Genomic DNA, 48696 nt, shown 5'->3' with positions numbered 1-48696 from the left:
TCGAATTCGAAGGTAAGACATACGAATTGGTACCAGCAGGTAACTACAAAGTAGGTCAAGTCGACGAACAAGGTCACTGGACAGGTGATGACGCTACAACAGGTAAAGTTATCGAAGGCGATAAGAACGTAACTTACGTCTACAAACTTAAAGAAGATCCAACGAAACCTAAAGAAGGTGACGTAATCATCACTTACGTAGACGAAAAAGGTAAAGAAATCAAGAAACCTCGTCAAGACACACCAAACTCACCATATGATACTCCATATAACACAACTGAGGAAGGTGAAAAACCTAAGACAATCAAGACTCCAGACGGTAAGACATACAAGATCGTACCGAAAGGTGACTATCCAGTAGGTAAAGTTGATGGCGATGGACACCTTGAATCATCTGACCCAACTAAAGGTAAAGTTGAAAAACCACGTTCAATCATCACTTACGTTTACAAAGAAGTGAAAGGTGACGTTCACGTTCACTATAAAGATACTGAAGGTAAGACAATCAAGACTTCAGTTGTTGATGAAAAAGATCAGCCAGTCGATAAAGACTACGATACAGTAGTAGACAATCGTCCTAAGACTATCACAACAACTGATGGTAAAGTTTACGAATTGGTACCAGCAGGTAACTACACTGTAGGTAAAGTTGATGGACAAGGTCACCTTGAGTCATCAGACGCTACAACAGGTAAAGTTATCGAAGGACGTAAAGATGTTACTTACATCTACAAACTTAAAGAACAACCAGCACAACCTAAGGGTAATGTTTACGTTCACTATGTGGATGAAAATGGTAACACTATCAAACAATCTGTAACAGATGAATTTGGTCAACCAGTAGGTAAAGATTACGATACAGTAATTGATAACCGTCCTAAGACAATTGTTACTGCTGATGGTAAAGTTTACGAATTGGTACCACAAGGTAACTACCCAGTAGGTTCTGTAGATGGTGATGGTCACTTGACTACAACTGACCCAGTAACTGGTAAAGTTATCGAAGGCGATAAGAACGTAACTTACGTTTACAAACTTGTCGATACAACTCCAGAAAAACCAGTAACGCCAACTCCAGGTAAACCTGAACAACCAACTCCAGGTAAACCAGTTGATCCAGCTCCTAAAGCTCCAGCTAAGGCTACTCCAGTTAAACCTGCACAAGAAATGGCACAATTGCCAAATACTGGTGAAGAGTCTAACGTAGCAGCTACAGCAGCTCTTGGATTGCTTGCAACTGCATCTGGATTGGCACTTGCGGCAAAACGCAAAAAAACTGAGGAATAATATTCCTTCGACTTACCCCTAAAACTTATGAGTGACTAGTCCTAATAAAAACTAACTACTCTTAAGTAAGAATAAGCCGATTAGCTTCGTTCTAAAAAAGACACATTCCGATATGGGATGTGTCTTTTTGTCGTGTTTGAAAATGAGAGAGGGTGTCTTAAACGTTAGTCTAAGTCTCATTTAGGCTTAGTATTAGAGAGTGAAGGCTTAGTTTAGTAAGCTAAAATCTTAGATGTGGAAGAAGTATACTTTGAATTTTAAGACAACTTTAAGTTTTATTTTACAAAATGTAAGGTGGGTGAAAATTCTATGAAAAAAGTATTTTCAGTATTTATACAGCATAAAGCGTTTGCAATTTTTTTGAGGGAAATAAGAGTTTGTATTAGAGCTTACAAGAATTTTATGATAAAATTTATCGGTAAGTTTTAATTCATAAAACAAGAATGGAGTAGATATGTTTTTTAGAAGGAACGAAGGGGAATATCGCGAAACTGATCGCGTGACTCGTTTTAAATTGATTAAATCAGGTAAGCAATGGCTTCGTGCTGCGACATCCAACTTTGGACTTTTCAAGGTTGTTAAAGGTGGGGCAGACGCACCATCAGTTTCAGCACAGAGTGTCGAGGAGAAAACACCGCTTCTCTCAGGGCAATCTCTCCTTAAAGGAATTGCAACAGCGGGTGCAGTGGCTGGAGGAGCAGTAGCTACTTACACTGCTCAAGCGGAAGAAACGACAACACCAGCTTTGGAAAGCCAAGTAACTGCTAATCAAGATGTGGCGGTCAACTCTGAGTCAGTGGTATTGAGTGCAGCACCAGCTTCTGAAACTTCAGCAGTAGCATCAACAAGCCAAGAGTCTACAAGCTCTTCAGTTGATGCTCAAGCAAGCACAGAAGCATCAGTTTCAGTATCACAATCTGTGTCTCAATCAATTTCTGCTGAATTGTCACAAGCTATCTCTGAATCTGCATCACTCAGCAAGGAGTACTCAACTTCTGATAGCCAATCACAAACTGAAAGTACAAGTGGTTCAAACTCAGAATCAGCTTCTGATTCAGCAACTTCAACAAGCTCAGTTGCTTCAGAAACTGCAAGTCAAGATGATGAAAAATCTGTTTTGGACCAAAACGTTTCAGAAGCAGAATTGCTTGTTAATATTGCTAAAAACTACCAAGCAAAATTGACAGACACAGCTGCTAAGGCTGAAATTCAAACGGCTATTACAACCGTTCAAGAAGAAGTTACTAAGTCAACGACATTGATCGCAGCATCAGCAACAAACGCAGCTTACGCGGAACAGCGTGAGCGTCTTGGTAATGCCGTCGATAACATGATGACCAAGCTGACAAATGCTGGTTTCAATGGAAACTCTACAGTGAATGGCACACCAGCTATCACTTCAAACCTTAACCTAGCGACTGGTGAAACTAAGGTTTATACAGGAACTGGAACAGACTCAAACTATAATGTTCCAATTTACTATACATTGAAAGTGACAAATGACGGCTCAAACCTTACTTTTGTCTACACTACCTCATATGATAATCCAGCAACGTCAACTGTTGAGAAACCATCAGCCTTGTCTTCTGGGTATGCTATCTATAATACTGGAACAACATTCCAAAAGATGTTTACTCTAGGTACAGGACTTACTCCTCCGACAAGTGTAACAACTTATATTACTAATTCAGACGGTACTCAAAGAACTACACCTTCACCTTATACAACACCAGTAACAACGGATAATGGCGGTTACAGTTGGGGACAAAATTTCCAAATGAATGGTTTTCAGGCCAAGAATGGTTATGGCTTAACATCGACTTGGACTGCTAAAATCACTGGTGATGACACATCCTTCACATTCTCACCTTTTGCAGCTAAGACTGATAAGACTAGCGTTAATTTCTTTAATGGTAGTCAGGTTATCGAGTCAGAGTCTGAAGCAGATACAACGAGTGCATCTTTAAGTACATCTCAAAGCATCGTAGAAAGTACTTCAACAGTAGAGTCTCAATCTGTATCAACAAGTAAGGTAGAATCTGCATCAGTTTCAGCATCTGAGTCAGAGGTTGTCTCATCTTCTCTTTCTCAATCAGAGGAAGCATCAGCATCCCTTTCAGAGAGTGTTTCAGAAAGTCTTTTTGAAAGTGCCTCAACAAGTGCATCAGTGAGCGCATCACAGTTAGAGTCAAATTCAGTCTCAGCTTCAGAAAGTGCGTCGACATCAGCTTCACAATCAGAATCAAACTCAGTTTCAACTTCAGAAAGTGAATCGACATCAGCGTCACAATCCGAATCAAACTCAGTTTCAACTTCAGAAAGTGAATCGACATCAGCTTCACAATCTGAGTCAAACTCAGAGTCAGCCTCAGAGAGTGCCTCAATTTCAGCATCACAATCTGAGTCAAACTCAGTTTCAACTTCAGAAAGTGAATCAACATCATCATCACAATCCGAGTCAAACTCAGTTTCGACTTCAGAGAGTGAGTCAACATCAGCTTCACAATCTGAGTCAAACTCAGTTTCTACTTCAGAAAGTGAATCAACATCAGCATCACAATCCGAGTCAAACTCAGTTTCTACTTCAGAAAGTGAATCAACATCGACATCACAATCCGAGTCAAACTCAGTTTCTACTTCAGAAAGTGAATCAACGTCAGCGTCACAATCCGAATCGAATTCAGTTTCTACCTCAGAGAGTGAGTCGACATCAATGTCACAATCCGAGTCAAACTCAGTTTCAACTTCAGAAAGTGAATCAACGTCAGCGTCACAATCCGAGTCAAATTCAGTTTCAGCTTCAGAAAGTGCATCAACGTCAGCTTCACAATCCGAATCAAACTCAGTTTCTACTTCAGAAAGTGAATCAACATCGACATCACAATCCGAGTCAAATTCAGTTTCTACTTCAGAGAGTGAGTCAACGTCAGCTTCACAATCCGAGTCAAACTCAGTTTCAGCGTCAGAAAGTGCATCAGTAAGCACATCACAGCTGGAATCAAATTCAGTTTCAGCTTCAGAAAGTGAATCGACGTCGGCATCGCAATCCGAGTCAAACTCAGTTTCTACTTCAGAAAGTGAATCAACGTCAACATCACAATCCGAGTCGAACTCAGTTTCAACTTCAGAGAGTGAATCAACATCAGCTTCACAATCCGAGTCGAACTCAGTTTCAACTTCAGAGAGTGAATCGACATCAGCGTCACAATCCGAATCAAACTCAGTTTCAACCTCTGAGAGCGAATCAACGTCAGCGTCACAATCCGAGTCAAATTCAGTTTCAGCTTCAGAAAGTGAATCAGTAAGCGAATCACAATCAGTGTCTAATTCCGAGTCAGCATCAACAAGTGCGTCTGTCTCAGAATCACAGTCTGTATCAAACTCAGAATCAGCGTCAGAGAGTGCATCAGTTTCTGAATCACAGTCTGTATCAAACTCAGCATCAGCGTCAGTAAGTGAATCAATTTCTGAATCACAGTCTGTATCAAACTCAGCATCAGCGTCAGTAAGTGAATCAATTTCAGAATCACAATCAGTATCAAACTCAGAATCAGCCTCAGAAAGTACTTCTGTATCAGAATCACAATCCGCTTCAACTTTAGAATCAGCGTCAGTAAGTGAATCAATTTCTGAATCACAGTCTGTATCAAACTCAGAGTCAGCGTCAGAAAGTGCGTCAGTAAGTGAATCACAATCAGTGTCTAACTCAGAATCAGCATCAGAGAGTGCGTCAGTTTCTGAATCACAGTCTGTATCAAACTCAGAATCAGCGTCAGTAAGTGAATCAATTTCTGAATCACAGTCTGTATCAAACTCAGCATCAGCGTCAGCAAGCACATCAGTTTCAGAATCACAATCAGTGTCTAATTCAGAGTTAGCATCAGTAAGTGAATCAGTTTCAGAATCACAATCAGTGTCTAACTCAGAATCAGCTTTAGAAAGTGCTTCAGTTTCAGAATCACAGTCTGTCTCAAATTCAGAGTCAGCGTCAGTAAGTGCGTCAGTTTCAGAATCACAATCAGTGTCTAATTCCGAGTCAGCATCAGAGAGTGCATCAGTTTCAGAATCACAGTCTGTATCAAACTCAGAGTCAGCGTCAGTAAGTGCGTCAGTTTCAGAATCACAATCAGTGTCTAATTCAGAGTCAGCATCAGAGAGTGCATCAGTTTCAGAATCACAATCAGTGTCTAATTCAGAGTCAGCATCAGAGAGTGCATCAGTTTCAGAATCACAATCAGTGTCAAACTCAGAATCAGCGTCAGTAAGTGCTTCAATTTCAGCTAGTGAGTCAGCATCATTGAGTGAATCTCGAAGTACAAGTGCGTCAGTTTCGGCTTCTGAATCAGAATCATTAAGTACATCAAGCTCTTTGAGTGCTTCCGTATTTGAAAGTCAGTCTCAAGCCTTCAGTGCTTCAATTTCTGCAATCATTTCAACTGTTGAGTCTATTTCGAACTCTGCTTCAAGCTTCATTTCAACAAGTGAATCGATTTCAACATCTAACTCAGCATCATTGAGTGAGTCAGCGTCATTAAGTTCATCTGTTTCAGGCTCACAATCAGTATCTAGTTCTGAAAGTACATCTGTAAGTGCTTCAATCAGTGAATCACAATCAGTTTCAAATTCTGAGTCTGCATCAACAAGTACCTCTATCTCAGAATCACAGTCTGTTTCAAACTCAGTCTCTGCATCAGTCTCTGAGTCAGTCTCAGCAAGTACATCCGCTTCAGTCTCTGTCTCAGAATCAGTAAGCGCATCTGAATCTGCATCAGCATCAGCGTCAGCAAGCACATCAGTTTCTGTATCAGAGTCAGAATCATCAAGCGTCTCTGCATCAGTCTCTGCGTCAGCCTCAGCGAGTGTCTCTGCATCAGAATCAGCGAGCACATCAGTTTCTGTATCAGAGTCAGAATCATCAAGCGTCTCTGCATCAGTCTCTGCGTCAGCGTCAGCAAGCACATCTGCATCAGCATCTGCGTCAGCGTTAGCAAGCACATCCGCATCAGTCTCTGCGTCAGAATCAACAAGCACATCTGCATCAGCATCTGCGTCAGTCTCAGTAAGCACATCAGCATCTGCGTCAGCGTCAGCAAGCACATCCGCTTCAGTCTCTGTCTCAGAATCAGCAAGCGCATCTGAATCTGCATCAGCATCAGCGTCAGCAAGCACATCAGTTTCTGTATCAGAGTCAGAATCATCAAGCGTCTCTGCATCAGAGTCAGCGTCAGCGAGCGCATCCGCTTCAGTCTCTGCGTCAGCCTCAGTAAGCGTATCTGAATCTGAGTCAGCGTCAGCAAGCACATCCGCTTCAGTCTCTGCCTCAGCATCAGTAAGCACATCAGTTTCTGTATCAGAGTCAGCGTCAGCAAGTGCCTCCGCTTCACTCTCTGCGTCAGAATCAGCAAGTGCCTCCGCTTCACTCTCTGCGTCAGAATCAGCAAGTACATCCGCTTCAGTCTCAGTCTCAGAATCAGCAAGCGCATCTGAATCTGCATTAGCATCAGCGTCAGCGAGCGCATCCGCTTCAGTCTCTGCCTCAGCATCAGTAAGCACATCAGTTTCTGTATCAGAGTCAGCTTCTACATCAGCAAGTCTTTCAACCTCAGCAAGTGTATCTGAGTCATTGTCTGCATCAGCTTCAACTTCAGTAAGCGCATCTGTTTCAGTGTCAGCGTCAGCAAGAACATCAGTTTCTGTATCAGAGTCAGCATCATTGAGTGAATCACAATCAGCCTCAGTAAGTGCTTCGATTTCTGCAAGTGAGTCTGTATCGTTGAGTGAATCACAAAGTGCAAGTGTGTCTGCATCAGCCTCAGCAAGCACATCTGCATCAGAGTCAGCGTCAGCGAGCGCATCAGTTTCTGTATCAGAGTCAGCGTCAGCAAGCGCATCAGTTTCTGTATCAGAGTCAGCTTCTACATCAGCATTCTTGAGTGCCTCTGAAAGTACAAGTGCTTCAACCTCATTGAGTGCTTCAGCAAGTCTTTCAACCTCTGCCTCAACAAGTGCTTCAGTGTCTGCCTCATTGAGTGCCTCAGAATCAACTTCTGAAGTGAAAGATCCTAAGCACAAACGTGGTAGCCAAGCGCTTCCTAAGACTGGTGAGGAAGACTCATCATTAGGTATGGTCTTGGGTGCTTTAGCAACTGCAACAGGTCTCGCCTTTCTTGCTAAACGTAAGAAAGATGAAGAAGAAAGTGAAGACTTCTAAGTCTTAGTAAGTTTAATCATTATCTTCTAGCGAGATAAGCAAATATCCCCTATCGATTAGAGTGATTTCCTAATTGGTAGGGGATTTTTTTAGTCTGATATTCTAAAAATACAAATAGTTTTAATAAGTCTTAGGGTTACCATTATTATCGTATTTTTAGTGGGACGAAAGAAGTGATTAATCGCTAGAAAGCAATCTCGAAATGAGATTTTTTGCTTAATTTTATGATAAAATTTAAAGGAGTGTCTTAATTAAAAATAAATGGAGTATATATGTTTTTTAGAAGGAATGAAGGTCAATATCGTGAAACCGAACGTGTGACACGCTTTAAATTGGTTAAGTCAGGGAAGCACTGGCTTCGTGCGGCGACGTCGAATTTTGGTCTTTTCAGGGTGCTTAGAGGGGGTGTGGATACACCGTCTGTTGCTGGCCATCAGGTAGAGGTGGATGCACCTGCTTTTTCAGGTCAGACACTTCTTAAGGGAGTGCTTGCAACGGGGGCCTTGCTTGGTGGTTCTGTTGCGACTCAAGTGACTCATGCGGATGAAATGACTGATCAGCCGATCTTGGAAAGTGAAGCAGGAGCCAAGACTGATCTCTTAGCTGCATCTGATTCCGTTGTTCTTGGAAATACGGAGTCTGTGTCCAGTGTTCAAGATAGCCAAGTAAATAGTCAAGAGTCATCTGAAGCTGCGTTAAGTCAGACTTCGGAGGCTTCTTTGAGTGAGTCTTTATCACGCAGCCAATCGGTGTCTGCTTCTGAATTAGCTTCTAAATCGACATCCTTGTCATTGAGTACCTCGCTTTCTGCTTCCTTGTCCGCTTCATTAGCTTCTAAATCGGAATCAGTAAGTCAGACGGATTCTTCTGCTCACAGTCAGTCTGAGAGTGTGCTTGGAAAAACTTCAGAGCATAGCGCAAATGCCTCTGTTCAGTCAGTTAGCAAGAGTGATAGCAGTAGCAACTCTAAAGTGGGGATGACTCTTGTCAGCTCGGAGTCTGCTTTGTTAAACTCTTCTTTGACATCCGAAGTTCAAACTAATCGCCAATTGTCAGATACAGCGACGGGTCTGTTAGCTGCATCGGTTGTGGCTGATGCTGAGCGTTTAGAACAAGAAAAGCGTCTCAAAGATTTAGCCTTAGACATTTATACCTATAAAGCTCAAGCTGTCGATTTGCCAAATACGGATGCTGCTATTCTCAAGGGAGATAAAGCCCTGAATGCCATTCGTGTCAGTCTGGCTGAGCGTGACAGTGATGTGGCTTCTACGATTACTCAGGCTCGTCAGGCTAGAAATAGTCTTGCCAATGCAGTTCTTCGTGCGACATCTGGTCAGCGTGATCCTCGTAATGGTTCTCGCATTGATGCTAATAGCAATCTCCGCGCACCCCAGTATAATTTAGGGCTAGCTAACAATGCCTTGATTTCTGTTTATAACTCTGACTATATCAATCAGGCTTATAATGTTGTTGAAACCGTTCCTACACGAAATAGTATTAAAAGCATTGGCTACGCTTCTGGTAGTGATCGTGTGAATGGGATTAACGTGCCTCAGACCTCTGCATTGAAAAATAGTGCAGTGGCCTTTAATATTGTGGGGACTGTTGGGCAGACAGAGGTCGTAACGCCTGGGAAAATTTATAATGTTTCTTTTGTAGTGACTAATACGGCTAAGCAGTCAGTGACACGCACGCTTCGTATTCAGGTTTTGCCGCAAAATGATGGTATTCGTAATCCGATTACGGCGGTGACAACGAGTACTTTTGTTAATGACACAAGTAGTCTCGCTCAGGCTGAAAAAGATAAGGTTTGGGAGGCTTTTAAGACTGCTAACCCAAATATTGCCACTTCAAAGGACTTTAAATCTTATTCCGTTTCATCATCTGGTGTGGTAACCATTACTTATAAAGATAACACCACTAATGATGTCACTGCTCCAGTGAAGCGCCTACCAGCACCAACCGTTGAAACGAGATTATTGGATAAGGGTTATACACAGACGCCTGTAACGGTGACAGGGGCTGAGCCAGGATCAACGGTTGTTCTATACAATAATGACGACGAAGTTGGGACAGCAGTGGCAGATGCTTCGGGTCAAGCGATTGTGACGCCGACTGTTAAGTTACAAACAGGTGGTGTAACAGCCAAAGCTCGCATCATGTATGGTGATTATGCGGTGTATTCAGATGCTAGCAATTCCGTGGCTGTAACGGACGGAACGCGTCCTGAAGTGATGGCCAAGTTGACTGTTGATGGTGTGGAACCTAAGTCAACGCCTCTCGAAGGTGGTGGGAAAAACTATACCCTCTATGCTGGTGATGATGCTGTTTTGACTTTCACGGCTACAGATGACAGTGGCAAGCTTAAAGAAATGAAAGTCGTTGCAAGAGCCGATTTGAATGACAATGCCTTGAACGGCAATTTCTTTGGTAGTAGCCAGTACGGAACTGGTAATATTGCACCGATTACGGGAGATATCACAGCTACGACTGATAATCCTGCAACCATCACAACGACCATTCATTTGAAGGATGATCTTTATCATTCATACCGCAACACATGGCAACGTAATGTTGCTGCTATTGACAATGCATCAAATATGAACCGTCCAAATGGCTTGGGTGAAATTCGTATTACTCAGGGGCGCTTGGCAGATCGTACACCGGGTGTGGCGCCGACAAGCACTATTCAGGTGACCAGCCTGACTGCCCTAACAGACGCAGATAAGAGTAAGATTATTGCGGCCGTGTCTGCCTTGAATCCAGAGGTCGCCAACCGTATTAAGTCTTATACGGTTAATAGTGATGGTACGGTAACGATTACTTATAAAGACAGTACGACCAATGTTGTGACGGTGAAATTGTCGGATAGTGATTACAGCCAGTCAGTGTCGCAAAGTGCCAGTCAGTCTAAGCAGGAATCGATTTCTCAAAGTCGAAGTGAGTCTGCTAAGCAGTCTGCATCGACTAGCCTTTCATTGAGTACGGTAGCCTCAAAAAGTGTCTCAAGTTCTTTGAGTGAATCTTTGAAGACCAGCCAATCTCGAAGTCAATCCGCTTCAACGAGTGCATCTTTGAGTGCCGTGAAATCAGCGAGTGTCTCAAGTTCCTTGAGTGAGTCCTTGAAGACAAGCCTCTCACAAAGTCAATCCGCATCAACAAGTGCGTCTTTGAGTACCGTGAAATCTGAGAGCGTTTCAAGTTCCTTGAGTGAGTCCTTGAAGACAAGCCTCTCACAAAGTCAATCCGCATCAACAAGTGCATCTTTGAGTGCTGAGAAATCGGCGAGCGTTTCAAGTTCATTAAGTGAGTCCTTGAAGACCAGCGTATCACAAAGTGAATCCGCTTCAACAAGTGCGTCTTTGAGTACTGTGAAGTCAGCGAGTATCTCAAGTTCCTTGAGTGAGTCCTTGAAGACCAGCGTTTCACAAAGTGAATCCGCTTCAACAAGTGCGTCTTTGAGTACTGTGAAGTCAGCGAGTGTCTCAAGTTCCTTGAGTGAGTCTTTGAAGACTAGCGTTTCTCAAAGTCAGTCAGCCTCAACGAGTGCTTCTTTGAGTACCGAGAAATCAGCGAGTGTTTCAAGTTCCTTGAGTGAGTCCTTGAAGACAAGTGTCTCACAAAGTGAGTCCGCTTCAACGAGTGTGTCTTTGAGTACCGTTAAGTCAGCGAGTGTTTCAAGTTCCTTGAGTGAGTCCGCTTCAACAAGCTCGTCTGTGTCAGAATCACAATCTGTATCTAATTCAGAATCAGCGTCAGAGAGTGCATCAGTAAGCGAATCACAATCTGTATCAAATTTCGAGTCAGCGTCAGAAAGTGCGTCAGTTTCAGAATCACAGTCTGTTTCAAACTCAGAGTCAGCCTCAGAAAGTGCGTCAGTTTCAGAATCGCAATCAGTCTCAAACTCCGAATCAGCCTCAGAAAGTGCATCAGTAAGCGAATCACAATCAGTGTCTAATTCAGAGTCTGCATCAACAAGTGCGTCTGTCTCAGACTCACAGTCTGTTTCAAACTCAGAATCAGCGTCAGTAAGTGAGTCAACATCGGCATCGCAATCTGTCTCAAATTCCGAATCAGCGTCAGAAAGTGCGTCAGTTTCTGAATCACAGTCTGCTTCAACCTCAGAGTCAGCGTCAGTAAGTGAGTCAGTTTCAGAATCACAATCAGTCTCAAATTCCGAATCAGCTTCAGAAAGTGCATCAGTTTCAGAATCACAGTCAGTCTCAAACTCCGAGTCAGCATCAGTAAGTGCATCAGTAAGCGAATCACAATCAGTGTCTAATTCAGAATCAGCATCAGAGAGTGCATCAGTTTCTGAATCACAGTCTGCTTCAACCTCAGAATCAGCGTCAGAGAGTGCATCAGTAAGCGAATCACAATCTGCTTCAACGTCAGAGTCAGTGTCAGTAAGTGAATCAATCTCAGAATCACAGTCTGTATCTAATTCCAAATCCGCTTCAGAAAGTGCATTAGTGTCTGAGTCACAGTCAGTCTCAAACTCCGAGTCAGCGTCAGTAAGTGAGTCAATTTCAGCATCACAATCGGTTTCTAACTCTGAAAGTGCCTCAGTAAGTGCTTCAATCTCAGAGTCACAGTCTGTGTCTAATTCAGAATCAGCATCAGAAAGTGAATCAGTTTCTGAATCACAATCAGTATCCAATTCCGAGTCATCTTCCGAGAGTGCGTCAGTTTCTGAATCACAATCAGTATCCAATTCCGAATCAGCTTCATTAAGTGCGTCAATTTCTGAGTCACAATCAGTTTCTAACTCAGAATCAGCGTCAGTAAGTGCGTCAATTTCAGAATCACAATCAGTATCTAACTCCGAGTCAGCCTCAGAGAGCGAGTCGACATCAGCTTCACAATCCGAATCAAATTCAGTCTCTGCTTCAGAAAGTGCATCAGTTTCAGAATCGCAGTCTACTTCAACGTCAGAGTCAGCGTCAGTAAGTGAATCAATCTCAGAATCACAGTCTGTCTCAAACTCAGAATCAGCGTCAGAAAGTGCATCAGTTTCAGAATCACAATCAGTATCTAATTCAGAATCAGCGTCAGAAAGTGCGTCAGTTTCAGAATCACAATCAGTGTCTAACTCCGAATCAGCATCTTCAAGTGCGTCAGTGTCTGAGTCGCAGTCTGTATCTAATTCAGAATCAGCATCAGAGAGTGCGTCTGTGTCTGAATCACAATCAGTGTCTAATTCCGAGTCAGCGTCAGAAAGTGCGTCAGTTTCAGAATCACAGTCTGTTTCAACCTCAGAGTCAGCGTCAGTAAGTGCGTCAATTTCAGAATCACAATCAGTATCTAACTCCGAGTCAGCCTCAGAGAGCGAGTCGACATCAGCTTCACAATCCGAATCAAATTCAGTCTCTGCTTCAGTAAGTGCTTCCGTTTCAGAATCACAGTCAGTGTCTAATTCAGGGTCAGCTTCAGAGAGTGAATCAACGTCGACATCACAATCGGTTTCAAATTCCGAATCCGCTTCAGAGAGTGCATCAGTGTCTGAGTCACAGTCAGTGTCTAACTCAGAATCAGCGTCAGTAAGTGAATCAATTTCAGAATCACAATCCGCTTCAACGTCCGAGTCAGCGTCAGTAAGTGAATCAACATCGGTATCACAGTCTGAATCAAATTCCGAGTCAGTATCTGTAAGTGAATCAGTCTCAGAATCACAATCAGTCTCAAATTCCGAATCCGCTTCATTAAGTGCGTCAATTTCTGAGTCGCAGTCTGTATCAAATTCCGAATCCGCTTCAGAAAGTGCATCAGTTTCTGAGTCGCAGTCAGTGTCAAACTCCGAATCCGCTTCAGAAAGTGCATCAGTGTCTGAGTCGCAGTCAGTGTCAAACTCCGAGTCAGCATCAGTAAGTGAATCAGTCTCTGAATCACAGTCTGTATCAAATTCCGAATCCGCTTCAGAAAGTGCATCAGTGTCTGAGTCACAGTCTGTATCAAATTCCGAATCCGCTTCAGAAAGTGCATCAGTGTCTGAGTCACAGTCAGTGTCAAACTCCGAATCCGCTTCAGATAGTGCGTTAGTTTCAGAATCACAGTCTGCTTCAAACTCCGAATCAGCGTCAGTAAGTGAATCCATTTCAGTTAGTGAGTCTGCATCATTGAGTGAATCACAGAGCACAAGTTCCTCAATCTCGACTTCAGAGTCAGAATCATTGAGTACGTCAAGCTCATTGAGTGCTTCTGCATTTGAAAGCCAGTCTCAAGCCTTTAGTGCTTCAATTTCTGCGATTATTTCAACTGTTGAATCTATTTCGAACTCAGCTTCAAGCTTCATTTCAGCTAGTGAGTCGCTTTCGACATCTAACTCAGCATCATTGAGTGAGTCGGCGTCATTGAGTACATCTGTTTCAGGATCACAATCAGTTTCTAATTCCGAGTCAGCGTCAGAGATTGCATCGGTGTCTGAATCACAGTCTGTCTCAAACTCCGAGTCAGCGTCAGTAAGTGCTTCAATCTCAGAATCACAATCAGTCTCTAATTCCGAGTCAGCCTCAGAGAGTGCATCGGTGTCTGAATCACAGTCTGTCTCAAACTCCGAGAAAGCGTCAGTAAGTGCTTCAATCTCAGAATCACAATCAGTCTCTAATTCCGAGTCTGCATCAACAAGTGCGTCTGTATCAGAATCCGTTAGCACATCAGTTTCTGAATCTGTGTCGGAATCAGCAAGCACATCCGCATCAGTCTCTGCGTCAGCCTCAGTGTCAGAATCAGTCAGCGCATCAGAGTCGGTGTCATTGAGCGCTTCAGTTTCAGTGTCACAATCAGTTTCTAATTCTGAAAGTGCATCAGTAAGTGCTTCAATCAGTGAATCACAATTAGTCTCTAATTCCGAGTCAGCATCATCAAGTGCCTCAGTCTCAGAATCACAGTCTGGATCAAACTCAGTCTCTGCGTCAGCCTCAGCAAGTGCATCTGCCTCAGAAACTGCTTCATCAAGCGTTTCAGTATCCGAGTCAGCTTCTACATCAGCATCCTTGAGTGCCTCTGAAAGCACAAGTATTTCAACTTTGTTGAGTACCTCAGCAAGTCTTTCAGCATCAACAAGTGTGTCTGAGTCATTATCTGCGTCCGCTTCAGCATTAGCCTCAGAGTCAACTTCTGTAAGTACCTCAATTTCAGACTCTGCATCAACAAGTGCGTCTGTATTAGAATCACAGTCTGTTTCAACCTCAGTTTCTGCGTCAGTCTCATCCAGCGTCTCAGCCTCAGCGAGTGCATCCGCATCAGTCTCTGCCTCAGTATCGACTTCAGTAAGTGTCTCAATTTCCGAGTCGCAATCAGTATCGAACTCAGAATCAGTTTCAGCGAGTGCATCAGTGTCTGAATCAGAATCTGTTTCAAACTCAGTATCACTGAGTGAGTCACTTTCAGAAAGTTCTTCAATTTCTACAAGTGAGTCTGTATCGTTGAGCGAATCGCAGAGTGCAAGTGCATCTGCCTCAGAATCCGCTTCATCAAGCGTTTCAGTCTCAACAAGTGTATCTGAGTCACTGTCAGCGTTAGAGTCAGAATCAGTCAGCGTATCCGAGTCAGCCTCATTGAGCGCTTCAGTTTCAAATTCTGAAAGTGCATCAGTAAGTGCTTCAATCAGTGAGTCACAATCAGTATCGAACTCAGTGTCAGTTTCAGCGAGTGCGTCTATGTCTGAATCACAATCAGCCTCAGTAAGTTCTTTGATTTCTACAAGTGAGTCTGTATCGTTGAGCGAATCGCAAAGTGCAAGTGCATCATTGTCTGCCTCAGAAACTGCTTCATCAAGCGTTTCAGTATCAGAGTCAGTCTCTACATCGGCATTCTTGAGTGCCTCTGAAAGCACAAGTATTTCAACAAGTATTTCAACAAGTGTTTCAGAATCAACTTCTGAAGTGAAGGATCCTATGCACAAACATGGTAGCCAAGCGCTTCCTAAGACTGGTGAGGAAGACTCATCATTAGGTATGGCCTTGGGTGCCTTGGCAACTGCAACTGGTCTTGGATTTCTTGCCAAACGTAGGAAAAATGAAGAATAGGACGAAGACTATTCGTATTTCAGGATTGTAAAAGTCTTTACAATGCTCAGATAAGCACAATAAAAAACACCTTCATGTTAGATAACCATTCTAGCTAGGAGGTGTTTTTTGATTTGGAGATGTTGTCGTAGTTTCAAAATGGAACTGACCTTTTGAAATACTAATGACTACATAAAAATACGAGACCACTTGAACATGTTCCCTTATTTGTTGTCTTGCTCATTATCTTGTTTATACATGACTGTTCCCACTGTTACGAGAATAGTTAACAGAATCGGTACAACTCGAAAAACTCCCCAGTCAGGGTCATAGGCCAAAAAAATTGAAACTAGGTAAAAAATAATACTGGTGTATAGAAAGTTTTTATTCCCTTTTTTACGTCCTATTCCTGTTAAGATAGTTGCGATGATAAAACTAATCAAATTAGGTGCTAGGAAAATTATTATAAGCATTCCCCAAGGATTTGACAGGCCTAAGAGCAAAAATAAGGCAAGATAAACGATAGCTAAATAAAAGGCGACTGCAAGGAAAATAGAAGCAAGACTGTTGTCTGGAGACTTCTTCTTAATGAGCTCTTGATTATTGACCTCTTGACCAGTCTTACCCTTATCTTGGCTTGTGTTGAAGTTTGTATGTTGTACTGACATCTTTCTCACCGACCCCTCTATTTGTTGCTAAATAGTTTAACTCTTTTCACCTTTATTATACTCCGTTTTCCTTGTTTTCAGCAGGGTAGATAGGCATTTGAGGCATTTTTTTATGATGAATTATCTGGTTTTTGTTCCCTTTGTTTTTGATGGGAAAGAGTATTTTTAATTAGCACTAGAGTAACCAAACTTGACCCTCTGACACCTCAGTAAGTAATGAATAGCTTAGATAGTTAGAATTTAGTTTTTGTATGAGAAGATAGTCTAAAAAAAATACTATCCTAACAGACCTAATGGTTTGGTAAGGATAGTATTTTTGGTCGCTTTGAGAGAAGTGCTTTAAGGATTTTGTGAATTTTCATTAGATTTCCTTGTAATCCCATTAAAAGGAGGTCTTATCAATAATCATTCTAAATAGCCATAGAGTGTCAGTTATCTGTTTCTCAACGAACTAAAATGAGCATGTTTATAATTCTAAACACTCATTTAAAACTAATGTTATTAAAGCAATAAAAGGACTTTTCTAAAAATTATGAAAATTTATCGAATCTTATTGAAAAAAAGCTTTCAATGATTTAGAATGAAGCTATAAATGGGAAAAAGGAGTCTTTTTATTATGGACAAAAAAGTACATTATAAAATGCACAAAGTTAAGAAACAATGGGTAACCATCGCAGTTACAGGGATGTCACTCGGTGCAGTCTCAGCGGTTTCTTTAGGAACTAACGACGGTGTCGTTCAGGCCGACGAACACACGGATGCTACTGTAGCCATCCCCGATATTACTGTTGATACGGGTACTGTATCTAACGATACAACGGCTGCTCAGGATCCAACTACAGCAGTTGCAGCGACAAACGATGTCGCAACTGATCAAGCCGCTCCAACAGCAACTTTCGATTTGACAACTGATACAACAAATACAGTTGCAGCGAATGCTGTTGATACGGCAGCGACAGTCGGTACTGATCGTGCGGCAACTACAACAGATACAACAGCAACCAATGATACAGCTGTTGATACAACAAATAACAACACTACAACTGACACAACAACAGTTACTGATCGCGCAGCGACACGTGAACGTCGTGCGACTGGTGCTCGACGTGGTCCTACAGGAGGCCGTCGTGCTACCCCAGTTAACGGCAATACTAACAATGCCAACAATACTGTCACAGTAGTAAACAACGACCTTCCAGCAACTAACAATGTCGTAACTGATGGTCCAAGTCACATCAAAACAATTGATGGAAAACAATACTACGTTGAAGATGACGGCACTATTCGTAAGAACTATGTCCTTGAACGTAACGGCGGAAGCCAATACTTCAACGCTGAAACTGGTGAATTGTCTAATCAAAAAGAATACCGTTTCGACAAGAACGGTGGAACAGGTTCATCAGCTGATAGCACAAACACAAACGTTACTGTAAATGGTGACAAGAATGCCTTTTATGGTACAACTGATAAAGATATCGAACTTGTTGATGGTTACTTCACTGCCAACACATGGTACCGTCCAAAAGAAATCTTGAAAGATGGTAAAGAGTGGACTGCTTCAACTGAAAATGACAAACGTCCATTGCTTACAGTTTGGTGGCCAAGCAAGGCTATCCAAGCGAGCTACCTCAACTACATGAAGGAGCAAGGTCTCGGTACCAATCAGACCTATACGTCATTCAGCTCACAAACTCAGATGGACCAAGCAGCGCTTGAAGTTCAAAAGCGTATTGAAGAACGTATTGCGCGTGAAGGTAACACTGACTGGTTGCGTACAACTATCAAAAATTTCGTGAAGACCCAACCAGGTTGGAATTCAACTTCTGAAAATCTTGATAATAGTGACCACTTGCAAGGTGGTGCCCTTCTCTATAACAACGATAGTCGTACAAGCCATGCTAACTCTGACTATCGTCTCTTGAACCGCACACCAACTAGCCAAACAGGTAAACGCAATCCTAAGTATACTAAGGATACAAGTAACGGTGGTTTTGAATTCTTGTTGGCAAATGATATTGACAACTCAAATCCAGCGGTTCAGGCTGAGCAGTTGAACTGGCTCCACTACATCATGAACATCGGTACTATCACTGGTGGTTCTGAAGATGAAAACTTTGATGGTGTTCGTGTCGATGCCGTGGATAATGTCAATGCTGACCTTCTCCAAATTGCTTCAGATTACTTCAAAGCTAAGTATGGTTCTGATCAAAGCCAAGAACAAGCTATTAAGCACTTGTCTATCTTGGAAGCATGGTCTCACAACGATGCCTACTACAATGAAGACACCAAAGGTGCTCAATTGCCAATGGATGACCCTATGCACTTGGCATTGGTATATTCACTCTTGCGTCCAATTGGTAACCGTTCAGGAGTTGAACCACTCATTTCAAATAGTTTAAATGACCGTTCTGAAAGTGGTAAAAACTCTAAACGTATGGCTAACTACTCATTTGTTCGTGCCCACGATTCAGAGGTACAATCAATCATTGGTCAAATCATCAAAAATGAAATCAACCCTCAATCAACAGGGAATACCTTCACTCTTGATGAAATGAAGAAAGCCTTTGAAATCTACAACAGAGACATGCGTAGTGCTAACAAGCAATACACACAATATAATATCCCATCAGCATATGCCTTGATGCTTACGCATAAGGACACTGTGCCACGTGTTTACTATGGAGACATGTACACAGATGATGGTCAATATATGGCTCAAAAATCACCATATTACGATGCTATTGAAACCCTCTTGAAAGGCCGTATCCGCTATGCAGCTGGTGGTCAAGATATGAAGGTTAACTACATCGGTTATGGTAATACTAATGGTTGGGATGCTGCAGGTGTCTTGACTTCTGTACGTTATGGTACAGGGGCTAACAGTGCTTCTGATGCTGGTACAGCAGAAACACGTAACCAAGGTATGGCAGTTATCGTTTCAAACCAACCTGCCCTTCGTTTGACAAGTAACTTGACTATTAACATGGGTGCGGCTCACCGTAACCAAGCTTATCGCCCATTGCTTTTGACAACAAAGGATGGTGTGGCTACTTACTTGAATGACAGCGATGCTAACGGTATTGTCAAATACACTGATGGTAACGGTAATTTGACATTTAATGCAAGCGAAATCCGTGGTATTCGTAACCCTCAAGTTGATGGTTACCTTGCGGTTTGGGTACCAGTAGGTGCTTCTGAAACTCAAGACGTGCGTGTGGCACCAAGTAAAGAAAAGAACAGCAGTGGTTTGGTTTACGAATCAAATGCTGCCCTTGATTCACAAGTTATCTACGAAGGTTTCTCTAACTTCCAAGACTTCGTCCAAGATTCATCACAATACACTAATAAGAAGATTGCTGAAAATGCAAACCTCTTCAAATCATGGGGTATCACATCATTCGAATTTGCCCCACAATACGTTTCAAGTGATGACGGTAGCTTCCTTGACTCAGTCATCCAAAATGGTTATGCCTTTACAGACCGTTATGATATTGGTATGAGTAAGGACAACAAGTACGGTTCATTGGCTGACTTGAAAGCAGCTCTTAAATCGCTCCACGCTGTAGGTATCTCAGCGATTGCTGACTGGGTTCCAGACCAAATCTACAACCTTCCGGGTGATGAAGTAGTCACTGCAACTCGTGTTAATAACTATGGTGAAACTAAAGACGGCGCAATCATCAATCATAGCCTCTATGCTGCTAAGACACGTACTTTTGGTAACGACTATCAAGGTAAATATGGTGGTGCCTTCCTTGATGAATTGAAACGTCTTTATCCACAAATCTTTGACCGTGTTCAAATCTCTACTGGTAAACGTATGACTACTGACGAGAAAATTACACAGTGGTCTGCGAAGTACATGAATGGTACTAACATTCTTGACCGTGGTTCAGAGTACGTGCTTAAGAATGGTCTAAGTGGTTACTATGGTACAAATGGTGGTAAAGTTAGCCTTCCAAAAGTAGTCGGAAGCAACCAATCAACTAACAACAACCAAAACGGTGATGGTAGTGGTAAGTTCGAGAAGAGCTGGGGCAGTGTTTACTATCGTTATAACGATGGCAAACGTGCTAAGAATGCCTTCATCAAAGATAACGACGGAAATGTTTACTACTTTGATAACTCAGGTCGCATGGCAATCGGTGAAAAGACTATCGATGGTAAACAATACTTCTTCCTCGCTAATGGGGTGCAATTGCGTGATGGTTACCGTCAAAACCGTAGAGGTCAAGTCTTCTACTATGATGAAAACGGTGTCTTGAATGCTAACGGCAAACAAGATCCAAAACCAGATAACAACAATAACAACAATACATCAGGTCGCAATCAATTTGTTCAAATTGGTAACAATGTTTGGGCTTACTATGATGGTAATGGTAGACGTGTAACAGGCCACCAAAACATTAATGGTCAAGAGCTCTTCTTCGATAACAATGGTGTCCAAGTTAAAGGGCGTACTGTTAACGAGAATGGAACAATCCGTTACTATGATGCAAACTCAGGTGAAATGGCTCGCAACCGTTTTGCTGAAATTGAACCAGGTGTTTGGGCTTACTTCAATAATGATGGAGCAGCCGTAAAAGGTTCACAAAATATCAATGGTCAAAACCTCTACTTTGATCAAAATGGTCGTCAAGTGAAAGGTGCTTTGGCTAATGTTGATGGCAACCTTCGTTACTATGATGTAAACTCAGGTGAGCTTTACCGTAATCAATTCCATGAAATCGATGGTAGCTGGTATTACTTCGATGGTAATGGTAATGCTGTCAAAGGCATGGTTACTATCAATGGTCAAAACCTCCTCTTTGATAACAATGGTAAGCAAATCAAAGGTCATTTGGTTCGTGTGAACGGCGTTGTTCGTTACTATGATCCAAATTCAGGTGAGATGGCTGTTAACCGTTGGGTTGAAGTGAGTCCAGGATGGTGGGTTTACTTTGACGCTCAAGGCCGAGGACAAATCTAATCGTTTCCAAACTGTATGAACCGAGACAGTAGTCTCGGTTTTTATGGCATGTTCGGATTTCGTTAAGGATTTAATGATGGCTGAACAAGTGATTTTAAAACCATCTTGAGTTAGTCATGATAGTCTGATAGTAATCATTACATCTGTAGTTCCATGAAAAAGTAATCATGCTAAAAAAGCTATTAGTTATTTATAACTTAATACGAGAAACTTGAGAAACTGGGGAATTTCATTAAATGGTTCCAATCTATTGACGAAGCGTAAAAGTCAATCTATACTAAAAGTAATGCTAGTTATTCATTGGCATTCCATAGTCGAGGACTAGGCACAGACCTTCTCTGTGCCATTCTCTTAGGTTGTTCCCTTACAACTGAGGTAAGGTTCTAGTCTTTCAAAGATGAGAAGTAGTTGTGATAGTTTATAGTCTATTTCTTATGAGAGTGTCTTTAGGGAGAGAAAACTCCATTAAAGACTCATCATTTAAGTTGTCGGGCTAATCTCATTTTGATGTCACTTTCATAAACTACTTGATAGATATTGCACATTAAAGCGCTATTTTTTCACTTAGGGGTTAAAATGATTAAAGTTCTTACACCTTACTTGTAAAAATTCGATTCTCGTATTATAGTATATATAAGAGATATCAAAAATTTTAATCTTTGATAAGAACTTGTTATCTTCTCCGAGGGAAAATGAAATCTTAATAGAAAAGATTTCCATGAGAACTTAGCAAGTATAGGATTTTATTTCTCATAAAAAGAAGAAAGGGGGAGTATTTTTGAGAGCCTATAGGGAAGATGCGACTGAAGCAGCAGCAAGAACTGCCGAAGAGCATATTGCACATAAATCAGCGGACTCTGATTTAGTTGATACTATAGATCTTTCTAAATTATTGACTAACCCAAAAAGTCGCTCTGACCACAGTGCCCCCTCTCCATTAGATTTTGCTAGAGCTGACGAAGCCCTCTTTGATAATCATGCCCAATCGGAAACCGTGAGGATTCCATCTAAGCAAGAGATTATTTTTCAAGGAGCAGATTCTAAAACTCCAGACCCTGAAGTCATGGAAAACCATGTCTTTACAGGAACTAGAGATAGGAAGACTGGCTTAATCGAATGGGACAAGGACAGTTATACCTATCCTAAGATATCGGTACCAGTTGTCCAGGGCTATTTCGCTGACCAAAAGGAAGCGGGTTTTAACGTTGTCACACCCTATGTGCCAACGGTAACGGAACATGTGACCTATAGGAAATTGGGACGCATTATCCCTGTGACAGAAGATGGGGAATATATTCCAGGTGCTTTGACTAAGCAGTATAACAATAACAAAAAAGATCCACGAAAGGCGGGTGAGACAGCAACACCAGCTGTTCAAGATTATATGACAGATATTAAAAGTGTAGTACCGAACAAACCAGGAGGGGATACTCCGGTTGTGTATCGTAAAATTTTCAAGAAAGCCAGCATCACTTATATTGATGAAACTACCGGTGCTTACTTGGTTAGTGACCAGTTGACCGGTGAATTGGGTGAAGCGATTGAATACGGAACAGCAACACGTATCAAGACTTTCAAGGACATGGGATATGACTTGATTCAGGACGAATTCCCTAAAGATGCCATTTTTGATGACAAGGATATTGATGATCAAGAGTGGTTTGTCCTCTTGCAACACGATGTTGCCAAGGTAGGGCCTGACCATGAACAAGTCCCAGATACTCCAATCAATCCTAATAATCCAGATGGACCTAAGTGGCCATCTAAGTATGCTTACGAGAAAGAAGTAAGCTTCACAGTCTTTTACAAGAGTACAGACGGCAATGCGGATTTACCGGATGCCGATGTGCAAAAGGCTTATTGGGTCCGTACCCTTACCTTTGACAAGGTCACAGGTGAGCTTGTTGATGAGACAGAATGGTCACCAAACAAGACCAAGTATTATGACATCTATGCACCAGTTGTTTTAGGCTATTTTGCTGATAGAGTAGAAGTAAAAGGTAGAGAGGTTACTGAAGATAACATCGAAGAAACCATTACCTACGTTCCACTTGGTAAGATTATTCCTATTGATGCGAATGGACGCTTGATTCCAAACGTTCCAACGCCAACCTTCAACAACGATGTCAATAACCCAACTAAGGTTAGTGAGACACTTGTTCCTCACATTCCGGGTTATCGTCCAATGCAACAAAGTGTCATGCCTGAGAGCTTGACAGACGATATTCTTGTTGAGTACGCTCCAATCCTTGAAGATGTAACGCAACCAACCTTGCAAACGGTCTTCTTCAAAGGAGCTGGCGAAGCAACACCGTCTGTTAATATCCAGTCTGACTTTACTTTCACTGGTAAGTACAATCAAGCAGAAGACACTTACACTTGGGATCAAGACAGCTATACCTTTGCTAAGGTTAATGTCCCAGTTATCGAAGGTTACTATGCGGACAAGGCAGTGGCTGGTATGCAGGTTGTTACACCTGATAAACCAGAAGCTACAGACAGTGTTGTCTATAAAGAACTCGGTAAGATTATCCCTGTTGATACCTTTGGTAATCCAATCGCGGATGCAGAACCAGTTCATTATGCTAATGATCCTCAAGATGCTACGCAAGTTATTGAAACACCAGCACCACAAGTTGCTGGCTACCAAGCTGAAAGTGAATTGGTATTGCCAATTGACCTCAGCCTGGATCAAACCTTGGTTTACGAACCAATCTTGGATGATATCACACAAGATACGAAACAAACGGTTACCTTCCAAGGTGCAGGCTACAAAGATCCAGTTATCAACATTCAAGATAGCTTCAGCTTCCACGGTAAATTTAACCAAGTGGAACAAACAAGCACATGGGATCAAGAAAGCTTCACTTATGATGTCGTAGAAGTTCCAGTTGTAGATGGCTTCTATGCGGATAAACGTCAAGCTGGTGGACTTGAAGTTCGCCCAGACCTTCCAGAAGTGGAAGATACAGTTACTTACACAGAGCTTGGTAAGATTATTCCAGTAGATGAGTATGGTACACCTATTGAAAATGCACCTACTCCAAGCTACAACAACGATCCTGAAGATCCAACCATGGCTATGGAAACAGTCGTTCCAGATGTTCTTGGTTACATTTCTGAAAAGGCCTTTATTACTCCAGAACACTCAGGTCAAGATACCAACGTGGTTTATGCTAAGGATGAGCAAAAAGCTATTATCCTTTACATGAATGAGCTTGATAAGTCAGAATTGACTCGTGATGTTGTCGTTGGAAGCTCAGGTGAGAAGATTGACTACTCTACTGATGAACAAATCGCAAACTTGCTCAAACAAGGTTATGAACTTGTTAACGATGGTTATGCGGCAGCCTTTGACCACACTTACAATGGTGACTCTGACTTTGATCAAGTCTTCGAAGTTGTTCTTCGTGAACGTTTGGTTCTTATTGACCCAGATATGCCAGCACCAGTTGCAGGTGAAGTCGTAGATCCAAACGATGTTAATAGTCCAGTTTGGCCAAATAGCGTAGAGATGCTTGAAAACCGTGCCGATGTGACACGTACCATCCAGTATGTCTTCGAAGAAGGTGGATTGGCTAGCGACGACTACGTTGAAGTTCTTGATTTCAAACGTTTGACTAACGTTAACCTTGTGACAGGCGCTATCAATTATGAAGCATGGTCAAGTACTCAAGCTGGCTTCTCAGCTGTTCCTTCTCCAGAGGTTGTTGGATTTACACCAGACCGTATGGAAGTAGCTGAAATGACAGATGTTTCTGTAGAAACACCTGAAATCATGGAAGTAGTAACTTACCTTAAGGATGCTCAGAAAGCTACAGTTACTTATGTTGATGGCACAACTCGTAAGAAACTTGAAGTGGTTGACTTGCTTGGTAAATCAGGCGAGGTTATCGATTACTCAACAATCGAGCGCATCAAGTACTACAGTGATCGTGGTTATACCCTCCTTGCGGATGGTTTCACAAACGGTGTTATCTTTGATGGTGATTCACATGTTGACCAAAACTTCATGGTTACCCTTCGTCATGGTACCGTTCAAGTAGGTCCAGATAACATCCAAGAAGCTGGTACACCAATCAACCCAGCAAATCCTGATGGTGCTAAATGGCCAGAACGTGAAAGCTATATCAAAGATGTAACCTTCACAGTTCTCTACACATCTAGCGATGGACAAGCAGAACTTCCTGCCAATAACATCCAAACTGCTCAATGGACACGTAGCTTGACTATTGATAAGGTTACAGGTGAAGAGCTTGGTTCAAGCTACTGGACTTCAAATAAAGGTCAGTTTGAAACAGTCATCACACCAGAAGTAGAAGGCTACAGCGCTGATAAGGACAAGGTTGAAGGTAAGACAGTAGGTCAACGTAACCTTGAAGAAACCGTTGTTTATATCCCGCTTACAGGCGATATCAATGGTAAACCTAAAGAAAACAAGGTAGACGATATCGTTGTTGAAGAGGTTCAAGACCTAGAAGTTCTCGACCAAGTCGAAGAACAAGTGGAATCTCATGAGGGACCAGTCACTTATGGACCAGGCGACGACTTTGAAGCACCTGTTTCAGGTCAAGCTGAGGGTAAAGGCTCTAAACACAAGATGCCAATTAATCTCTCAAATGAGGAAGAAGCAAGCAAAGGTAAGATTGAAGAAACCATCAATATCGCAGGCTTCACCGTATCGGTAACAGGTCTAGGACTTGGCCGCAACGGACGTAAGAAGAAAAATAAAAAAGATCACAAAGATCAAAAAGACAAATAATATAAAGACCTGAATGACTCAGGCATGCCCAGACAGAAAGAAAATCTCAAGTTGCATAGAGCACTTGGGATTTTTTTGTGGATTGTTTCTTATCTAAAATAAGATGTTTAAAGACTATCTCAGAACATTTTTTTATTAAAAATATGTAAAACTATTAACTCTGATTTTTTTCCGAAAAGATATTGATAAACTACAATTATAGTGAAAGGTACCTTCACTATAACAAGATATTCTCCAGATTGGGTTTCAGATTTTAAAACTTCCCCTTTTAATGCATATGCATGGGTGGAGTTTGATAATAAGCCTATTGGTGAAAGCATTAATTTATGAAATTTCAAAAGGTTCTATTCGTCAAAGGAAAACAAAATGATTAATATTACTAATTTAAATAAAACATACGATGACAAAGTTGTATTATCAAATATAACTTTTCAAGCTAATAAAGGTGAAATTACTGGTTTGATCGGACCTAATGGTTCTGGGAAATCAACCCTAATAAAAATACTATTAGGGTTGGAGTCAGCTGATAGTGGAAAGGCAACTATTTTAGGAACAACATATAGTGAGTTAGGAGTTGAGCCAATCTCAATAGTAGGAACTTTTTTAGATAGTTATCAACCTTATCCAAGTAGAACTGGTTATGAGCAATTAAGATGGATTGCACTTTCTTGTGGACTAAGTAAGCAACGTTGTACTGAATGTTTAGAAATTGTTGGATTAAAAGATGTTGGTAAGAAGAAAATCAAAGATTATTCTTTAGGAATGAAGCAAAGATTAGGCTTGGCAACAGCAATACTTGCAGACCCAGATATTTTGATTTTAGACGAACCTATTAATGGGTTGGACCCAGAGGGAATCCGTTGGTTAAGAGAGTTTCTCAAAGACTTTGTGAAACAAGGAAAAACAGTACTATTAACTAGCCATTATATGAGCGAACTTGAATTAACCGTAGATAGAGTTGTAGGTATTTCAAATGGTCATGTTGTTTTAAATGACAAACGTGAGCAAGTATTGAATCAATATGATAGTTTTGAAAATGCCTATTTTAGCTCTGTATACGAAAGGAGTAGTGTAAAATGTTAAGTCAAGTTATAAAGGGGTATTTATATAAATATAGCCATCTAACTTTATTTAAAATGGGATTTTTTATCTTAGTTGTAGTTAGTTTGTTTTTTTCATATCAAAATATTCAAGTCATTAATGCACTACACACCGGTGCTGCCAACTCAGTAAATATTGATCCAAATATAATTGAAACTCCCTATAGAACGGTGAGAGATGCTATTTTATCATCTCCTTATCAGGCAACCGTGTTATTTTTGCCTATATTATCAGCATTAATTCTAGCAACTGATTATCAATTTGGTGAGGATGAGTTTTCATCACTAATTTGTGCTAACTGGAAAATAAGGTTGTTTTCACAGATATTTAGTATAATTGTTATTTCAATAATGACGACCTTTACGTTGTTTTTATTAAATGCATTACTTCTAAAATTCATGTTAGTTAGTAAGTTACAAAGTATTCTGTCTATGGGCTTAATGCTTGATGTTTTCACTAGAATAGGAGCTTTTACAATTACACTTAATTTACTCTCTCTATTACTTGTAAAAATAACAAAAAGATCAATTCCTTCTTTGATTGTGATAGTTTTATTGTTAGTTTTTTCTTTATCAGGCATACTTAAGGCAATTTCACCTATTTTAGACAATTTATTACCTTTAATTGGGGCTAAGTCTTTTGCTTTTGGTAGGATCGAAGCCGGTCAGACAACTCAATTATATGGAGCGATTCTTCTATTATTTGAAACTTTCCTTACTATGATTTGTTTATTTTATTTAGAAAAAATAAAATGGGGGAAGAAGAATGAAAAGCCAATTGCATAGCTTATTTTATAAAAAATATAGTTTATTACCTATACAGGTTTATTTATTATTTCAGTTAGTATTTGTTATTATAATAAGTTTATTAAGATATCTAAAATTCGAAGTTAATGGAGATTCTCTCACTTTTAACAGTTCTGTTTTATTAACTATAATATCGTTCTCTTTTTTAGGGAATGGAGTTTTAAATGCAAGTGTAGAATTGAGGACACAAAGTTATAAGCAAGTTTACCTGAACAACGGAAGTAGGGTGAAGGCAACATTATACATATTATTAATAGATCTACTAGAATGTTTAACACAGTCAGTATTAGCAGGTTTAATAGTAATGATGTTTAGTCAGGGTATTCATAGTGAAGTAAATTTTTATTATTACTTGTTTGGTTCAGTTGTATACTTTTTAGCGGGTTACTCTTTTTCCTTTTTATTCGGTAATTCAATGATTGCACTTGCAATTTTGCTATTATTTCCTATACTCGTGTTGCCTTTTATAGATAGGGTTTTACCAATAGCTTCAAGTATAATAATATATGATTTAGTTTTTCAGCTAATACATACAAACTATTCTATAATGCGTTTTATTGTATTTATAATTTGGCTTTTTGGATTATTCTTTACGAGTTATTGCCTTATTAGAAAGGAATTTTTAAAGTAAGCCAAATAAAGATTGTTTTTTAGATGAGACAACATCGAATTTAGATAGATTGACTGAAAAATAGATACAAGACTTTGGAGCACATATTCTGTTACTTAAAAATGAGCATTATTGAGATTTGGTAGAAACTCAATTTATTGAATTATCAATTATATGCTAATTTTGAAATGTATTTTCGATTTTTAATTATGTTACAATATATTCAAAACGTACGAGGGAAAAAATGGTAAAGTCAAAAATTCTAGTTATTGACGATGATTTAAAAATTTTAAGATTGATTAAGAATATTCTGGAGAAAAACTCCTATGTAGTTGAAACTAGAAATTCTGTTGAAGATATTAACCTATGTGACTTCATAGGATTTGATTTGATTTTACTGGATATAATGATGCCAGTGAGTGGTATTGATATTTGTAGTAGTATCAGAAGTCAGATTCAAACACCCATAATTTTTATAACTGCTAAAAACCTTGAAGAAGATATTGTTGAAGCTATTGGAATAGGTGCAGATGATTTTATTACCAAACCATTCGGTATGAAGGAGTTGGTTGCAAGAGTCAAAATGCATATTAGAAGAGATAAAAGGCTACTTTCTGTCGGAGATACTGAGACTAGTGGTTTACTTCAATTTGATAGGGTAGGAAAGGAATTAATAGTAGACGGTAATAGTATTTCTCTTTCGAGAAGGGAATTCGATTTATTATATTTATTGTTTACCTATCAAACTAAAATCTTTAGTGTAGAGGAGCTTTATGAATATTTGTACCCTCAAAGTTCAGAAGTTCAGTACCGAAGTATTACAGAGTATATCTATCAGATTCGACAAAAATTGAAACCTTATGGTATTGATCCAATCAAAACTCTTTGGGGTGGGGGATATAAATGGCAAAATCAATAACATTAAAGCAGTTGATAAGAGCAACTTATTTGAAAATTATTTTTCAATTTTTGTTATGCATTTGTTTTTTCTACATTATTCCTGCCCTATTTACAGCGGTTGAAGGAATTAATGCTAACAATGTGAATAGCTTTACTATGTTTTTTAGTGTTAGCTCGTGGATTTATCTTTGTGTCATTTTAGTTGTTATAATTGTAAGAAATGTACAAAAACTTCTATATGAAATTCAGAGAGAGATGAAGACAGTATATGAACAAAGCTTATATTCAGACAATAACAAATACTCTAAGCCACTAAGGTTATTTGAATTTATTGAGACAAAAGAACATATTATGAAGATGCAGGATAAAATTCAAAAGATGCTTGAAAAAGAGAAAAAACAAAAGCAAGAGCTAATGTTCAGAGTGTCTTCCGCAGCACATGATTTAAAGACACCTCTAACAATAATTTCAGGTAATGCTGAGTATCTTCAAACATTTGATGTGTCTCCTGAGTTAACTCAATGCTTGTTAGATATCGAATCTTCAAGTCAACAACTAGATAATTATTTTAATCAATTTATTCAATATTCAAAAACATTTTATAAAGATAATATCAATAAAGAGCATATTACTTCGGAGCAGCTTGCGTTATGTTTGATTAGAGAATTAACTCCTCTGACAACTGGGACTTGTGTTTTAAATGTATTGAATGAAACCCCATCTGATACTACTATTCATATTGACTTAGTATTATTCTTAAGAGCAATTACTAATCTAGTGAATAATGCAATGTCCTATAGTCAATCAATGATGCCAAAGATAGTTATAAAATTATCATCTGAGCAAAATAAGATTGTTTTATCGGTTTGGAATGATGGCTCAAGGTTCTCAGCTAATATGATTGATAATGTAGGATCGCTCTTTTACCAAGATAATCAGTCAGGAAACGACTCTCAAAATCACCATTTTGGAATAGGGTTATCTTTTGTAAAAAGAGTCGTAGAACTTCATGATTGGGAACTGAAACTTTCTAATGAAAATAATGGAGCTATGGTTACAATTTATATTTAGTAATATTTTTTAAGTTGAGATATTTAGCTAGTTTATATCTGTTCTCTTGTGGTAACATCACTTCTATACTACAATATAGGAAAACAACCACAAAAGGAGTATGCCATGCCGACAGAATATGAAAAAATGATTGCGGGTGAGTTTTATAAACCGAGTGATCTTGAGTTACGTGCTCTAGCAGCCAGCTCAAGAGAAAAACAATGGGCCTTCAATGCCGAAACTGACCGTCTCAAGAGAGCTGAAATTGTCAAATCTTGGTTTGGTTCGACTGGTGAAAATCTTGCCATGAATCCTCAGTTCGTTACGGATTACGGTGTTAATATCCATATCGGTGAAAATTTTTATTCTAACTGGAACTTGACTATGCTAGACGTCTGTCCTATCACGATTGGTGACAATGCTATGATTGGTCCGAATTGTCAGTTTCTAACACCTCTTCATCCGCTTGATCCAACCGAGCGTAATTCAGGCCTTGAATATGGGGCTCCAATTACTATCGGTGATAACTTCTGGGCTGGTGGAGGCGTGACCATCCTTCCAGGCGTTACTTTGGGGAATAATGTAGTGGCTGGGGCAGGCGCTGTTGTGACTAAGTCTTTCGGTGACAATGTGGTGCTAGGTGGAAACCCTGCGCGTGTTATTAAGGAAATTCCTGTAAAGAAAGACTAAATGAAGCAACTCAAGGATTTAAGTCCTTGAGTTTTTTTGAAATCTATTGAAAGTTGAGTGGAAATCTCTTGAAAAGTTATTGACATTACCTTCTAAAACTCTTATACTAAACAACGTTAGTTAGCTAACAATATAGTTAAGGAGTCATGTTTTGGACCATTTTGGACGCTTGTTGAAGCAAGCCAATAACAATATGATGCGCCACTTTGATCAGTTTGCTAGGCAATATGATTTGACTGGAAATCAGATGGCCATTATCGATTTTATAACCAATCATGCTAATCATGAGGTATTTCAACGTGACATTGAGCACGAATTTGAGATTCAGCGTTCGACAACGACAGTTCTCTTACAGCGGATGGAGAAAAAAGGCCTTATCGAACGACATATCTCAGCGAAAGACGCTAGGCAAAAAGCGGTTGTTTTAACGGATAAGGCGGTAAAAATCGCGTCTGCCTGTCAATCCTATCTTCGTAAAGAAGAGGAAGAGTTTGCCCAGCAATTTTCAGCTAAAGAGAGAGAAATCTTTCTCAAAATATTACAACACTATCGTAATCTTTAAGTTTATCTAGGAGGAACAAATACTCATGTCAGAAGAAAAAATCTCCACCAAGATCCTGTGTGCCATCTTTGCGACAGGAATCCTTTCTTTTTGTGGAGTGGCTGGTGAAACAGCTATGAATATCACCTTTCCTGTATTGATGAAGGCATTTTCGGTTAATACGTCAACAGTACAGTGGGTTACAACCATCTACCTATTAGTCGTTGCTTGCGTGGTGCCCTTATCTGCCTATCTCAAGCGCTCGTTTAAGATGAAAACCATCTTTCTGGTCGCAAACCTTTTGTCTATTTTAGGTGTTCTCATTGACTTTATAGCGCCTAGTTTTAGCTTTGTTGTTTTGGGACGATTGGTTCAAGGGATGGGTGTTGGTTTTGCTCTACCTCTCATGTTTAACATCATTTTGGAGCAGGTGCCAAGTCGTAAGATTGGTCTCATGATGGGAGTTGGGACACTGATTACAGCAGTTGCACCGGCGATTGGACCAACTGTTGGTGGACTTTTGACAGCGCATTTTGGTTGGCGTTCTATCTTCCTCATTCAGTTTCCTATTCTCTTGGCTTCACTGATTGCAGGGCTTCGATCGATTGAGCAAAAGAGTGAGGTTAAACGTGAATCTTTAGATATCCTCAGTCTAGTGGCTACCATCTTTCTTTTCTTGGGCCTGATTTTAGGTCTTCATGGGGTTGCTGAACATGCCTTCTTCAGCTTCTCAGTCTTAGGTTGGCTTTTGATTGGAATCTTAGGTCTTGCCATTTTGATTTGGCGTTCTACAACATTAGAAAATCCCATCATCAACCTCTCTATTTTGAAAAATCGTAAACTGACAGGTCATATCATCGCTTTCTTTTCTTTCCAATTGGGTTCCCTTGCGATGAGTTTCCTCTTGCCAAACTATGTGCAGTTGGTTAACCACTCTAATACCACTCTTGCAGCCTTGATGCTCCTCCCAGGAGCTATCATTGGTGCAGGATTTGCTCCGTTTTCGGGTATCATTTTAGATAAGATGGGAGCTCGTAAACCAATTCTGATTGGAGCAAGCCTTATTGTTCTTGCTCAGTTGCTATTTAGCTTGTTTGGCCTCTCCCTTTCAAATACTTTGATTCTCGCCTTTTACATGATTTTCATGACGGGACTTGGGGTTGCCTTTGGTAATGTCATGACCAATGGACAGAAACAACTGTCGCTTGATCAACGAGCCGACGCTAATGCCATCTTTAACACGCTCCAACAATTTGCAGGAGCAGTGGGAACAATACTAGCATCTCTAATTGTTGCTATGAGTCAAGCTAACCACAAGATTGACTTTGCACGAGCAACGGCTCAAGGTAGTCGAAATGGCTTTGTGGTCCTATTTGTTTTGGCTATTTTCCAACTCCTTGTCTTAGTTAGTGTTGTTAAAAAGAATGATTAATAACAAGTTTGAAGCAAAGGAAACATGCTTTCCCTTGCTTTTTCTTTCCTTAAATGAAATACTAATCTTATTGCAAATTTTAGTATTATGTTAAGGTTTATGACTTATAATAAACTTAAAGAATAAACCAGTCTTCGATCAAGAGGATAGAAGAAAGGAAAGACCAATGTCTTTACTCAAGAAAATTCGTCCCGAACAACCACTAAAGAATCTGAGGTGGTTTGATATCGGTATTGTTACGCTCATTATGTTTGGACAGTTTATTGTCCGTTCAACACAAATATATTTGGCAAGTTTGGCTCCAAGCGTTTCCACAGCAATCAGTGAGACTTCAACAAATACAGCCAGTGAAGGAGCAGGCTATTCAAGTAATTTCACCTTGCAGATTATTCTCCTAACCTTAGCGATTATATATCTCTGGATACGTCATTTTGACTTTAAACAATTACCTATACGCCTAAAGTGGTCTGTTCTCTTTTGGGTACCCTTTATTTTCGCTATCTCAGGTCTATTTGCCGATATGGTTAGCACCTTGTCAGGACAGTATAATTATTTTAGTCCTCAAGTTTTAGCCTATATTAATCCTATGGCTGTTATTGATAAGTTTATGGCTTTGTCACCTATGGCCATTGCTTACGGACTGCTTAATGGTTTCTACGAGGAATTTTTCTTCTTAGGGCTCTTGACCTCAGTAAAGGACAAGTATAAATGGTGGGTCTTACTCTTTTCAACCATTGTCCGTGTGTCCTTCCATACCTATCAGGGCATGCTATGGGCTCTGGTTATCGGTGTGGTCTTTGGTCTACTTTATTATTTCCTTTATAAATACAAGGTCAAAAACTTGCTTCCATTCTTCCTCATGCATGCCTTGGCGGATATGTTTGGCTCGAGTCTCATTTATCTCTTGGTAAACTGGAATTATTAGTAAAACAACTCCCTTCGTTTAAGTACGAGGGGAGTTTCCTTTTATTGTTAGATGTATCTTAATTAGCTTAGTATTATCGCTTTTAATTTAATAGTTCTTGGAAGAAGTTTTCTACCTCAGGATGAAGATTAGTTTCCTTAAGTGTAAGTAGTGAAACATAAAGCGACATGCGTTCCTCTTTAACCATTGGGATAGAAATTAAATCTTTGTCTTCCTTTGTTATAGCGATTTCAGAAAGAAGACTGATACCAATTTTTTTACGAAGGAGTTGCTTAAGCAAATTAATATCATCTGTTTGAAAGAATGGTGTTGCAGCATGATGATATTGATTATTCAAATGTTGAAAAGCTTTTAGATGAACAAAATGTTCGTCTAAAATAATAAAATTTTCATTTAGAACATCAGAGAAAGCGATAGCTTCCTTATCTGCCAATGAGTGGCCTGAAGGTAGAATATAATAAAGATCACTTGTCATAAGAGTTTTAACTGAAAATCGTTTATCGATAATCGGTTCTAAGCTTCCAATAAAACTGGCATCTAGTTCTCCCTTAGACAAGAGGTTTAGAAGTTCAATAGAACCTTCTTGTATAGGGTGAATATTTCGAAGTGCTGAGGCATTTTCAATAAAAGCAGGCTCTTTACGAACAAGATAGTCAATAATAAGAGGCGGAAACCCAATTGTATCATAGGGAGAAATGCTTCGAAGTATTTCTTTTTGGGCACCTTGTATTTCTGGAAGAGCTTTCTTTACATGTCGTAACAATATATCACCTTGTGGAGTTAGCTTAAATGTCCTATGTGAAGGATCATGCACAAGTAATTGGCAATGAAACTCCTTTTCTAAACGTTTAATGGCATAAGAAATAGATGGTTGACTCACCCCGTTTTTTCGAGCTACTTCAGTGAAAGATTGCAGGTTGCTTAGGTCATAAAAATAGTATAAGTCTTTAAGATTCATAAAATCACACTTTCAAAAAATTGTTAAAAAGAGTTACATAGACAAGGCTAGGTGAGACGATAAGTAAATATTATCCGTAGTGGTGTGTTTGACTATAACTTTTTTATTGAGTTAGAATATGATGATGAGTCAGGAGATGATTATAGGTTATCAAGAATATCTTCAAAAATAGCTAGGATTTTCTCCCTTTTATCAACAGGAACTTGTTTCAGCTTCATGTTAACTCTTTTCAATGAGAGATTATCGGTTTGGTCAGTGGTGGGCTCGAGGCTATTGAAATTGAAAAAGTCCTCTGGTGTCAAGTTTAAGGCGACAATCACTTTTTCTAGACTGTGAATGGTCAGATTCACATTTTGGTTTTCTAATTGATTGATATACTTGAGTCCGAGTCCTGCCTGTTCCGAAAGTTCCTCCTGGCTCATTTTGTTTTGTTTACGAAAATATTTCACTTTTTGTGAAATATATTTTTGTAGATAATTATTAGTTGTCATATAAACAGAATACAAGTTTTAAATGACAAAAATAACTTTTTAAACAATACAAAGTATACTATAAAATCCATATTATTGTTTATTAGTTCAATATGCTAGTCTCTATTAGTACCATCATAATTGTTGCTACTATACAGCCTGTAAAACAAATGTGTTATACGGTTAGGCACAGATAAAGTGGTTGTCCATTTGTATCTGGAGGAAAGATGATAACTGGTTGTATAGTTGATTCTGTCATAATTCTTTTTGCCCATTATAACATAAAAGAAATGAGTGGACACTATAAAGTACATTGTTCTTTAAAACAACTATTTAAGTAGTATAATATAAGTAAAAAGGAGGTTGCACTATGACTGCACATGATATTTTAAACAACCCTTTCCTAAATAAAGGTACTGCCTTTACCTTAGAGGAGCGAAAGGAACTAGGCCTTATTGGTTTACTGCCACCGTATGTTCAAACGATTGAAGAGCAAGCGGCACAAACTTATGCACAAATGCAAACAAAAGCCAATGATTTGGGAAAACGTCTTTTCCTAATGGAAATTTTTAATACCAACCGGACTCTTTTCTATTACCTCTTTTCTCAACATTTGGAGGAATTCAATCCAATTGTATACGATCCAACCATTGCAGATACCATTGAAGGCTATAGTGACCTCTTTGTAGATCCACAATATGCGGGATATCTTGATATCAATCATCCTGAAAATATTGAAGCCACTTTGAAAAATGCTGCTGGGGATCGCGAGATTCGTCTCATTGTTGTAACAGATGCAGAAGGAATCCTTGGAATCGGTGACTGGGGAACAAATGGTGTCGATATTTCTGTCGGGAAATTGATGGTCTACACGGGTGCTGCTGGAATCGATCCTTCTATGGTCCTTCCTTTAGTTATTGATGCAGGGACTAACCGTGAAGAACTTCGTAACAATCCTAATTACTTAGGAAATCGTCACGAACGGGTTCGCGGAGATCGTTACTACGACTTCATTGACCAATTTGTTCAAACAGCAGAACGTCTTTTTCCTAAACTCTACCTTCACTGGGAAGACTTCGGCCGCTTGAATGCAGCCAATATTCTTGAAAAATACCGGAAACAAATTCCAACTTTTAATGATGATATTCAAGGTACAGGAATCGTTACCTTAGGTGGTATCTTTGGTTCACTGGATATTAGTGGTGAAAAATTAACAGATCAAGTTTATCTCTGCTATGGTGGTGGTACTGCGGGTGCAGGAATTGCCTCTCGTGTTCTTCGTGAAATGGTAAGTGAAGGTCTTTCTGAAGAAGAAGCCTATAAACGTTTCTTTATGGTTGATAAACAAGGTCTTCTCTTTGATGACATGGATGACCTAACTCCTGAACAAAAACCGTTTGCTAAGAAACGTGCTGACTTTAGTAACGCAGACAAATTGACTGACCTGCTTGAAGTAGTGAAGACTGTGAAGCCAACCATTCTTGTAGGAACTTCAACTCAACCTAATACCTTCACCAAAGAAATAGTAGAAGCTATGTGTGAAAACACAGAACGTCCGATGATCTTCCCTTTGTCAAATCCAACCAAACTAGCAGAAGCTAGTGCCAAAGATTTGATTGAATGGTCAGATGGCAAAGCTTTTGTCGCAACAGGAATTCCTGCTGATACAGTTTTTTATAAAGGTGTCGACTATGTGATTGGTCAAGCCAATAATGCCTTGATTTACCCAGGTCTTGGTCTAGGTATGCTGGCTTCTGAAGCAAGTCTTTTGACTGATGAAATGATTGGAGCAGCAGCTCATTCATTGAGTGGTATTGTCAATCCAGGCCAACCAGGAGCTCCTGTCTTGCCACCATTCAAGTATGTAGCAGATGTTTCTATTAAAGTAGCAGAAGCAGTCGCTAAAAAAGCACAAGAGCAAGGTCTTGCGCGTGCTAAGGAAACAGATATGGCCAAAGCAGTTCGTGATTTGAAATGGTACCCAGAATATAAATAAGTAAATTTAATTGGGGTGTACGAGTGCGACTGGATGCCTCGTACGCCTTTTGCTGTATGTCCTATTATATAGAAGGGGAGACTATGGAAATCTTTATAACGTCAATTCAGAGTATTGTACCCATTATCGTCATCATCATTCTTGGTTATTTCTTGCAAGTCCGCGGTTGGTTCCAAGAGAGTTTCGGAAATGACTTGTCTAAACTTATTATGAATGTGGCCATGCCCGTTGCAATTTTCACCTCTGTTCTTAAATATTTAACTTTAGATAAGCTGATTAGCTTGTCTGGCGGTTTGCTCTATACGTTTATCGCCTTCATTCTTGGTTACCTAGCGGCCTTTATCGCGGTGAAAGTTTTTAGAGTGCGCCCAGGACGCCGAGGAACCATGATTAATACCTTTGTCAATGCCAATACCATATTTATTGGTTTGCCTTTAAATATCGCTCTGTTTGGAAATCAAGCCCTTCCTTATTTCTTAGTGTATTATATTACAAATACAGTATCTACTTGGACATTAGGTGTCTATCTGATGACGTCTGATAGCAAAGAAGGGGCTTCAAAACAGGCTCAAAAATTTAATTGGAAGAAGCTCTTCCCTGCTCCTTTATTAGGATTTCTCGTAGCCCTCGCCTTTTTAGTGCTCCGTCTTCCTGTTCCAAGTTTTGCGGAAAGTACCTTGACCTATATTGGTAGTTTAACAACGCCATTATCACTTGTCTATATTGGTATCGTTCTAGCGAAGGCAGGACTTAAGACGATTCGCTTTGATAAGGATACCATTATCACACTGGTTGGTCGTTTTATCCTTGCACCGGTCATCATGCTCCTAGTTTTGAAATTCTTCTCTCCAAATATGGTAGCACCAGAATTTAGGACCTTTATGATCCAATCAGCAACACCTGCTCTAGCGGTTCTTCCTATTCTTGCCAATCAAGGAAAAGGTGATGTTGAGTTTTCAACGAATGTGGTCACTCTCAGTACGGTTTTATTTGTGATTGTGATTCCGATTTTACAGACATTATTAGGATAAAAGGAGTAGAGTTTGCAAATGTTTTTAAATTGGGTTAAAAAATGGCAAACACTTATCAAACTCGTCTTATTTATATCTATTACTAGTCTAGTTATTGTAGAGATAACTAGACTTTTTAAAACAATTTCGTTTGATAAGATTGAAGAAATATTGGGGGAACTGTCTCCACTAAATGTCATCTGTTTGGCACTGTTTGGTTTTATGGCCGTTGCGCCAATGATCTTCTATGATAGTATCTTAAATAAAGAGCTAAATCAGAAACAAACATTTTCTTACTTACTAGAAACTAGCTGGACAATTAATAGCTTGAATAATATGATAGGCTTTGCCGGCTTGATAGATATTGGTTTACGATATTCTTTCTATGGAGATGAAGAACGACCTGAAAAAAGTATGCAGGGAATTTCTCGTGTTATTCCTTATTTCATGAGTGGATTTTCACTGTTTGCCCTGATAAGCTTGGTTTTGACAGGTTTATTCCCTTTATCAATTGGGATTAAGCAGTATTGGCCAGTCCTGTTAGGAGCTAGTCTCTATCTCCCAATTGTTTTATTTGTTTCAAATAGGAAAAATTGGGCCTATTTTGGCCAGCTTGGTGGAAAGACGATGTTATCTTTAGTATTAGCTTCTGCCCTTGATTGGGCTTGCGTACTAAATTTTTTCCTTTTGGTTGGGTATATTTTGGGCTATAATTTACCAATTTATGATGTAATCCCCCTCTTTATGATTGCTATTACAATTGGGATTATGTCAATGATTCCAGGTAGTCTAGGTAGTTTTGATTTAATTATGGTATCTGGTTTAGTTGGTCTTGGGCTTGATAAAGCTCAGGCACTAAGTTGGTTACTTGTATTTCGATTATTCTATTATATTCTCCCTTTCTGTTTAGGAGTTGTTTTATTCTTAAAAAATATGGGTGGACGACTAAATGAGAAATATTTAGGAATTCCCCAAAAGGTCATTGAGGCCTTATCTAGTATAGTATTGGTTTGGGGGTTGCGACTCTTTGGTTTCTTTCTTATCGTTTCAGCCATAGTTCCTCAAGAATTAGGACATCTTCCTTTGCTTAAAGAACTTTCACCGAGCACTGGACAGTTTGTTTTTCAACTTCCTAGTATTGTTTTTGGTGTTCAATTCTTTCTGCTAGCAAGATTAGTTAAACGACGTTTAAAATTTACATTACCATTAGCTACTGTACTAGGTCTGGTAAGCCTTGTTTATTTGAATATTGGTAGTCTTTCATTAGCAAGTAGTTTTTTCCTAATTATTATTTTGTCTCTCATTTGGTGGACTAGAAATACATTTGTTCGCAGTAATTATATTTATGCTTGGGAAGATTGTTGTAAGGATATATCGTATATTGGTGGAAGTTTCTTCTTGACCCTTGTTTTGTTAGGACATTTAAACTCTCATCATGTATTTGAAGTGAAACATCTTCCTCTTTTGATTACACACTGGATTCATCTTTTTGGCTTGTCTCTGATATTGGTGATTTCGTATGTTTTGGTACTTCGTGAGAGTAATCAAACCAAAGAGAATTTTGGAGAAGTTTTTGATAAGGAGCGTTACCAAGATTTTATTGCAACAATACCAAATATAAATTTAGATGCTGCCTTGGCTTATTTAGATGACAAATACCTTTATTGGTACCAAGAGGATGGTCAAGACAAGGTTGTTTTCCAATTTGCAATTGAAAATAATAAATGTGTCGTTATGTCGGATCCACTGGCACAGTCAGGGTACTTAGAAAAAGGCTTGTCACAGTTTTTAGCGGATGCGGAGGACACAAATGTCTCAGTTATCTTCTACGAAATTAATCAAGAAACCACCCTATTACTCCATGAATATGGGTATGACTTTATGAAGTTCGGGGAGACTGCTCGGGTATTACTCGATAGATTTACAACCGAAGGAAAACAAGGAAAGAAATTTAGAACAGTTGTTAATAGGTTAGAAAACAAGGGGTATCAATTCCAAGTATTACAACCACCTTTTGATAAGAAGTTGCTTACCACCCTTAAAGAAATATCGGATAATTGGTTAGATGGTCGCCAAGAAAAAGGGTTTTCACTTGGATTTTTTGATGAGAAGTACATTCAATTAGCACCAATAGCTCTTGTAATGGATAAGGAAGATAAGGTTCAGGCTTTTGTTACCTTTTTAGCTAGTAATGGACTTGAAGAAGCTAGCATCGATTTGATGCGCTACCACTTAAGGACAGCACCTAATGGTATTATGGATTATCTTTTTGTGAAATTATTACTTCATTTTAAAGAAGAAGGAGTTAACATCTTTGAATTAGGTATGGCACCGTTGTCAAATGTAGGAACTGAGAAACATAGTTTTCTACAAGAAAAAGTAGCCTATCTCATCTATGCCTTCACTAATCGTTTCTATTCCTTTAGTGGTCTTAGACAATATAAACAAAAGTTTAATCCAATCTGGTCACCACGATATGTCGCTTATCCCCGTGATACATGGCTTATACTAGATATGTTAGCCATTTATAGAGTTGATAATCGCAAAGTAAAGAGATTATCGTAATAACTATTAGTTTTAAACAGCATATGATGACTTTCGAGCTTTTGTATGACTGTCATAGTTAGTTTAAGTAAAGGGTTTAGTTCTGTGTAAAACGGAGCTAAATCCTTTTTATGTTGTAAAATCAGTACTATTAGAAAGTAATAAATACATTTAATTAGGGAATGATTTGATTTTTATTAAAAATATGAGATAATAGATTTGGACTAAGTTTAAACAGCAATTTTAGAGGGAGACAATGATGTCAAAACGACTATTTTCGGATGAGCCGAATGCCCCCAAACCCCTTAAGGAGCTTTTCTGGGAAAATGCAGAAAAAGCTCGAATGGGGGAATTTTGGAAAGACAAGAAGAGTTACAAAGAGCTTTCAGAAGCTACGGGGATTCCGTCAGGAAGCCTTCGGATGCTTTTCATGAACAAGCCCAAGGGAAATATTCCAAAGATTGTAACCATTACTAACGGTCTGGCCAAGGTGACTGGGAAAAACATTACACTTGGGAAGCTCTTAGCTCGAGATAATCAGCATGAGGGTTTTGAGTTTCCAAGAAATCCTGATCAGGTCACCCAGAACTTGTGGCACAACATTCGTAAGGAGCTGGAAATCACGGAAGATATGGCTGAGGGGGAAGTCAGAGAACGTATGACAGCCTTTGTAGTCTCATCGGGTATGGCTCAAACCAACTATAACCTGATCAATCAAACAGGAACAGTATCGCTTGATACTTTGGAAAAATTCTCCAAAAGACTTATAGTCGAGCCTTATGAATTGTTGGCAACTATAAGACGAAGGGAGATTGTTGATAGGAATGACTTCCCTGTTCCTAAGGAAAATGTTAGCGACTCCCACATTGATATTGGCAAGCTTAATACTTTCATTAAATCACAACCTTACTCGCCCAATGGTCAAGAGGTGGCATCTGTAGACTTAAGCCCACAGAATCTCTATCATTATTATGCCAAGGGAAATGTCGGAGATATGCCCATAAAAACAGCCTATAAGTTTAAAAAACTTGTCGAGATTTATGAGGCAGAATTTGGTATTCTTGAACCTTCAAGCAGAGTTTTAGATGTCAAGGAATTGGAAAAATTCCTTTATAGTGGTATGATTACCGGTTATGCCATTTCTAAGACAGGGTTGATGAATGCGACCAATGGAAATCTCTATATCAAGGGCAAACGTCCTATCGAATCTATGCAATTGGATCGTGCCTTCGGTCTCTATAAACACCTAAAAAGACTGAAAAAGGACTAATAAATTCTTTACCTAACAAAAAGCCCAAATCAATAGTTTGATTTGGACTTTTTGTTTGTTTTTTTGTTTGTATGACTAGTAAGAATAATTTTAGTCGATTTTCTTACATTACTTACAATTGCTTCGCACGTCCATTTTCATCAAAATGATAAGTCACACCATTGATGGTAGGTGTTTGGTTGGTGACGAGAAATATCTTGACTACTCTTAGTGTTTTTTTCATGGTTAAGTAGGACACATCATTAAGAAATAGCACGTTTTATTAATCAAAAATTTTATAAATTAGGTATATTTTAATTTATTGCAAATAATATAAATTTATTATAAATTATAATGTATTATTAATTTTTAATCTTCATAACCATGTTGGATATGTGTTGTTAAAATATGAAAATAAGATGATTGTTTGTTGTAATCTTTGTTTCATTATGTTAAACGACATATATACTGTATCGTTATAAAAATCGTACTAGTGTAAAAAAAACAGAAAATTTTATTGACAGTTAAATTATAAAGGGGTAGAATACGGTTGCAGCATAAATGTTAAGCAACAGCAATTGAATCATAATTCAATTGGGAGGAATTTATGAAATGAAAGATTTTTTTAATCGACGCCAACGTTTTTCTTTGAGAAAATATTCAATCGGCGTTTGCTCAGTGCTTTTGGGAACGGCACTGTTTGCAGCACATGGTGCACAAGCTGATGAGCTTGCCAGTACCGACACACCGGTAACACCAGAGGAATCTGTTACCGGCGATGATTCGAGTAGTTTAGTAACTACTTCAACAACGGCACAACAGACAGATCCTACGTCTGTTGTTTCAGCATCTACTGAACCATCTGCAACACTTGATTTAACTCCAAGTGTAACAACTTCTGCGGATGCATCAACAGGAGAAACAACAAATACACAGGCTGAGACAGCAAAAGAATCTAATGAGTCTGTTTCAGAATCATATGTTGAGAATCATTCAGATAAAGTGAGTCAAACTGATAGTCACGAAAATTCATCTGATAAAACTCAAAAGTTATCTAATTCGGATGATTCTAATCGTTCTAGTCGTACGCGTCGTGATACGAGTGCAGCAGCATCAGCTTCATCAACAGTAGCAGTAGATGCTCAGAAAGAAGTATCTAGTTGGAGTGAATTTGTTGCAGCACTTCAAGACAGTAGCATTAAAGAAATTACCGTTAAAGGTAATATTGTAGCAGCAGGTGATAATGGTAATACGGATAATGGACGTTCAGGATCTGTTGACCGTAAAATCACTATTAATACTCAAGCACGTCCACTTACAATCAAAGGTGAAAATCAAAATGCTAGTCTAGATCTTTTGTCAAATACCTTAGAATTAACTGGTGCAGCTTGGGAGCTTAACTTCAAAAACCTTAAATTGGCATCAGCTAACTCAAAGGGACCTGTTGATTTATCTAAGACAAGTGGTCCAAATACTGTTACTTTTGACAATGTAACCAGTGTTGGTTCATCACTTTATGGTGGTGGTGGAAACACCAATGTTGTTATTAAAGGAAATACAACATCAACTGTTAGTGATAGCTATCAATCTGGAAATGGACAAACTCAGTATGTTCAACGTAACGTGGGACAAGCTGGTAGATCAGATAAACGTCGTGAATCAAACATTCATGATGCTAAAGCTGTCATTGTTTCTGAGGGGGCTAGTCTAACACTTAACCGTTCTTCTCAAGGGGATGCAATCACTCTTGAAAGTGGCGCTAAAGTTAGTGTTCAAGATAGAGCTAACCTAACCATTAATATGAACACTGACAATGCTACAGATACTGCTCGATATCATAATGCTGGTATCTTTATGGCAGATGGTGGTACAGTAGAAACAGGTAAAGAGTCAAAACTTGTACTTAACACTAGTATCGGACAAGGTATTTCGCTTGGTATCAATCGACCTGGAGATGGTGTAACAGATAGAGATCGTTTCGGTGGTTATGGTGCTGGAAATAGCAATCGTAAGAATGGTCCAAGTAAAGTTATTATCGGTGACGGTGCGACCTTTGAATTAAATGGTCGTGATGGTGTGATGGCCGGTAATAATGCTGAGTTTACAACGGGTGCAACTTCTAAAGTTCGTTTTGAAAATAAAGGCCGTGGTGTTGCGATTGACCTTGGTAATAATTCGAAAGTTAATTTTGGTAAAAATTCTACCAATACATTCCACTCATTAGGTAAAGGTCCTAAGAGTGGTGGAGGCCCTTCAGGAAGCTATGACGGTTATAACTATATTGGTCTAAATGAAAATGGTCGCATTGTCGTAGATGATTATGCAACATTCCGTGTACAAATGGATGATCGCGGTGATAATGCTTGGGACGATGTTATTTCACTTGGTTCTGAGAATGGACGCAAGGATCAACCGTTATTCCAGGCTAATAAGGGTTCTATTGTAGACATTCGAGATGATAATACTAACTACTATGCTGAATTGATTTCAGTAGCGTTGGGAAATAGTTCTAATACCTTTTTCCAATTTAACAATCCGCTTTATGTCTCATTACTACGTTATACTAGATCAGATGGTCTTTCAGCCGGAGAGGTGACAGGTAAATTGCCAGCATCTACTCCTCAAGGTAATAATCCTGAAGATATTGGTCATGGTAATATTCTTTATATTTCAAATAAATCAGCTAGTTCAGGTAACCGAGTAGAATTTAACGGTCCAACAGGAACACTCGTTAATCCAGGTCTTGGAACATATACTGTTTATTCGTTGAATAAAGATGGTAGAGATGCACAAAGTCGTAATAAGCAAAGCTCTGTTTGGACTAATATCCAAGGTGGAGCATTGAGTATTGCAGGTTTCCAAAGTAACCATGCTGATATTAATCCTGCAAATGCACAATCAGTTCCAACAGGTTCATCTACAGGTGGTATATCAGCAACTGACAGAACATATGGTATCGACCCTGTTGGTGATAACCGTCAAAACATTTGGATTTCGAACGGCTCAACAATCAATCCTACAGCTATCCATAAAAATGTTATCAAATACGTTTATGAAGATGGCACACCAGTTAAAGATGACGTCATTCAATCATCTGATTGGAATCGTACTCTTGAGGTTGCCATTGATCAGGACCAATTTAAAGATGTTTTGAAGAATTCAACTGTAAGTAATGGTGATGAATTCTTGACTGCTTACAGTAAAGCAAAATACAATGTTGGTGATATCGATGGCGATGGTAAAGCTGATACAGGATGGAGAGTAGCAGGAACGACAAACAATGAGACTGTCAACTATACTGCTGTAACTTCTCCTAAGCTAAGTGGCTATAAGGCAGAAATTTTATCAACTAATGTTCCTGGTCTAAAAGCAGGAGACAATGCAGATAGTGTAGCTGCTTCTTATACTTACAATCCTTCTACTGCGCCAGCAGATACTATCATTGAAACTAGTGCAGGTCGCAGAACAATTTCTGACACTTATTGGCGTAATATTGTAGCTAAATCTGATTTAGGAAGCTATGAAACTGTAGTTGTTTATAAGAAAGAGAAACAGAAAGCTACAATTCACTATGTTGATGTGTCAGCTAATAATAAAGAATTAGCTAGTGATTCTGTTGAAGGTGATTCAGGAGCTAATATTGATTACTCAACTGCTAACAAGATTCAAGAGTTTGTTAATAAAGGCTACAAACTAGTAGAAGATGGATTTACTAAAGCTACAGCAGATGAGAAGAAATATGATAATGATGCTTCTGTAGATCAAGAATTTACTGTTAAGTTAGAACATGATAAAGTTCCAGTAGGACCAAATGATCCACATAATCCAACAGATCCAATCAATCCAAATGATCCAAACAGTCCAAAATACCCAGCGACAGATCAATGGAAGAAAGATGTAACATCAACTGTTCATTATGTAGGTGCAGGAAGTCAGACCCCAAATGACAATGTACAAAATGCACAATGGACACGTACATTGGAACTTGATAAAGTTACAGGTGAAATTCTTAATCCAAATGAACCATGGGTAGCTAATAAGACGGATTATGCGTCAGTGCCAACACCAAATGTCACTGGCTACTATGCGGATAAGGCAAGCGTTCCAACTAAGACGGTTACCCAAGATAATCTTGAAGAAACGGTTACTTATAAACCGCTTGGAAGCTTGGTTCCAAAACCAGAAACACCAAACGATCCAAACTTCCCATCAACACCAGGTGTTAAATATCCGAACGATCCAACAGATCCAACGAAACCAGGTCAACCGGTCGTTCCAGATGTTCCAGGTTATGAACCCCACCTTCCAGATCCAAATGATCCAACGAAACCAGGTCAACCAATCCAACCAGGAACACCTGTAACACCTGATAAACCAGGTGAAGATACACCAATCATCTATGTACCAAAAACAACTGAAGTAACAAAACCAACTAAACAAACGGTAACGTTTGAAGGAGCAGGCGATAATACTCCAGCTGCTAAAGTTCAAAATGACTTCACCTTTACTGGTAAACAAAAAAATGGTACAACAACATGGGATCAACCTAATCACACTTATGGTAAAGAAACAGTTCCAGTTGTTGAACATTACTATGCCGATAAGAAGGAAGCTGGATCTAAGACAGTTACTCCAGACCAACCAGAAGTTACGGATAAGGTTACTTATAAACCACTTGGTAAGATCATCCCAGTTGATGAAACCAATACACCAATTCCAAGTGCACCAACTCCACAGTACAACAATGATCCACAAGATCCAACTAAGGGTGGTGAGACTCCAACTCCAGTTATCCCAGGTTATGTGACAGACACTCCAAGTGTAACACCTAATGACCCAGGATCTGATACACCTGTTGTCTACCGTAAGGCAGAACAAAAAGCTGTTATCAAGTACGTAGATCAAAATACTGGTACAACACTTGAAAATGATCAAGTTTCTGGTAAATCAGGTGAGGCCATCAACTACTCAACTGCGGACAAGATTAAGTACTATGAAGATCGTGGTTATGTTCTCGTAAGCGATGAATTCCCAGCAGGAGCTACTTATGACACAGATGCATCCGTTGATCAAATTTGGACAGTAACCTTGAAACATGGTGAAACACCAGTTGGACCAAATGATCCACATAATCCAACAGATCCAATCAATCCAAATGATCCAAACAGTCCTAAGTACCCAGCGACAGATCAATGGAAGAAAGATGTCACATCAACGGTTAAGTATGTGGTATCAGACGGTAAGGCAACAGCCCCAGCTGACAATGTTCAAAATGCACAATGGACACGTACCTTAAATCTTGATAAGGTGACAGGTAAAGTTCTTAACCCTGATGCACCATGGACAGCGAATAAGACTAACTATGATGCAGTTCCAACACCAGGATTAGAAGGTTACTATGCTGATAAAGGAAGTGTTGCTTCTAAGACAGTCACTCAAGAAAATCTTGAAGAAACTGTAACCTACAAACCACTTGGAAACTTGGTTCCAAAACCAGAAACACCAAACGATCCAAACTTCCCATCAACACCAGGTGTTAAATATCCGAACGATCCAACAGATCCAACGAAACCAGGTCAACCGGTCGTTCCAGATGTTCCAGGTTATGAACCACACCTTCCAGATCCAAATGATCCAACGAAACCAGGTCAACCAATCCAACCAGGAACACCTGTAACACCTGATAAACCAGGTGAAGATACACCAATCATCTATGTACCAAAAACAACTGAAGTAACAAAACCAACTAAACAAACTGTTAAGTACACAAGTACAGATGGTAAAGCTCAGGTGCCTTCAGATAAGATTCAAAATGACTATACTTTCACAGGTAAGAAGAATCAAGCTGATGGTACAACAACATGGACTGAAAACAGTCATACTTACGGTAGGGAAAGTGTTCCAGTAGTTTCTGGTTACTACGCTGACAAGTCTGAAGCAGGTAGTAAAACAGTCACTCCAACCAATCCTAATGCTGAAGATGTTGTAACTTATAAACCACTTGGTAAGATTATTCAGGTAGATGAAGATGGAAATGTTATTCCTAATTCAAGTTCTGTAACATACAACAATAATCCATCAAATCCTAGAGAAGCAGCAGAAACTAAAATTCCAGATGCACCAACAGGATATGTGATTAAGGAAGAACAACCACAAGCATGGGGTTACAATATTGTTGATAAAACTATTGAACCAAATGATGAAAGTGATCCAGATCGAATTTCACAAGATACGAAGATTGTTTATGTTAAAGCAGATCAAAAAGCTGTCATCAAGTACGTCGATCAAACAACAGGTCAAACCCTTGCCAATGATCAAGTTGGTGGTAAATCAGGTGAAGCTATCAACTACTCAACTGCGGACAAGATTAAGTACTATGAAGATCGTGGTTATGTTCTCGTAAGCGATGAATTCCCAGCAGGAGCTCACTTCGATAACGATGCTTCAGTAGACCAAACATGGACAGTAACCTTGAAACATGGTGAAACACCAGTAGGACCAAATGATCCACA

The 48696-nt window shown here is 39.4% G+C and carries 26 protein-coding genes and 2 pseudogenes; 21 read left to right on the top strand and 7 right to left on the bottom strand.

Translation table 11 applies throughout. The annotated features are described in order from the left end of the window. On the top strand, positions 1 to 1286 hold a 1286-nt coding region (locus PCY16_RS10610; RefSeq protein ID WP_301354559.1), incomplete at its 5' end, for a MucBP domain-containing protein. A gap of 454 nt (positions 1287 to 1740) precedes the next feature. Beyond that, positions 1741 to 1980 (top strand): annotated as a pseudogene (locus PCY16_RS11265) (accessory Sec-dependent serine-rich glycoprotein adhesin); the annotation flags it as partial. Between the two features lie 1394 nt (positions 1981 to 3374). On the opposite strand, the gene PCY16_RS11260 reads toward PCY16_RS11265, so the two are convergent. Then, the gene (locus PCY16_RS11260; protein ID WP_324250394.1) at positions 3375 to 5123 is read right to left on the bottom strand and encodes a hypothetical protein; all 1749 of its coding nucleotides are present in this window, start codon (positions 5121 to 5123) and stop codon (positions 3375 to 3377) included. A 561-nt stretch (positions 5124 to 5684) separates the two neighbouring features. Beyond that, positions 5685 to 7358: a hypothetical protein gene (locus tag PCY16_RS11255; RefSeq protein WP_367317074.1), complete on the bottom strand. Its 1674-nt coding sequence runs from the start codon at positions 7356 to 7358 to the stop codon at positions 5685 to 5687. On the opposite strand from PCY16_RS11255, the gene PCY16_RS11250 reads away from it, so the two are divergent. Together PCY16_RS11250 and PCY16_RS10600 are read left to right on the top strand one after the other, a co-directional pair. Next, a complete protein-coding gene (locus PCY16_RS11250; RefSeq protein WP_324250393.1) occupies positions 7339 to 7497 on the top strand; it encodes an LPXTG cell wall anchor domain-containing protein in 159 nt (52 codons plus the stop codon). The genes PCY16_RS11255 and PCY16_RS11250 overlap by 20 nt on opposite strands. A gap of 272 nt (positions 7498 to 7769) precedes the next feature. Further along, a pseudogene (locus PCY16_RS10600) lies at positions 7770 to 10340 on the top strand (accessory Sec-dependent serine-rich glycoprotein adhesin); the annotation flags it as partial. 686 nt (positions 10341 to 11026) lie between these two features. Here PCY16_RS10600 and PCY16_RS10595 read toward each other — a convergent pair. Together PCY16_RS10595 and PCY16_RS10590 are read right to left on the bottom strand one after the other, a co-directional pair. Further along, the gene (locus PCY16_RS10595; protein ID WP_301354558.1) at positions 11027 to 13633 is read right to left on the bottom strand and encodes a hypothetical protein; all 2607 of its coding nucleotides are present in this window, start codon (positions 13631 to 13633) and stop codon (positions 11027 to 11029) included. An 81-nt stretch (positions 13634 to 13714) separates the two neighbouring features. Then, positions 13715 to 15331 (bottom strand): hypothetical protein, encoded by a 1617-nt coding sequence (locus PCY16_RS10590; protein ID WP_301354562.1) that lies wholly within the window; start codon positions 15329 to 15331, stop codon positions 13715 to 13717. Here PCY16_RS10590 and PCY16_RS10585 point away from each other — a divergent pair. Further along, complete coding sequence (locus PCY16_RS10585; protein ID WP_277752923.1) at positions 15312 to 15524, top strand: LPXTG cell wall anchor domain-containing protein; 213 nt, start codon at positions 15312 to 15314, stop codon at positions 15522 to 15524. The two genes, PCY16_RS10590 and PCY16_RS10585, sit on opposite strands and share 20 nt — an antisense overlap. 203 nt (positions 15525 to 15727) lie before the next feature. Here PCY16_RS10585 and PCY16_RS10580 read toward each other — a convergent pair whose 3' ends face one another. Next, positions 15728 to 16171 (bottom strand): hypothetical protein, encoded by a 444-nt coding sequence (locus tag PCY16_RS10580; protein ID WP_175062991.1) that lies wholly within the window; start codon positions 16169 to 16171, stop codon positions 15728 to 15730. Between the two features lie 616 nt (positions 16172 to 16787). Here PCY16_RS10580 and PCY16_RS10575 point away from each other — a divergent pair. The 11 genes from PCY16_RS10575 (at position 16788) to PCY16_RS10525 (ending at position 33957) form a co-directional block, all read left to right on the top strand. Continuing rightward, positions 16788 to 21140, top strand: coding sequence for a glycoside hydrolase family 70 protein (locus PCY16_RS10575; protein WP_195414109.1), 4353 nt, complete (start codon positions 16788 to 16790; stop codon positions 21138 to 21140). 778 nt (positions 21141 to 21918) lie between these two features. Beyond that, on the top strand, positions 21919 to 25902 hold the full coding sequence (locus tag PCY16_RS10570; RefSeq protein ID WP_195414108.1) for a hypothetical protein: 3984 nt from the start codon (positions 21919 to 21921) through the stop codon (positions 25900 to 25902). Between the two features lie 366 nt (positions 25903 to 26268). Continuing rightward, positions 26269 to 26985: an ABC transporter ATP-binding protein gene (locus tag PCY16_RS10565; protein WP_048674296.1), complete on the top strand. Its 717-nt coding sequence runs from the start codon at positions 26269 to 26271 to the stop codon at positions 26983 to 26985. Continuing rightward, on the top strand, positions 26979 to 27788 hold the full coding sequence (locus PCY16_RS10560) for a hypothetical protein (protein WP_048674297.1): 810 nt from the start codon (positions 26979 to 26981) through the stop codon (positions 27786 to 27788). The genes PCY16_RS10565 and PCY16_RS10560 overlap by 7 nt, the downstream gene beginning before the upstream one ends. Continuing rightward, the gene (locus PCY16_RS10555; protein WP_048674299.1) at positions 27769 to 28440 is read left to right on the top strand and encodes a hypothetical protein; all 672 of its coding nucleotides are present in this window, start codon (positions 27769 to 27771) and stop codon (positions 28438 to 28440) included. Before PCY16_RS10560 ends, PCY16_RS10555 begins: the two co-directional genes overlap by 20 nt. 223 nt (positions 28441 to 28663) lie before the next feature. Further along, positions 28664 to 29338: a response regulator transcription factor gene (locus PCY16_RS10550; protein ID WP_145517557.1), complete on the top strand. Its 675-nt coding sequence runs from the start codon at positions 28664 to 28666 to the stop codon at positions 29336 to 29338. Beyond that, positions 29323 to 30390, top strand: coding sequence for a sensor histidine kinase KdpD (locus tag PCY16_RS10545; RefSeq protein ID WP_070438708.1), 1068 nt, complete (start codon positions 29323 to 29325; stop codon positions 30388 to 30390). The genes PCY16_RS10550 and PCY16_RS10545 overlap by 16 nt, the downstream gene beginning before the upstream one ends. Before the next feature lie 105 nt (positions 30391 to 30495). Next, positions 30496 to 31059 carry a sugar O-acetyltransferase gene (locus tag PCY16_RS10540; RefSeq protein ID WP_195414107.1) on the top strand — a complete coding sequence of 188 codons (564 nt, stop codon included), beginning with the start codon at positions 30496 to 30498 and terminating at the stop codon, positions 31057 to 31059. Between the two features lie 151 nt (positions 31060 to 31210). Continuing rightward, on the top strand, positions 31211 to 31621 hold the full coding sequence (locus PCY16_RS10535) for a MarR family winged helix-turn-helix transcriptional regulator (RefSeq protein ID WP_081372580.1): 411 nt from the start codon (positions 31211 to 31213) through the stop codon (positions 31619 to 31621). A gap of 25 nt (positions 31622 to 31646) precedes the next feature. Then, positions 31647 to 33032, top strand: a complete 1386-nt coding sequence (locus PCY16_RS10530) for an MFS transporter (protein ID WP_073950904.1) — start codon at positions 31647 to 31649, stop codon at positions 33030 to 33032. A gap of 166 nt (positions 33033 to 33198) precedes the next feature. Further along, a complete protein-coding gene (locus tag PCY16_RS10525) occupies positions 33199 to 33957 on the top strand; it encodes a CPBP family intramembrane glutamic endopeptidase (RefSeq protein WP_060973011.1) in 759 nt (252 codons plus the stop codon). A gap of 82 nt (positions 33958 to 34039) precedes the next feature. Here the strand turns inward: PCY16_RS10525 and PCY16_RS10520 are convergent, their stop codons facing one another. Together PCY16_RS10520 and PCY16_RS10515 are read right to left on the bottom strand one after the other, a co-directional pair. Continuing rightward, on the bottom strand, positions 34040 to 34915 hold the full coding sequence (locus tag PCY16_RS10520; RefSeq protein ID WP_073686346.1) for a LysR family transcriptional regulator: 876 nt from the start codon (positions 34913 to 34915) through the stop codon (positions 34040 to 34042). A gap of 140 nt (positions 34916 to 35055) precedes the next feature. Then, on the bottom strand, positions 35056 to 35406 hold the full coding sequence (locus tag PCY16_RS10515; protein ID WP_037598004.1) for a helix-turn-helix domain-containing protein: 351 nt from the start codon (positions 35404 to 35406) through the stop codon (positions 35056 to 35058). Between the two features lie 349 nt (positions 35407 to 35755). Here PCY16_RS10515 and PCY16_RS10510 point away from each other — a divergent pair, with 349 nt between their 5' ends. The 5 genes from PCY16_RS10510 to PCY16_RS10490 form a co-directional block, all read left to right on the top strand. Beyond that, a complete protein-coding gene (locus PCY16_RS10510; RefSeq protein WP_064524593.1) occupies positions 35756 to 37381 on the top strand; it encodes a malolactic enzyme in 1626 nt (541 codons plus the stop codon). Positions 37382 to 37464: 83 nt separating this feature from the next. Next, positions 37465 to 38412, top strand: coding sequence for an AEC family transporter (locus PCY16_RS10505; RefSeq protein WP_183135779.1), 948 nt, complete (start codon positions 37465 to 37467; stop codon positions 38410 to 38412). 18 nt (positions 38413 to 38430) lie between these two features. Continuing rightward, a complete protein-coding gene (gene mprF / locus PCY16_RS10500) occupies positions 38431 to 40956 on the top strand; it encodes a bifunctional lysylphosphatidylglycerol flippase/synthetase MprF (RefSeq protein ID WP_195414205.1) in 2526 nt (841 codons plus the stop codon). A gap of 238 nt (positions 40957 to 41194) precedes the next feature. Then, positions 41195 to 42205, top strand: coding sequence for a hypothetical protein (locus PCY16_RS10495; protein WP_195414206.1), 1011 nt, complete (start codon positions 41195 to 41197; stop codon positions 42203 to 42205). A gap of 591 nt (positions 42206 to 42796) precedes the next feature. Continuing rightward, on the top strand, positions 42797 to 48696 hold a 5900-nt coding region (locus PCY16_RS10490), incomplete at its 3' end, for a pectate lyase-like adhesive domain-containing protein (protein WP_301354556.1).

Origin of the sequence: Streptococcus sp. SS4 (genome assembly GCF_030440125.1) — a bacterium.
GTDB lineage: Bacteria > Bacillota > Bacilli > Lactobacillales > Streptococcaceae > Streptococcus.
Note: the sequence above shows the minus strand (reverse complement) of the source record. Positions and strands in the feature narration are given on the sequence as shown.

Coding starts and splice junctions, on each gene's coding strand:
- PCY16_RS10560 (WP_048674297.1), top strand. CDS start 26,979: ATGTTAAGTCAAGTTATAAAGGGGTATTTATATAAATATAGCCATCTA.
- PCY16_RS10525 (WP_060973011.1), top strand. CDS start 33,199: ATGTCTTTACTCAAGAAAATTCGTCCCGAACAACCACTAAAGAATCTG.
- PCY16_RS10555 (WP_048674299.1), top strand. CDS start 27,769: ATGAAAAGCCAATTGCATAGCTTATTTTATAAAAAATATAGTTTATTA.
- PCY16_RS10565 (WP_048674296.1), top strand. CDS start 26,269: ATGATTAATATTACTAATTTAAATAAAACATACGATGACAAAGTTGTA.
- PCY16_RS10540 (WP_195414107.1), top strand. CDS start 30,496: ATGCCGACAGAATATGAAAAAATGATTGCGGGTGAGTTTTATAAACCG.
- mprF (WP_195414205.1), top strand. CDS start 38,431: ATGTTTTTAAATTGGGTTAAAAAATGGCAAACACTTATCAAACTCGTC.
- PCY16_RS10580 (WP_175062991.1), bottom strand. CDS start 16,171: ATGTCAGTACAACATACAAACTTCAACACAAGCCAAGATAAGGGTAAG.
- PCY16_RS10550 (WP_145517557.1), top strand. CDS start 28,664: ATGGTAAAGTCAAAAATTCTAGTTATTGACGATGATTTAAAAATTTTA.
- PCY16_RS10575 (WP_195414109.1), top strand. CDS start 16,788: ATGGACAAAAAAGTACATTATAAAATGCACAAAGTTAAGAAACAATGG.
- PCY16_RS10520 (WP_073686346.1), bottom strand. CDS start 34,915: ATGAATCTTAAAGACTTATACTATTTTTATGACCTAAGCAACCTGCAA.
- PCY16_RS10495 (WP_195414206.1), top strand. CDS start 41,195: ATGTCAAAACGACTATTTTCGGATGAGCCGAATGCCCCCAAACCCCTT.
- PCY16_RS10510 (WP_064524593.1), top strand. CDS start 35,756: ATGACTGCACATGATATTTTAAACAACCCTTTCCTAAATAAAGGTACT.
- PCY16_RS10505 (WP_183135779.1), top strand. CDS start 37,465: ATGGAAATCTTTATAACGTCAATTCAGAGTATTGTACCCATTATCGTC.
- PCY16_RS10515 (WP_037598004.1), bottom strand. CDS start 35,406: ATGACAACTAATAATTATCTACAAAAATATATTTCACAAAAAGTGAAA.
- PCY16_RS10530 (WP_073950904.1), top strand. CDS start 31,647: ATGTCAGAAGAAAAAATCTCCACCAAGATCCTGTGTGCCATCTTTGCG.
- PCY16_RS10545 (WP_070438708.1), top strand. CDS start 29,323: ATGGCAAAATCAATAACATTAAAGCAGTTGATAAGAGCAACTTATTTG.